At 45.6% G+C, this 43,990-nt stretch carries 35 protein-coding genes; 14 read left to right on the top strand and 21 right to left on the bottom strand.

Annotated elements, in window-relative coordinates; genetic code table 11:
• Window positions 1-39: 39 nt before the first annotated feature.
• Together gabT and DKT73_RS19250 are read right to left on the bottom strand one after the other, a co-directional pair.
• Window positions 40-1,317 carry a 4-aminobutyrate--2-oxoglutarate transaminase gene (gene gabT / locus DKT73_RS19255; protein ID WP_111640141.1) on the bottom strand — a complete coding sequence of 426 codons (1,278 nt, stop codon included), beginning with the start codon at window positions 1,315-1,317 and terminating at the stop codon, window positions 40-42.
• A gap of 99 nt (window positions 1,318-1,416) precedes the next feature.
• Window positions 1,417-2,883 (bottom strand): NAD-dependent succinate-semialdehyde dehydrogenase, encoded by a 1,467-nt coding sequence (locus tag DKT73_RS19250; RefSeq protein WP_111640140.1) that lies wholly within the window; start codon window positions 2,881-2,883, stop codon window positions 1,417-1,419.
• 310 nt (window positions 2,884-3,193) lie between these two features.
• Between DKT73_RS19250 and DKT73_RS19245 the strand changes: the two genes are divergently transcribed.
• Window positions 3,194-4,093 carry a Fe(3+) dicitrate ABC transporter substrate-binding protein gene (locus tag DKT73_RS19245; protein WP_111640139.1) on the top strand — a complete coding sequence of 300 codons (900 nt, stop codon included), beginning with the start codon at window positions 3,194-3,196 and terminating at the stop codon, window positions 4,091-4,093.
• Between the two features lie 79 nt (window positions 4,094-4,172).
• Here the strand turns inward: DKT73_RS19245 and DKT73_RS19240 are convergent, their stop codons facing one another.
• The 5 genes from DKT73_RS19240 to DKT73_RS19220 are packed head-to-tail and all read right to left on the bottom strand — an operon-like array spanning window position 4,173 to window position 11,526.
• On the bottom strand, window positions 4,173-5,399 hold the full coding sequence (locus tag DKT73_RS19240) for a type III PLP-dependent enzyme (protein WP_111640138.1): 1,227 nt from the start codon (window positions 5,397-5,399) through the stop codon (window positions 4,173-4,175).
• Window positions 5,389-7,242: an IucA/IucC family protein gene (locus DKT73_RS19235; protein WP_111640137.1), complete on the bottom strand. Its 1,854-nt coding sequence runs from the start codon at window positions 7,240-7,242 to the stop codon at window positions 5,389-5,391. The genes DKT73_RS19240 and DKT73_RS19235 overlap by 11 nt, the downstream gene beginning before the upstream one ends.
• The gene (locus DKT73_RS19230; protein ID WP_111640136.1) at window positions 7,239-8,507 is read right to left on the bottom strand and encodes an MFS transporter; all 1,269 of its coding nucleotides are present in this window, start codon (window positions 8,505-8,507) and stop codon (window positions 7,239-7,241) included. The genes DKT73_RS19235 and DKT73_RS19230 overlap by 4 nt, the downstream gene beginning before the upstream one ends.
• Window positions 8,489-10,321: an IucA/IucC family protein gene (locus tag DKT73_RS19225; RefSeq protein WP_111640135.1), complete on the bottom strand. Its 1,833-nt coding sequence runs from the start codon at window positions 10,319-10,321 to the stop codon at window positions 8,489-8,491. The genes DKT73_RS19230 and DKT73_RS19225 overlap by 19 nt, the downstream gene beginning before the upstream one ends.
• Window positions 10,318-11,526, bottom strand: coding sequence for an ATP-grasp domain-containing protein (locus tag DKT73_RS19220; protein ID WP_111640134.1), 1,209 nt, complete (start codon window positions 11,524-11,526; stop codon window positions 10,318-10,320). The genes DKT73_RS19225 and DKT73_RS19220 overlap by 4 nt, the downstream gene beginning before the upstream one ends.
• A 362-nt stretch (window positions 11,527-11,888) precedes the next feature.
• Between DKT73_RS19220 and DKT73_RS19215 the strand changes: the two genes are divergently transcribed.
• From DKT73_RS19215 to DKT73_RS19205, 3 genes are all read left to right on the top strand, one after another.
• A complete protein-coding gene (locus tag DKT73_RS19215; RefSeq protein WP_111640133.1) occupies window positions 11,889-13,937 on the top strand; it encodes a TonB-dependent receptor in 2,049 nt (682 codons plus the stop codon).
• Between the two features lie 43 nt (window positions 13,938-13,980).
• The gene (locus DKT73_RS19210; RefSeq protein ID WP_111640132.1) at window positions 13,981-16,092 is read left to right on the top strand and encodes a TonB-dependent receptor family protein; all 2,112 of its coding nucleotides are present in this window, start codon (window positions 13,981-13,983) and stop codon (window positions 16,090-16,092) included.
• A gap of 128 nt (window positions 16,093-16,220) precedes the next feature.
• Window positions 16,221-16,889: a GntR family transcriptional regulator gene (locus DKT73_RS19205; protein ID WP_111640131.1), complete on the top strand. Its 669-nt coding sequence runs from the start codon at window positions 16,221-16,223 to the stop codon at window positions 16,887-16,889.
• 288 nt (window positions 16,890-17,177) lie between these two features.
• Here the strand turns inward: DKT73_RS19205 and DKT73_RS19200 are convergent, their stop codons facing one another.
• From DKT73_RS19200 to DKT73_RS19185, 4 genes are all read right to left on the bottom strand, one after another.
• On the bottom strand, window positions 17,178-18,428 hold the full coding sequence (locus DKT73_RS19200) for an NAD(P)/FAD-dependent oxidoreductase (RefSeq protein ID WP_111640145.1): 1,251 nt from the start codon (window positions 18,426-18,428) through the stop codon (window positions 17,178-17,180).
• Window positions 18,429-18,478: 50 nt separating this feature from the next.
• Complete coding sequence (locus DKT73_RS19195; RefSeq protein ID WP_111640130.1) at window positions 18,479-19,414, bottom strand: 4-hydroxyproline epimerase; 936 nt, start codon at window positions 19,412-19,414, stop codon at window positions 18,479-18,481.
• On the bottom strand, window positions 19,402-20,382 hold the full coding sequence (locus tag DKT73_RS19190; RefSeq protein WP_232827938.1) for a dihydrodipicolinate synthase family protein: 981 nt from the start codon (window positions 20,380-20,382) through the stop codon (window positions 19,402-19,404). The genes DKT73_RS19195 and DKT73_RS19190 overlap by 13 nt, the downstream gene beginning before the upstream one ends.
• A gap of 169 nt (window positions 20,383-20,551) precedes the next feature.
• The gene (locus tag DKT73_RS19185; protein ID WP_111640128.1) at window positions 20,552-22,075 is read right to left on the bottom strand and encodes a KAP family P-loop NTPase fold protein; all 1,524 of its coding nucleotides are present in this window, start codon (window positions 22,073-22,075) and stop codon (window positions 20,552-20,554) included.
• A 98-nt stretch (window positions 22,076-22,173) separates the two neighbouring features.
• Between DKT73_RS19185 and DKT73_RS19180 the strand changes: the two genes are divergently transcribed.
• The gene (locus DKT73_RS19180; protein ID WP_232827937.1) at window positions 22,174-22,530 is read left to right on the top strand and encodes a hypothetical protein; all 357 of its coding nucleotides are present in this window, start codon (window positions 22,174-22,176) and stop codon (window positions 22,528-22,530) included.
• Window positions 22,531-22,588: 58 nt separating this feature from the next.
• Here the strand turns inward: DKT73_RS19180 and DKT73_RS19175 are convergent, their stop codons facing one another.
• From DKT73_RS19175 to lpdA, 3 genes are all read right to left on the bottom strand, one after another.
• A complete protein-coding gene (locus tag DKT73_RS19175; RefSeq protein ID WP_111640127.1) occupies window positions 22,589-22,969 on the bottom strand; it encodes a helix-turn-helix domain-containing protein in 381 nt (126 codons plus the stop codon).
• A 28-nt stretch (window positions 22,970-22,997) separates the two neighbouring features.
• Window positions 22,998-23,297, bottom strand: coding sequence for a type II toxin-antitoxin system HigB family toxin (locus tag DKT73_RS19170; RefSeq protein ID WP_111640126.1), 300 nt, complete (start codon window positions 23,295-23,297; stop codon window positions 22,998-23,000).
• Window positions 23,298-23,434: 137 nt separating this feature from the next.
• On the bottom strand, window positions 23,435-24,844 hold the full coding sequence (gene lpdA, locus DKT73_RS19165) for a dihydrolipoyl dehydrogenase (protein WP_111640125.1): 1,410 nt from the start codon (window positions 24,842-24,844) through the stop codon (window positions 23,435-23,437).
• 136 nt (window positions 24,845-24,980) lie between these two features.
• Here lpdA and DKT73_RS19160 point away from each other — a divergent pair, with 136 nt between their 5' ends.
• The 5 genes from DKT73_RS19160 (at window position 24,981) to DKT73_RS19140 (ending at window position 29,721) form a co-directional block, all read left to right on the top strand.
• On the top strand, window positions 24,981-25,547 hold the full coding sequence (locus tag DKT73_RS19160) for a TetR/AcrR family transcriptional regulator (protein ID WP_111605732.1): 567 nt from the start codon (window positions 24,981-24,983) through the stop codon (window positions 25,545-25,547).
• Window positions 25,548-25,624: 77 nt separating this feature from the next.
• Window positions 25,625-26,563, top strand: coding sequence for a lauroyl-Kdo(2)-lipid IV(A) myristoyltransferase (gene lpxM / locus DKT73_RS19155; RefSeq protein ID WP_111640124.1), 939 nt, complete (start codon window positions 25,625-25,627; stop codon window positions 26,561-26,563).
• Between the two features lie 153 nt (window positions 26,564-26,716).
• On the top strand, window positions 26,717-27,658 hold the full coding sequence (gene hemF / locus DKT73_RS19150; protein WP_111640143.1) for an oxygen-dependent coproporphyrinogen oxidase: 942 nt from the start codon (window positions 26,717-26,719) through the stop codon (window positions 27,656-27,658).
• Between the two features lie 60 nt (window positions 27,659-27,718).
• Entirely contained in the window at window positions 27,719-28,519 is an 801-nt protein-coding gene (gene aroE / locus DKT73_RS19145; RefSeq protein ID WP_111640123.1) for a shikimate dehydrogenase, read from the top strand.
• Between the two features lie 41 nt (window positions 28,520-28,560).
• Window positions 28,561-29,721 carry a GNAT family N-acetyltransferase gene (locus tag DKT73_RS19140; RefSeq protein ID WP_111640122.1) on the top strand — a complete coding sequence of 387 codons (1,161 nt, stop codon included), beginning with the start codon at window positions 28,561-28,563 and terminating at the stop codon, window positions 29,719-29,721.
• Between the two features lie 466 nt (window positions 29,722-30,187).
• Here DKT73_RS19140 and DKT73_RS19135 read toward each other — a convergent pair whose 3' ends face one another.
• The 4 genes from DKT73_RS19135 to hmpA form a co-directional block, all read right to left on the bottom strand.
• On the bottom strand, window positions 30,188-30,697 hold the full coding sequence (locus DKT73_RS19135; RefSeq protein ID WP_111640121.1) for an ImmA/IrrE family metallo-endopeptidase: 510 nt from the start codon (window positions 30,695-30,697) through the stop codon (window positions 30,188-30,190).
• Window positions 30,694-31,245, bottom strand: coding sequence for a hypothetical protein (locus DKT73_RS19130; protein ID WP_111640120.1), 552 nt, complete (start codon window positions 31,243-31,245; stop codon window positions 30,694-30,696). Before DKT73_RS19130 ends, DKT73_RS19135 begins: the two co-directional genes overlap by 4 nt.
• Window positions 31,246-31,644: 399 nt before the next feature.
• A complete protein-coding gene (locus DKT73_RS19125; RefSeq protein WP_111640119.1) occupies window positions 31,645-33,252 on the bottom strand; it encodes a carboxylesterase/lipase family protein in 1,608 nt (535 codons plus the stop codon).
• Between the two features lie 284 nt (window positions 33,253-33,536).
• Window positions 33,537-34,727: an NO-inducible flavohemoprotein gene (gene hmpA, locus DKT73_RS19120; RefSeq protein ID WP_111640118.1), complete on the bottom strand. Its 1,191-nt coding sequence runs from the start codon at window positions 34,725-34,727 to the stop codon at window positions 33,537-33,539.
• A 149-nt stretch (window positions 34,728-34,876) separates the two neighbouring features.
• Here hmpA and norR point away from each other — a divergent pair, with 149 nt between their 5' ends.
• A complete protein-coding gene (gene norR / locus DKT73_RS19115; RefSeq protein ID WP_111640117.1) occupies window positions 34,877-36,529 on the top strand; it encodes a nitric oxide reductase transcriptional regulator NorR in 1,653 nt (550 codons plus the stop codon).
• Window positions 36,530-36,637: 108 nt separating this feature from the next.
• Here norR and DKT73_RS19110 read toward each other — a convergent pair whose 3' ends face one another.
• Window positions 36,638-37,063: a group II truncated hemoglobin gene (locus DKT73_RS19110; protein WP_111640116.1), complete on the bottom strand. Its 426-nt coding sequence runs from the start codon at window positions 37,061-37,063 to the stop codon at window positions 36,638-36,640.
• Window positions 37,064-37,279 carry a hypothetical protein gene (locus tag DKT73_RS19105; protein ID WP_111640115.1) on the bottom strand — a complete coding sequence of 72 codons (216 nt, stop codon included), beginning with the start codon at window positions 37,277-37,279 and terminating at the stop codon, window positions 37,064-37,066.
• 388 nt (window positions 37,280-37,667) lie between these two features.
• Between DKT73_RS19105 and DKT73_RS19100 the strand changes: the two genes are divergently transcribed.
• Both DKT73_RS19100 and aroE (DKT73_RS19095) read left to right on the top strand, forming a co-directional pair.
• Window positions 37,668-38,957, top strand: coding sequence for an MATE family efflux transporter (locus DKT73_RS19100; protein WP_111640142.1), 1,290 nt, complete (start codon window positions 37,668-37,670; stop codon window positions 38,955-38,957).
• 117 nt (window positions 38,958-39,074) lie between these two features.
• Complete coding sequence (gene aroE, locus DKT73_RS19095; RefSeq protein WP_111640114.1) at window positions 39,075-39,965, top strand: shikimate dehydrogenase; 891 nt, start codon at window positions 39,075-39,077, stop codon at window positions 39,963-39,965.
• Between the two features lie 26 nt (window positions 39,966-39,991).
• On the opposite strand, the gene DKT73_RS19090 is transcribed toward aroE (DKT73_RS19095), so the two are convergent.
• Window positions 39,992-40,768, bottom strand: coding sequence for an FCD domain-containing protein (locus tag DKT73_RS19090; RefSeq protein WP_111640113.1), 777 nt, complete (start codon window positions 40,766-40,768; stop codon window positions 39,992-39,994).
• Window positions 40,769-41,021: 253 nt separating this feature from the next.
• Here DKT73_RS19090 and DKT73_RS19085 point away from each other — a divergent pair, with 253 nt between their 5' ends.
• Window positions 41,022-43,916: an FAD-binding and (Fe-S)-binding domain-containing protein gene (locus tag DKT73_RS19085; RefSeq protein ID WP_111640112.1), complete on the top strand. Its 2,895-nt coding sequence runs from the start codon at window positions 41,022-41,024 to the stop codon at window positions 43,914-43,916.
• Window positions 43,917-43,990 lie beyond the last annotated feature (74 nt).

Raw genomic sequence — 43,990 nt, 5'->3', positions numbered from 1 at the left:
GAGGCGGTAACGCCTCACCCTACTCGATATTATTTCAGCTTAAACCAACGCTTTAAAGCAGCGTTTGAAAATCTCCATACCTTCGTCGATCAGTTCCATTTCAATCGTCAACGCTGGTAGGAAACGGATAACGTTACCGCGAATACCACAAGACAAAAGCACTAGACCATTTTCAGACGCTTTGCCTGACAGCTTTTTAGCCAGTTCAGGATAAGGTTTGTTAACATCACCGTCGTGAACGAATTCCACAGCAATCATGGCGCCAGAGTTACGCACATCACCGATAACGTTCGGGAATTCCGCTTGCAATGCTGTTAGGTGCTCAACAAAGCGTGTACCGATCTGTGTGGCACGCTCACATAACTTTTCTTCTTCAATGACTTCGAATACCGCAAGGCCAGCGGCACAGCCAACAGGAGAGCCACCGTAAGTGCCACCTAGACCACCAGGAATCGGTGCATCCATGATATCGGCTTTACCCACAACAGCAGCTAACGGTACGCCACCAGCGATGCCTTTTGCGGTGGTCATAAGGTCCGCTTCGATACCGGCTTGTTCGTGGCAGAACATGGTGCCTGTGCGTGCAAAGCCAGACTGAATTTCGTCAAGAATGAGCAGCATACCGTGGTCATCACATAGCTTACGAAGTTTCTGTAGGAAGCTAGTAGAAGCCTTGTAGAAACCACCCTCACCTTGTACTGGCTCGATGATGATGGCTGCCACGCGAGATGGCTCGATGTCACAAGTAAAGCGCAATTGCAGGTCAGCAAGCGCTTGCTCTTCGGTGATACCTAAATAGTCATTTGGGTAAGGGACATGGAAAATGTCGCTTGGGAAAGGACCAAAACCAATTTTGTAAGGGTTCACTTTACCAGTCAGACCCATGGTCATGTTAGTACGACCATGATAGCCACCGTTAAACGCGATAATACCAGGACGACCCGTGTGGGCACGGGCAATCTTCACGCAGTTTTCTACCGCTTCTGCGCCTGTGGTAACGAAGATAGATTTCTTCGGTGTGTTACCTGGTGCCGCTGCGTTTAACTTTTCTGCCAAAGCCACTGCTGATTCGTATGGACTGACCATGACACAAGTGTGAGTAAAGCGTTCGATTTGCGCGATGGTTGCTGCTTTCACTTTCGGGTGGTTATGGCCTGTGTTTACCACAGCAATACCGGCACCAAAGTCAATATAACGCTTGCCTTCAACATCCCAAATTTCAGCGTTTAAGGCACGGTCAACATAAACCGGAGCCATGTTTGCTTGACCGCGAGCGATCGCACTTTCTTTGCGTTTTTGTATATCTGCGTTTTTCATTTTGTCTGTTACCTTAATGAGAGCAAGCTCTATGCACATGAAGCGGCGCGGTTGCTCCGCTTGTTAATCGATATAAGAGAGGTTGTGTGAGGTAAAACCTTACGCCAAGCCGCCCATGCACAAGTATTTGATTTCAACGTATTCGTCGATGCCGTACTGGGAACCTTCACGGCCGCTACCCGACTCTTTTACACCGCCGAACGGCGCGACTTCACTGGAAATAATACCTTCGTTAATCCCCACCATGCCGTATTCCAAGGCTTCAGAAACACGCCAGATGCGAGCGATATTTTGGGAATAGAAATAAGATGCCAAGCCAAATGGGGTATTGTTTGCCATCGCAACCGCTTCTTCTTCGGTTGTAAATTTGAACAAAGGCGCAACCGGGCCAAAAATCTCGTTAGAGAAAATGTCCATGTCTTCCGTCACACCAGTCAAAATAGTCGGTTCGAAGAACTGAGCGCCAGCCGCAGAGGCTTTTGATCCACCGATAAGCGCCTTCGCGCCTTTTGCCATAGCATCGCCAACCAGTTGTTCCACTTTGCTAATCGCCGCTGGATTGATTAGCGGACCAATGTTCACGCCTTCAGCAAAACCATCGCCTGTTTTGAAAGTAGCAACACGCTTAGCAAGCTTCTCTGCGAACGCATCGTACACGCCTTCTTGTACTAAAATACGGTTTGCACACACACAGGTCTGGCCTGCATTGCGGTATTTAGAGGCGATCGCGCCTTCGACCGCGGCGTCTAGGTCGGCATCATCAAACACGATGAAAGGTGCGTTGCCGCCCAATTCCATCGACGTGCGTTTCACCGTTTGTGCGCACTGAGACAGTAACAATTTGCCTACAGGCGTCGAGCCCGTGAAAGACAACTTACGAACCGTTGGATGACCTGTTAATACGCCACCAATGGCTTTTGCGTCTTTACCGACCACCACGTTCAATACGCCCGCTGGAATGCCTGCTTGATGCGCAAGTTCAGCCAGAGCCAAAGCACACAAAGGCGTTTCATCTGACGGCTTGATCACAATCGCACAACCTGCGGCCAGTGCAGGGCCCGCTTTACGCGTGATCATTGCAATGGGGAAGTTCCATGGTGTAATCGCCGCCACCACACCAATCGGCTGTTTGATGGTCAAAATACGTTTGTCTTTAGCGAACGTCGGAATCACATCACCATTTAAACGACGCGCTTCGTCCGCAAACCAATCAATAAAAGACGCACCGTAAGCCACTTCACCTTTTGCTTCAGCAAAAGGCTTGCCTTGCTCTAATGTCATCAAGGTCGCCAAGTCGTTTTGGTTGTCTAAAATGAGTTGGTTCCAACGACGCAATAATGTCGCACGTTCTTTCGCGGTACGGCCTTGCCATTCTTTCTGGGCTTTTTCAGCGGCCTCAACCGCCAGCGTTGTCTCTTCTGCGCCCAAATCGGCTACATCAATGATGTGCTCGCCATTGGCTGGGTTGGTTATCGCGAACGTCTTACCAGACTTGGCCGCGACCCACTCGCCGCCAATATAAGATTGGCTTTTCAACAAAGTGGCCTGAGATAGTATTGCTTTCATAAAGACTCCAGACTTGGCTAAGGAGGATAATTTGTCAGTGCTGCGTGTTATTAACTTAGCACTTTTAATACCAATCGATAGTAGGCAATGGCCACAGTTTGAAAAATGAGAAGCTATCAATTCAATGTTTGATATTTTTCAAACATTCATCTTGTTTTGGTCTTTATAAACAAGGGTATGGATAGAGTGGTGAGGCTGGAGGGGGTGATACATTGTAATATGACCGACTTAACCGACAATCTATAAGTGAAATTGATAGCCATTCTCTTTTGAAATATGATGTAGTATTCCTAAAAAAAGAGCGCTTATTATGTTGGTTCGCCATGTCTTTATTTACGTATTTTCTTTTTTATTGTCAGTGTCTTCTTGGGCTTACCCAAGTATTCAAGATGAAAAGGGTTCTTTTACTCTCCCCTACGCGCCTAAACGCATTGTTGTGCTAGAACTGTCTTTTGTGGATGCGCTTGCGGTCGTTGGTATTTCTCCTGTCGGTATCGCTGACGATAACAACCCGAATATCTTGCTACCTGAAGTGAAAGCTAAGCTAAAACCATGGACGTCATTAGGCATGCGTTCGCAACCAAACATGGAAAATATCGCTGATTTACACCCAGACCTTATTATTGCGGACTTTGAACGTCATGCTGCAGCGTATGACAGTTTGTCTCGCATTGCCCCAACATTGTTGCTGAAAAGTCGTGGTGAAACCTATGAAGAGAACCTAGAAGCAGCGGCTAAAATTGGCATTATTGTGAATAAAAACACACAAATGCAGCAAAGAATTCAGCAGCACAGAGCAACGATGGCAAAATATAGAAAAACCCTAGAACAAAAGGAAAACCTGGGGAGTGTTCAGTTTGCTATCGTAAGCTCACGTGGCATGTGGCTACACGGCCCTAATTCTTACGCTGGTAGTGTGTTAACGGCACTCGGTTTTCCCAGCACGATCAAAAATCAATTAGACACGCCCTATATCCCAGCAAGTTTGGAGCTTTTGTTGCAGGTGAATCCTGACTGGTTATTGATGGGAACTTATGGCGATAAAACGGTATTGGATGATTGGCGTAATGTGCCTTTATTTCAGTTGTTGTCCGCGGTTAAGAAGCAGCAGGCCATCAAAGTTTCACCTGAGCTATGGTCTTTGAATCGCGGCATGATGGCCGCAGAAGGGATAGCGAAAGATTTGTACAATGTTCTATATGGTAAGTAAACCAAAAGAGTGCTGATTACCATTGAAAAACGCTCTTATTGATAAGCTACAAGCAATCAAATAAGAGCGTTATTTTTGATTAGAAGAAATAGAACTTAGGTTCAGGGTGCATTAGAAATGCTTGGTGAGAAATATTCCACGCGTAAGCGCCTGCTAGGGTGAAGACAACGTAATCACCAATCTGCAACTGCTTTACGGGTTGTTGTCTAGCAAGTACATCTTTTGGCGTGCAAAGTTGCCCTACGATGCTAATAGCTTGATTTTCTAGGCGGAGATTTTGTTGCTCGCTGGTTTCGAGAGTGGTGTTAGCTGCTTTTCGGCTTGGTATCACAACAAAGGGATGGTTATGCGATTGTGCTGCTGGGGTTCTAAAATGATGAGTGCCACCACGGCAAATTGCGAAGTACTCCCCTAAGTTCTTTTTAATATCAATAACTTCCATTGCATAATAACCACAAGGTGCACTGATAAAACGACCACATTCAAAGCGTAACTGGGTTGTTTCCATTCCCTCTTGTACTATCAACTGATTAAGCTGCTGGCAAAAGACTGGCCAATCAAAATCTTTCCCTGGCTCAATATAATTAATGCCCATGCCGCCGCCTAAGTTGATGTTTAGGCTACCCAGTTGATACAAGGCTTGCCACTGTTTGACCATATCAAAGTAGCGTTTGATCAGCGCGATGTGGCGATCTGTCTCTAATTGGTGAGACATTAAGTGGAAATGGAATCCCTTGAGTGTCAGTTGATCAGCTGCTTTTATGATGTTTAATGCGCTATCAAGATCTTCTTCATCTAATCCAAACGGTGTTGGTTTCCCCCCCATGGCGAGTTTGCTCAGCGTGATGTCGCCAATATCTATGTTCATCCGAAGATAAACAGGCGCGATCACATCAAGAGAGCGGGCCAGCACTTCCAGTCGATTCAATTCGGTGATGCTTTCTACGTGAATGGCATCGACACCTAACTCAAGGGCGGTTTTTAGCTCGCTATTGAGCTTTCCAGGTCCGCCGAAGATCAGTGGCTTTTGGGTATTTTGCTCCGCTAAATGAAGTAATTCACCTCCAGAAGCGGCTTCAAATCCAGCAACATAAGGTGCCAGCGTTGCCAGTATCTCTGGTATAGGGTTGGCTTTGGCGGCGTAAAACAAAGACACATTATTGGGTAACACAGACACCATGTTTTTGATGCGGTGTTTGAGTGAGTCTAAGTCGTATAAATAGGCGCATAGCGGATCGTCTGGTTCTCGCGCCGCGAGTTGATGAATGTGTGTTTCCAACTCGGGTGAAAGCATTTTACTGTCCATTGTGTGTCGCCTCTTGCTGTTGCTTGTTCGTTTGCCAAGGCGAATGAATCTGAGTGTAGTTGGATTCTCTGTCCGCCTTTTTCATTAATCGTGTGGTGAAGTTGTTTTTGCTAGGGATACTGCCACCGTTAATAAGTGCTTGGATCTCGGGTTGCTCGCCATTAATGGTTTGCCATTTTTGAAGCTGGTTTAACAATCGGCTCCATAGCTGGTTTTCAAGACTGAGGTCACCGTTGGCAAGATAGAAAATAGTTTCACTGAGGTTGTTGATTAAAGTGCAGTAGCCAATACGGTTCCAGCCATCGTCTCGTGAGTAATAGACGGATTGGCGTGCACGCTCGGACAGTGAGGACAGTTTCTCTATCGGCCAATGTTCTGGTAACAGTTTGGTGCCTTCTAGGTCGCGAATATAAACACAGCACGGCAATCCTTCGTCAAAGCCTATTAAGGTATTTTGTAGATGTGGTTCGAACACCACGCCGTGCTTGAAAAAGTAGTTGAACACGCCTGGTACTAGGCTGGTGGCATAATGCTCAAACCAAAGACACGCAATCGCTTGATAAGATTGATTGGCCTGCTGAGCTTTGGTCTTGATGCGTTTAGCGATCTGGCTGTTACCTTGCTTGTCATAAGCAAATAACGCCGCAGCAAGAGTGGGTTTAACGATGTCAATTTCCGCTTGCTGGAAGTTCTCTCGATATAAAATCCCGAATGACTCCTTTGCTTGAATTACCTGCTCGTCTTGCTCTGGCGTGGCAAGTGAAGAAAGGTCAATGGTGGTAGCGAAAGGCTCGACCATCACTTTGAATAGCGGGTTGCACAACTGTTCCTTATCGCGAATGGGTTTGAGAATCTGCGTCAGTTGTACTGCACTGTCTAATTCGTACCAAGCATTTTTACGAATGCAGTTAGTAAGCCGAACATTGATGGAAAACTTGGTAAACCAAGGTAGATCCGGATGGTACAAGGTTCTAACTGAAGAAGTCGGGAACAGCGTTTCTCCACCTTGCCCTAAGGGAACAATTTGCTTGCTTGCAATGGCTTGTTGGATCAAGGGATTGGCTAACAGAGTATGGGCTTCCCAAGGGTGACATGGGTACAGAATATAATCTTTCTTACCTTGACGAGGTTGAATCGTTTCTTGTTCGGGTTGCAGCACTTCTAACGCGCTAAGTGGTTGGTTTTCTTTGCTTGTTAGTCCTTGAGTAATAAACAAGGCTCGTTGTACTTTGAACCAATACAAAGAAACACTGGCGCCGACTTCTGGTGAACAGGCTTGTATTTCATCTATGGGTACACCAGTACGACTTTTTGGTGTCGGGTGAAAAGCATGGCCCCACAACAAGGATTGTTCTGAATCGATGAAAGCATTACGTAAAAGATTGGCCTGAGTTGTGTTTGGCAAGTCAGCTTCAATAAACCGTTCCGTAATGGATAGGCTATTTTTTAATTGCGCCATTAACTCTTGGTTAAAGTCGATATCCAAGGCCACACTCAAAGAATGTAATAGCCATTGCAAGGAGCTTTCGGCATTAAGCGGCTTCCAACTATGGGCTGAACACTTTAGCCAAGGACTGCCCATGAACTGGGCTTTGCCAATAGCACTAATGTACATAACTTTTATCGCCATTTTGGCTTTCAGCTCGGGAAACTCAATCAGCAGAATAGGATTTGCAGAAAATCGACGAATGGTTAATGGCAATGTGGCGTCTTTGGCTTGCCACGACACCTGATGATGAGGAATCGCGTATTCACGTAAATAACAATTTAAGACACCAGTGATGGATTGACGTTGTACTTGTTCGTAGTTGAGCGCCTGAGACGCGTTATTAAGAGCATTCATCGAAAGTTAACTCCTTTTACTGAAGAGGGATGGCTAGACGTTGATTCAACCTGATTATGCTCAAGTGCGGAGGGTTTTAAGCGTGTTTGCGATAACACCAAAGCAAGCAGGCTGACCGCTGCCGCAAGTAGGAATGTGGCTGTGCTTTCATCTAAATAGCGACTGACGATATTGTCTGAGACTTGGCTGGCCGTTGTTAAAAAAGCCGCGCTCAACCCAGCCAATACACCGCCCCATTTTGACATGGCATCAAAGGAGGCAAACACTTTTCCACTGGCGTTAGGGTCGAAACTTTCTGTAAGTTTTTTATGTAGGCCGTGAAAACAAAACACCATGGCGAGACCAAACAAAATGCGAGCTAAAACTATGCCGACAATGTTGGGAAGCAGATGCAGTAAACAGGCGATAGCTAAGGTACTGAAACCTATGGCAATAGTACGCTGCGTCGTTTGCTGGATAAGATGAATCTTCCCTGCAATGAGCAAGTACACCAAGTGTGGTAAAGCGTATAAAAAGCCGATCCACATTTGACTGTCTATGCCACGAGAATGAGCAAAGACCGCAAAATAGGGAAAGGTCACGACCATGGCGAAGGCAAACAAAAACTGCAATACATAGAGTGGCCGCAAAGACACTAGTTGGACGGATGCGCCAGAGAGTTTTGCATCGTTTGGCTCGGTTTGTGTTGCTATTGATAATTCTGCCTTAGACGTATCTTTAGGCAACATGAGCGTCAGCATAAACGCGATTAATGGTAGCGCTGCGAGGTAAAGGTAAGCGTCTAATGGGCGAATATACGCCAAAACACCGCCTAAACTAATGGGCGCTACCACCAGTGCAAGCCGAGCAGAGAGTTGGGTTTTATTGAGAGTTTTACTTAACAAGCACCTTTCTTTGATCTGAGTAGCCAAATAGCCATTTGACGCCGCCATGGCACCACCAAATGCACCTTGAACTATTAGCCCAAGAACAAAGGTTGTCATGTTGTCGGCTATACCACACAGGAAAAAACCCAAAGACAAGCCAATCTGAGCGCGTAGTAAAGACAAGCGCCTGCCGTATTTATCTGCAAAGCACCCCCAAAAACGAGCCGCTAAAGCGGTACATAAAGTCGGCAGAATAAAAAGCGCCCCTGCCCACTCGATAGCGTTATGACCATTCAGTGTTGGCAACACATAAGGTAAAAACAGCGGCATTCCTAATGCCGCCATCGAAGCGATAAAGTGACAGAATAATACGCTGTAGATTAGCCTATTGACGGACATTCTGTATCCTTTTTCATATATATCATTTTTTCTGTATGGAATTGCTCTAGCGATCCAGTGAGCGGTTGGCTGTGTTTGAGAAAGTTAGGAGCCGTTTTTCCATAAAATTTATTGATGTCCGCTGCGCCTGAGGTTTGTTTAGACAGCAGGCTGCCAGAACTGAGAAGATATTTTGCATAAAGCATGTCGTCTTCTAGCAATAGTTGTCTAGCAAATGCCGTAGCACAGCCGGTTTGCTCTAGGTGAGTTAAAGTAAGATCGATAGATTGCTGGATAATTTTATATAAGGCGCTTGGCTGCGCAATGCCCGCTTTCCCCATGGCTTCAACGATTGCGGCCATATCAAGCTGTAAGGTAATGGTACTATACATCTGTCCTAAAGCGAGCTCGTCTTCCACGAGAATTCGCTTGTCTAATAGGTCGCTGCAAGCTACGGGCGCTGCCATCTCAAAGGGATGGAATCGCTCTGGCCAAACTCTCGCTGCATCGTTGTCCTTCATTACCATGGTCATATTGCCATCGGGATCGAAAGCCAAGATAGCATTTTGCTGATTACTCTCTAGGGCGATGCCATAACGTAACCATAGTGTAAGGTGGATACGGTTGAGTAGCGCGACATAATCCGTAAACCAAGTGAGGACATCGGATTGATAGTATTGATCAGCTAAGTGCTCTAAAAATAACCGTTGGTCGGGCATGGGCGCGGCCAGTGCGGCAACTGGAATCAAGGTTTTATCGGCGATTTCTTGGGTTGGGTATTGGCGAACAATGTAGGTGAATAGCGCGTTGTCGCCCATATGCCCACCGTGCTCTTCTTGGCAATGGGTGTAGAGGCCTGAGAGTTCGGCATCAAGGCTAGATAAGTGAGTTAATAGCTTTTCAAACCAATGGCCATCGTACATGGTTGAAGGTTTAACAAGTCGAATGTTTTTGCTGCCGAGTGTCCGCATCATGAGTGGCACTTTAATGTGGATGTGTGGCATTAGACTTACACTTACAGTTCGAACAGACAGCGTAGGAGTCACCTCAAGAAATGCTTTGGGGGCTTTTATTATGCCATCGGGTAAGTCGTCTAAGGTTGCAAAGGTCATTGGATGAACAGGAAACAGTACACAGTTCTCAAGGCCAGTTAAACCAACATCTTCCAGACTTGGCCAGCAAGCGGGCGGCGCGCTAGTGAGTGTGACGCTTTTGTTATCAATGGCAATCCAGTTAAGAGAAAAGCTTGGAGAAAATTCGGGGGCGTAGTTTTTTAAGTCTTGTTCGCTAAAACCAAATTTGGCACGGGCGCTAGGGTAGTAAGGATGATCTAAATAAGAGGCAATTTGATCCGCTAATAACGCTTTTTCATACCACGATTTTATGCTCGCAATCGGCTGTATTAGACGATGTTGATGCGCTTCAAAAGCCTGTTGGCAAAGAGCGCCCTGCTCTGCCGCACAGTCCAGCTCTTGCAAATAATGATCTAGCAATTCTATTGAGTCTGCTGAGCGGCCTTTTTTGAGCCAATGAATCCAATCTTGATAGGTTTGTTTGAGGTCGACACACTCGGTGCTTTCTTCTATCCAAGCATCACCTGTATAACGCCAGACTTGCATGTAATCTGTTGCTACGACAGGCAGGTAGATTCTGCTTAGATCTGTGCCCATAACAAGCCAAGTTTGGTCACTTGGTCTTTCTAAAAAGACATTGAGAAGTTGGCCTGGTAGTTGACTCACAATGTCCCCAGAGGAAACTAAAGAAAATAGGTTTTCTCTCAGGCAGGTATCAATTAGCCGTTGGGTTAAGTAAGTATTGCGATGATCATATGTCATGCTACGGCCTCCTTTTCTAAGCTAACATGAATATTATTTAGTGTGGTTTCAAGTGCACTAGATAAGGATTTGCCAGAGGTCGATGACAGCGACAAGCGTGCTAAGTAGTCTCTATTAGAGTGGCTTAACGTAAGCAAATCCCCTGCTTTTTTTAGTACCTTGTATTGTATTTGAATGTCGCCTTGCTGGCGTTGGAAGGATTCTGGTTGGCCTGAAACGATGCCGCTTTGCTCCGCAACCACATAGTGAATATGAGCAGATCCATTAATAACGGCATGATCTGGAACCGGGGCCCCTTGGTGAAGTTTAAGTATGGTTTCGAACCAAGAGTATGGCGCTAGGCTATCCAGTAAGAACTCACGACCATCGCCAATGCTGCGGTAATTGATTTCCACTAAAATCGGGCCATTTGGGCTGATAATGAACTCGCTGTGGCAGACGCCAAAACCAACACCAAAGGCCGCAAGTTGTGCTAAGCAATCGGCTTGATATTGCTGACTCAATGGGCCATTCCAGCTTGCCGCAGTTTCAATAAAGTGTGGGGGTCGGCTTAGTGATACATCGAATCCACCCACAGGAATCAAGTGTTTGCCGTCACCTAGTGTTTCAATGGTAATCAATGGCCCTTCGATGAAGCTTTCAAGCAAAATAGCTGTATCTGAGTGTGTTTGCCAATAGTGTTTGCAATAGTCTTTTAGTTCTTCGGTATTATTGCAAAGTGTGACATCCATGCTAGCGACCCCTTCTTTTGGTTTTGCAACCAGCGGGAAGGTTAAATTGGTCGGCAAGGCGCTGTGCGATGTTAAAAGCCAATTAGAGACACTCGGTAGCCCAAGAATGTCTAAATGTTGGCGCGTCAGCTGTTTATTCTTGGCTTTTAAGCATGTCTGCCAAGGCTTAGCCGGTAAGTGAAAAAAGTCCGCAACAATAGCTGCTGATGTTTGTAAGTGGTCACTATTGCTAAATACAATATGAGGGTCGAGCCCTTGGCTAGCAATCGTGTCAATGATATCAAGTGGGTTAAAAACATCGCACTCTAAAATAAGATCTGGGGCGAAATTGCTGTCTTCAGCGGCAAGCTGGAGGTGGTCAAATTTGTGATCGGTAATTAATACCGTCATACCATCGAAAGCCTTAGCGGCAGGTACAAAGCCATGAGTGACGGCATCGTTAACAACATGGCTAATGATAATAATACTTTTCATTAGTGCGGACTCCTTTTCTTACAAACGAATAATATAGAGAGCGTGACACAGAGATCACGCTACTCTCTGATTACCTGCCCATCTTTCGGCGACTTGAGCGAGCTGAATGCTACAGAAAAATACCGACTTGTAAACACTAATGAGAATTATTTACATTAAAATTTAAAGATAATCTCACTATAACTGTTTGTTTCTACATTTTTTTATGAGGTGGTTTTGCTATTAATCATTGCGCAAAACGCAACAAATCATTTCTTATTGTAAATATAAATGATATGTGTTCTCATTATCAAAAGTAAATATGTGTAAATTTACTTGTCTATCGCGTTTTATTCGAATGCGTAATATTTATGGAAAAAATAATGAGCATGAAATCTTTCATTTTGACGCCTTTGGTTGTTGCTATTTCTTTCACTTCTTTTTCTGCTTTCGCGCAAGAAGATAATGTTGACGTTCTCTCTGATTCTACGCTGGATAAAGTGATACCTTTGACCGTTCAAGGCTATAAGGGCTATGCCCAAGAGTTACCAACATCTGGCAGCAAATCTGATGCTGAATGGCTAGATGTTCCACAGTCTGTATCTGTTGTCACGGACACTGAAATGAAAGATCGTGGTGCAGTTAAGCTAGTCGATGCGTTAGATGGTGTAGCTGGCGTTAACAATACATTGGGTGAAGGCAGTCGAGATCAATTTGTAATTCGTGGTTTTGATTCCCTACAAGATATTTACCGCGATGGTTTACGTGACGATGGTAATTTGCAGTCTTACCGCAGCTTGGCAAACCTAGAACGTGTTGAAGTGGTCAAAGGGCCTGCTGGTGCTTTGTACGGACGAGGCTCCGCAGGCGGAATTATTAATCTAGTGACAAAACGGGCTAATGGTGAAGAATTTACGCGTTTATCTACTGGTTATGGCAGCAATGATAAGCTTACAGGTTCAATCGATACGTCAGCTAAATTAACCGACACTATCAATGGTCGTTTGAATGTGGAGGTGCGTCGTGCGAATTCTTTTGTCGATCATGTCAATTCAGATGATTATTTTATTGCCCCAACATTTCAGTTTCAGCCATCGGATGATCATACAGTCAACCTAGACATTGAAGTTATGCATCAAACTCTAGTGCCTTATCGTGGTATACCCTCTAAAGATGGCAAGCCAGTGGATGTCTCTCGTCACACTTTTTTTGGTAGTAAAAATGATTACCAAGAGTCTGACAGCGTTCGAGTGGCAGTAGATGATGAGCTTAAATTTGGTCCTGATGTGACATGGAATAATCGTGTCGCTTTTACAAGAGTGACATTGGAGCAACAAGGCACTCGACAAACTACAGCAGCGGTAACGGGTGCCAATACTGTGGCTCAAACGGTTAACAATTTTGGCTATGATCCACGTACCACTGCGACACTTCAGTCCGAATTAAAGTGGGATGTGGGCAATCAGCAACTGTTGTTTGGTGCGGATTACAATCAAATAGACATTGATTTGAACCTAAGAAGTCTGAGTTTACCTGCAAAAAGTATTGATAACCCTGTTGCAGATAACGTTGCGAGCCCAGGCTTTCCTGCTTTTCGAGAAAATACGACCAAAACCTTTGGTTTGTATATTCAAGATATCGTTACGTTAGGCGACTGGTCCTTTACTGGGAATATTCGCCAAGACCACATGGATTTAGATCAAACGACGGCTGCGGGCTTGAAGACTAATAATGACGATGACAAGACCAGCTATCGTGTTGGGGCGGTTTATCGTCTTACAGACAATATGTCTGCCTATACCACTTTTGCTAAATCTTGGCAGTTGCCGTACGGTGGTAGCTTCATTAGTCCTACGCTTGCCGAATTCTACTCTACGAAATTAAAAGAAGTCGGTGTTAAAGCCTACTTGCTTGATGACGCCCTAATGCTAAATGCGGCCGTGTTCCAAATTGATCAAGAGCAGCCTCAAACCAATAACAGCGGTTTCATTACGAGCAAAATCGAAGCTCGTCACCGAGGGCTTGAACTTGAAGCGCGTGGACAATTAACGAAGCAATTAAGCGCAACGGCTAGTTACACCTATCTAGATGCAGAGGATCGAGAAACAGGTAAAAAACCAAACGACGTGTCCGATCAGCTGATTTCCCTTGGCACGACGTATCAGCTTAACGATGCATGGCGCTTTGGTGGCAGCGTGAAATACGTTGGTGACCGTTACGCTGGTAACAACGAAGCAGTTGACCTCGGCGACTACACCACAGTGAACGCCATGGCGTCCTATCAAACCGGTAAGCATAAAGTGCAATTTAATGCTTACAACATTTTTGATGAAAAATATTTTCTAGGCTCTACCGATGGTACCTCCGGTATCAACTCCATTGGCTACGGTTCACCCGCAGAGTTCATGGTCAGCTACAGCTACGAACTTTAATCATCTCGCCTTATTATTTTGTTGTTAAGGAAGCACTTGTTCTATGTCTATTCAAGAAAAATGTTCAGTAAACACCGCAGTATTTCGCTATTCCATTTTGGCCTGCTCTATGATGTTTGGCTTGTCTGCCCAAGCAGCTAGTGAAGCAACGGATTTAAAGACGCTTACAGTAAACGCGAGTGTGATCGGGGAATCGAAAGAGTCAGATGTTAAAGAATACGCTGGCAGTCGAACGGTTATCTCAGCGGAACAGATGACTAAAACTGCCGCTAAGTCTATTGATGATGCTTTGCAACAAGTGCCTGGTGTTAAGGTACAAGATGAAACGGGAACGGGTGTATTGCCAAACGTTTCTGTCCGAGGTTTGAGTGCAAGCCGAAGTGGACAAGCACAGTTTCTAATGGATGGTGTACCGCTAACGCTCGCGCCATATGGTCATACTGGACAATCTGTATTCCCGGCGACTTTGTCATCATTAGAGCGTATCGATGTGGTTCGTGGCGGCGCTGCAGTGCAATATGGTCCAAATAACGTTGGCGGTGTGATTAATCTTGTGACAAAGCCAATTCCAAAAGACTGGGAGTCGCAAGTTAGTAATCGCATCACCGGATTTGAGCACAGTAGTAATACATTGAATGACTTGTATTTGCGTACTGGCGGTTGGGTAAACGATGATTTTGCCATACAGATTGAAGCTAATACTCAAAATGGTGACAGTGCTCGAGATCACTCTGATACCGATATCCAGAATTTCCAAATCAAAACCGACTGGTTGATCAGTGACACCCAAGAGCTGCAAGCCTTTGTGCAACGCTATGATGCTGATACCGAAATGCCCGGTGCCTTATCAACTCAAGCGTATCAAGCCGATAGAACACAGTCTCAGCGTACGAATGATACTTATAATGCCGATGCAACACGTTGGCATTTGAAGTTTTTACAGGATTTAGATTGGGGCAATGCCGCGCAATTTGAGGTATTAACTTTTGGCCATCGTGATACACGTAATTTTGTATGGGGCTTTAACCGTACATCTGGCGTTGCTTGGTCTGATCCAAGATTTGCTTCTACCGATATCCGTAATTCGCCTCGCGAATTTAATGTATTTGGTGTGGAGCCTAAATTGTCGGTGGCATTTGGATCGCCTGAAAGCGTAACGCAAAACCTGATTGTGGGTATGCGTTATGTGAACGAAGACATCGATTATCAGTTACGTCAAACGGATATTTCAAGCGGTGCGGTAACGGTGCCACGTGATTGGAAAATGGATACCGAGGCGGTTGCTGCTTATGTCAGTGATGAAGTTGGTCTAATGAATAACCGCTTGAAAGTAACACCTGGTGTGCGTTTTGAATCAGTTCATATGAATTATCAAGACATAGGTACAAATCCTGAGCAGAGAAGTAATCAGATTAACGAAGCTTTACCTGGGTTAACGGTTGCTTATAATTTGACGGATGATTGGGTGTCGTACGCCAATGCGCAGAAATCTTTGCGTGCACCACAGATTTCTTCCATTCGTGGTGATGGAAATAAAGATGGTGAACTATCATGGAATTATGAGGTGGGCGCCCGTTATACTCATGGGCGAAACGCTTTTAATGTCGCCTTATATCGAATCGATTACAAAGATCAACTGGAATGGATTGCTACCGAACAAACCTTTGAAAATGCTGGAAAAACCCTTCACCAAGGTATTGAAGTATCGGGTCGCTATGGGCCAGAATCCTTGCCTGACTTGAGTTTAGGTTTGGCTTATACCTACCTAGATGCGACCTATGAAGAAGGCGATAACAAAGGCAATGAGCTCATAGACGCGTCAAAACACCAAATCTCTTGGGACGCAAGCTACAACTTAGCGGGTTACCAGTCAACGGTGTCTGGTTACTACTACAGTGATGCTTTCTCGGATGCGGCGAATACTACAGAGGAAAACGCGAGTGGTTCGTTAGGTAAAATACCCTCTTACACGGTCTGGAACCTTAACGTCAGCAAAGATCTTTATGAAGCGGGTAAAACGAAGCTGAGTATTGATGTAGCGGTCAACAACGTATTCGACAAGGAGTACTACTTCCGTGGCGTTGATACCAGCCCTGTTGGTCGTTACCCTGCCTTAGGCCGTACTTACAGCGTGACAGGTAATCTTACTTTCTAAGACGGCGAACGGTTTCAAACAATCTACGACAAGAGCTATAAAAAAAGCGCCGCTAACCTCACGTTAGCGGCGCTTTTGCGTATAATAGCTTGATCTTCCTGTATTTTAGCTTGTGAAGGAGTTGTCGTTTGGCGCCAAAAAGAGCGGTTGTTCGTCAGAGTTTACCCGATGTCATAGCGGCGGATTTACGTCAGCGTATTTTGTCTGGTGATTTGGCGGAAGGGGAACTGATTCGCCAAGAACTGTTGGCTGAAGAATACGATGTATCGCGTATGCCCATTCGTGAAGCATTGAAGCGCCTTGATGCCGAAGGGCTGGTGGTTTTTACGAACAATCGAGGCGCGACCGTCACCAAGCATTCTCTAGATGAAATCGCCGAAATCTTTGATGTGCGCATGATGCTCGAAGTGGATCTTTTTACTCGTGCTATTCCCTTGATGCAAGCCGAGCATTTTGAGCGTTGTGAGAGCATTCTTAAAGAGATGGAATTATCTTATCAATGTGGTGATGTTGCAGCATGGGGACCATTAAATGCCAAATTTCATGGTGCACTTTATGCCGCCGCCGATAGAAAATTAACAAGTAATCTATTAGGGCGTGCCAGCCTACAATCCAATCGCTATGTCAGCATGCACATAGACCAATTGAACAAATCCCAAAGTGCTCAACAAGATCACAGTGACCTACTGGCGTTGGCAAGACAAGGGGATGTGCAAGGCGCGGCCGATAAATTACGCTCTCATATCGAAAACACCAAGCTTCAAGTGCTTGAATGGATTACCGCTGCTCGGCGGTAGTCAGTCTTGTCAGATGAGCCGACTACGAAAACCAATCGCCCTGTGCATCTAAAAATGTAGGTCGGATGAGACGAGGTACGAGGCGTTATCCGACACCATACGTGACATGCGCCTGAGTACGGTTGTGATTTCCTCATCAGGCCTGCAAAACCGATTTTTATTCAGATTCTTGACGTTGCCTTTATTGCTGATAGCAGATTAATAAGCGTGGCGTTTTTGATGAGGTAGGCGATAGTTTCGAAGAAAAACGCCACTCGTTTAATCTGCTTTTGCGCAGATTAGAAAGGGTTAAAACCGAGTGGCTGAAAACGGCGTAAGATCAATTTCTGGTGTGGCATTACTAACAAGTGCAGCCACAAGTTCAGCGGTTCCTGCCGATTGAGTGAGTCCTAAATGTCCATGTCCAAAAGCATAGACAACGCGTTTAGATCGGCTTGAATAGCTAATCACGGGAAGGCTATCAGGCATGGAAGGGCGAAAGCCCATCCATTGTTTTCCGTCTTCGATTTTTAAACCAGGTAAAAATGTTTTCGCTTTATCAAGCAAGATTTCAGCCCGTTGAAAGTTGGGTTTTAAGTCCAATCCACCTAGTTCAACCGCGCCGCCAACACGTACGCCTTCACCTATTTTGGTCACCACAAAGCCATGATTGCTAAACGTAATATGCGTCTTTAAATCGAATGCACCAGATGGCAGTGTCGTGTTGTACCCTCGTTCGGTATCCAATGGCAAACTGTCGCCAATAGATTGCGCTAAAATTTTTGACCAAGCACCAGCACAAATTACCACTTGATTGGCTTCATAATCGGCCGAATCACTTTTCAAATTGACAGAATTGTCTTTCAAATCAATGGAATGAATCGACGCGATGACGATTTTACCGCCACGTTTTTCAAACTCGTTGGCTAAGTGCTGAGTCCATTGGGCAGGATCGCAGACGTTTATCCATTCTGGGGTAAAGGCCGCATGGGTGAATCTAGGGTGAATGCCGGGTTGGATTTTGGCGATGGCTTCTGAACTAAGTAAAAACTCATAGACGACGCCGTGTGCTTGTCGAGTTTGCCAACCGGCAAGACTGGCACTGAATTCTGCTTCGCCTTCATACAGCTGCAACTGCCCTTCTCGGCGGATCATGGCTTCGCCACCTACCGCGTCGATTTGGCGCTCCAACGCCGCCTTGGAAACCGCCATTAAACTGGCTTGTGCCGCGAGTGATGCTTGGTATTTATCCTGCCAACTGGCGCGCCAGAAACGCAACATCCAAGGAAGGATTTTCAGTGCATAAGCCGGTCGCAGTGATAAGGGGCCAAGAGGGTCGATTAACCATTTTGGTGCTTTGCGCATAATGCCAGGTGTTGCCAGCGGAATGACATCGGCAAAAGCAAAGGCGCCAGCATTACCCGCAGAGGTTTCTGCAGCGACGCCTTTTCGATCCAACACCAGCACTTGTCGGCCTTCGGATTGCAGTTTTAATGCAATGCTAATGCCTATGATTCCGGCACCAATTACAATCACATCCTGATTTTTTGTACTGTCCATTTCGGTTTCACCCATTATCGCTAAGCTATTTTGTGACTTTGAAGAATCTATTAAGACAAGCTAATGCCATTCTTCAACGGGTCGTTGGGGTTCATCATTAACGTGGCTTCTTTAGTGACAAACGCTTGTCCGGTAATATTTGGAATAATGGAATCGTTTGTTACTTGCTGATAGCTCAAACGATAACTACTGCCAATGGTACTTTCTTGAATAATTTCTTCGCCGGGCGCAAGGCGATTATCCGCTGCTAGACACGCCAAACGGGCGGAGCTTCCCGTGCCACAAGGGGAGCGATCATAAGCATTGTCTGGACACAAAACAAAGTTACGGCTGTGGCCGTTTTTGTTCAAAGCTGGTCCATAAAGAACAATGTGATCAATGATGCCGCCATCTGTACCTGTTAATTGCTTTGCTTCAATGGCTTCACGAATTTTGATCGAAACGTCAGTGAGGTTGCGAATATTACTTGGAACCACAGGAACAGGGCTTTTATCGACGATAAAGAACCAGTTTCCACCGTAGGCCACATCGCCAGAGACTGTACCTATTCCTTCGATTTCTAAGCTTACATCTTTGTGCAAGCGATGACTGGCGACGTTTTTCACGGTCACTGTATTGGCATCAGACAAGGTGACTTCAACCACGCCAACGGGCGTCTCAATCTTATGAGTACCCATACCAATTTTACCCATGTGGGCCAAGGTTGCAGCCACGCCAATGGTGCCGTGGCCACACATACCGATAACCGCTGCGGCATCGAAATAAATCACCCCTGCTACGCAGGTTGGATCGACGGGCTCAACCAGCATCACGCCAACCATGGCTTCTTGCCCATAGGGTTCGGCTACCACGGAACGATAAAAATCTTTATGTTCCGTCGCTAATATCTTGGCGCGTTCCGCCAATGAGCCAGAACCTAAATCTGGCCCGCCAGACACAATAACGCGGGTTGGCTCACCTTCCGTATGACTGTCTATGACTTGCATGTATCTATTACTCCACCTTGTGTCGCCCAATCCGCAAACCAGTCTTTGAAGAGGGCATATTGTTCTTCACAGTAACGACGTTGCGCGGCGTTAAGCTCGTCCGTTTCGTTGAAGTGTAATCGATACGCTTCTTCGCCGTTTAAGACAAGCAAATATTTGAAGAACAATACCAATTCTGGGCCTTCGTCGAAACTGGCCAGAACGGAAAAGGCTTCTTCTAATTCTTGGGCTCGAACGCGAGCCTCTGCGTTGCCTTTTGCTGCTAACTTACATAAGTTGGCGAGTAACAGCACTTCCTTCGGTAGTGCCGTGCCAATACCGGTGATGGCACCCACCGCGCCGCATTTAACAAAACCGTGATACACCGCCGTATCCACACCCACCATCAGCAAAACGTCATCGTCTTGGGAGGTGATGTTTTCCGCGGCGTAGCGCAAGGCTTCTTTACTGCCAAATTCTTTAAAACCGACCAGATTTTTGTGCTCGGCTCGCAATGCAAAAAACAAATCAGCGCGGGTTTCAAAGCCATACACAGGGCTGTTGTAGATAATCGCTGGAATCGACGGCGCGGCTGCTAAAATCGCCTTGAAATGATGTTTCTGTGCGGCAATCACCGAGCCACGAGACAGCACACGAGGAATCACCATCAAACCCGCCGCACCGACTTTTTCCGCGTGCGCCGCCAAGGCCACCGCGGATTTGGTATTAATCGCCCCCGTGCCAACCACCACAGGAATGCCTGCATTCACTAAGCGCTCCACCCCTTCCATGCGCTCGGCATCCGTTAACAAAGGCCAATCCCCCATAGAACCGCAATACACCACCGCCGACATCCCCGCCGCGATCATCTCCTTACCCTTCTTCACCAAATTATCGAAATCTGGCGTACGATCCGCCTTACAAGGCGTCATCAGCGCCGGCATGATACCGTTGAAAACACTCACATCTAAAACAGAACGACCCATCATTCGCGACCTTTTTTAAGAAGTTGAAGGATTTTACTAGCAAAAAGTAAAAATGGATTTTGTATCCAAAATATACCTAGTGCAAAAAGTAGTCAATTAGATTTGGCGTTAATTTAGAGAATTCAGGAGTAATTTAATGATGAAAAATAGAAGGAAGAGCTAAGCGACAAGCTTAGCTCTTTTCGAAGTAAGTGGAAGTTCTTCTGACTAGACCTATCATCTCATCAGGTGTGCATATGCTTTTATCTCCAGCATTTAAGTTTCTGCGAATGGCGTTAAATTGGTTGTGGCAGTCTGATTCACTTATAAAAATATTTAATATACGAGGATTTCTATCTGCGCGAGATCCTTTAAAAATTGGCCAGCCAGTAATTTGTTCAGCCACACTGCTTTCTTTTTGAAAGATATGGAAGTGATTAATAGTTTGCGCCAGAAAATCGGACATCTTTTGATTTTTTGTCGCCTGAGAAATTTCTCTCGCGTATTTACTACTGTTAGAAGGTACTTTGTAGGAATATAAAATTGCGCGGCTGTCTGCTAGTTTATCCTGCTCTCCATCATATATTGTTCCGATATATAAGTTCTCCCCAAATATAGCTGCTAGCAATAAATAGATACAGAACTGATATTTAAGCACTTCTGGATCCGTCAATAGGCCTTCTGTAATGTCTATTAAGTGCTTAATTGTACGTAAACTTAAATTGTGCTTATTGAGTTCACAGAAGATACAAAATGCATCTTGAAGTTGATCTGCTTGACTGATCTGGGGGAAGGTTTTTAGTTTTGAGAAGTCATAATCTTTTATTTCAAAGGCTTTTTCTGCCTTAATAAACTCCAATAAATCAGGTTCTGGCAACACCATTCTTTGGTTAAAAAATCGGCTTAAGTACTCTCGTGAATTAAAGTCTTGCCCATAAACAGCCTTGATTGAATGTTCGAGCTGTTCAGTATCGGTGGATAGCACAAAGATAACGTTTGGAATATCGAAGAGGTGCTTCACCGTTTCTAGCATTTCGATGGCATAGGTTGGTCTACAACGGTCTAACTCATCAACAAAAATATAAGTTTTTTCTTTTGGTTCGTCTTTACTGTTATTGACGAGCCCTAAGAGCTTTTGTAGCTCTTTTTTAAACTGCTTAGCAAAGCTTTTGTGAAGTTTATGTTTTCCAAATGCCTCATCTGCAAAGGCTCCATGGCTTGTTATTGCCTTGTTTGTACTTATGTCATTTAGAGAGTCGGCAGCGCTATCAAAAATGGCTTTCAATTCTTTATTGGTTTCCTCCCCCCACACCCATGTTGCAAGAGCCCCTTTTATAATTGACGGCGCTATCGCTTTTCCAAGGCTTATAACGCCTCTGGTAAGCTTTTTTTCCGCTTCTGTAAAATCCTCTCTGCTATCTTGTTCATAGATTTGCTCCAGTATTTCCGCTACCAAAATAGACAGAGGATCATTGAGATAATCCGACTCCCAAGCATCTATTTTAATCGCGATATAATCCTGCTTTCTTAGAAGCTTTTGCCATTCTTCTACAAAGTAAGTTTTCCCTGTTCCCCACCCGCCATTAAGGTTGGCAACGAAGGCATGTTTTTCCGTATCGCGTGTATTCAGGTAAGCTGTGAAACGTTCTGCAAGCTGCTTACGTTTTCCGTTAGAAGCGCAGTATTCAAAAGGCTGGATCGTTTGTTCAGTGCTCATGAAAAGTCCTTTAATCGGTTAGCTTTACGATAACAGATTACGAGAAGTACAAGGAACCTATAAGATAGAAAGGATTATGTTATTTAGTTGGAGAACTTGTGTTGCCCTATTTCGATCAGTTTATGCAGCAGTGGAAAGTGTATTTAAAACAACAGCTTTCCCTATATGAATTGCGTTATGTCGCCTCGGACGCTGGTGATCGTGTGGATATTAAAACGAATTCACTAGTGTATTTCCGTTGGCTTCGGACGACTTCTAGAGCAGGCGATAATTTCGATGACTCAAGGGATGACGTTGCTTGGGTGATGTTGGAAAAGCAGTTAAAGATTTTTGCGGAAAAAGCCGAAAACGGCACGTTTGACTTGGTTTCTAAGCTGCATCTTGAAGAAAGCCAAATCCAGATAGTTCTCAATTTTAGCTATGATGACGAGCAACATATCGTTTATGTGAGTTGATAAGCATTTCAGACTAGATCTTGTATTTCATGATATGTAAAAGAGAAAAGCCGTTTGATCAAACGGCTTTTTCATTGTCTAAGCGGTAGTCTTTAATCAAACATTCTAAAGGGATGTGTAGACCTTTATTCAAGCTGCGGATCATTCTTAGGTTTAACGGTCTTTTTTTATTTAAGATCTCGCTGACTCGACTACGTTGACCTAGATATTCGATTAGATCGGTATCCTTTAAATTCAATTGTTCCATGCGAAATTTAATGGCTTCGATTGGATCTGGTGGATCGATAGCGTGATGCTTCTCTTCATAGGCTTCGGCAAGAGCCGCCAAAATTTCCATCTCATCGCCTTCTGGCGTATTCGGTTTAGCGCCACGTAGGCTACGCATGCGCAAAACAGCAGCGCCTAGATCGTCATCGTTTTTAATGGGTTTAATATTCATTTTCTCTCCTTTACTTAAAGTACCTCTACTAAAGTGAATTGATATCCACTTTGTCGTATTGCTTGTGAGTGCCTACGAACAGTACATAGCAGTGAGAGCACTCGTAATCTATTTCAACAACTAAGCGGTATTTATTGCCGTGGATATTGAAGATTACCTTGTTATTTTTTACGACACTCGCATTACGATATTGCTCCTTTATATCGTGTGGTGTTTTCCATAAAGCATGTTTTGCTTCATCGTGCCATGCTTTTAGTGGCTGTTCAGAATCCTGAAATTCCTTTTGTTCCCAAAATTCTCTTAGTGTTCTTTTGGTGAATATTCTCATGTGACTTCTCTTCCATGTAAGTCTGTTTCCCATTATGGGAAAGGGGATTGCATATTGCAATATTTTTTCCCGTAATGGGAAAAGCCGACGAGAGTCGGCTTTTTATTGGATGAAGTAATATGGACGATTGAGTACGTTTACTTAACCTTCTTTGCTTTCTTATTCGGCATGTCGGTAATTGTTCCAGCGCCGAGTTCCGCTGCTAAACCGACGGTTTCGTGCAGGCTGGGGTGAGCGTGGATGGTTAAGGCGATGTCTTCCAGTGTAGCGCCGAATTCAATGGCGAGTGTCAGTTCACCGAGTAATTCTCCCGCGTGGGAACCCACGACGCCAGCGCCTAAGACGCGTTCTGTTGCTTCGTCATAAATGAGTTTGGTTTTACCCTGAGTCACGCCAGAGGCAATGGCGCGGCCGCTTGCTGTCCATGGGAAAACGGCGGTTCTTATAGCGATGTTTTGTTTTTTTGCTTCCGTTTCAGTTAAACCAACCCAGGCCACTTCTGGAAAGGTATAAGCGATGGACGGAATGGCGAGTGGTTGGAAATCAACCTTGTGACCCGCAATGACTTCAGCGGCGGTATGGCCTTGATGGGACGCTTTGTGCGCCAACATTGGGCCGTGAGTGACGTCGCCAATCGCATAGATATTGGGTACAGATGTTTGGCACTTTTCATTTGTCAGTACAAAACCTCGTTCGTCTAATTTGACGCCGATGTCGGAAATACCCGCGGTTTTGCCATTCGGCGAGCGACCAACGGCGACCAGTACGGCATCCACTGAAAGGCTTCGCTCGCCATCTTTGTCTTGCATGGTGACGTTCAAGGCTTCTGGTGTGGCTTCTATATTAGTGACTTGGGTTTTGGTTAAAAAACTCATACGATCTTTGTTGACTTGCTCGAAGACACGCACGAGGTCTTTGTCTGCGCCGGTCATGATTTGCTCGCCAAGTTCCGCGACGGTAATTTTTGCGCCAAGCGCTTGGTAAACCGTGGCCATTTCCACGCCAATAATGCCGCCGCCAAGGACGAGTAAATGTTCTGGAATGCGTTCGAGTTGTAGAGCGCTGGTGGCGTCTAAAATCCGTGGATCGTCATAAGGCACAAACGGCAATTTAATGGCGCGGGAACCAACGGCGATGATGGCGTTTTTAAAATCGACTTGTTGTGACTGTCCGTCTTTGGTGACGGTGATGGAGTTGGTCGAATCGAACGTCCCTTCTCCATGAATGACAGTAACTTTTCTGCCTTTGGCCATCATTGTAAGACCGCCAGTTAAAGTGTCGACGGTAGATTGTCTGTGGTGGCGAATGTCCTCCAAGTTGATGGTTGGTTTAGCAAATTGCACGCCATAGGCGGGTTCTTCAGCCATAAGGATTTTGCCTGCGACATGCAACAGCGCTTTAGACGGGATACAGCCAACGTTCAAGCAAACGCCGCCCAATGTATTATGACGTTCTATCATGGCAACGCTTAAGCCTAAATCGGCAGCTCGAAACGCTGCCGCATAACCGCCAGGACCGCTTCCTAGTACAACGAGATCGTATGTCATTCTTTCTCTCCTGCAATGATGTTCTGTGAAATATGGCTTTTCTACCTATCACTAGATAGACTAAATATAACTTGTGGATTTACGATGGGTCAATAAAATATCTATCACTAGATAGATGAAATAATGAGACACCCGAATGAGCATTGAAAAAAACGATACCAAAACAAACATCTTGGACGCAGCTGAGCGTTTTATTGTGCAAGGCGGTTATAACGCATTCAGTTTTCGCGACATCGCCGAAGCGGTTGGTATCAAGAGTGCAAGTGTTCACTATCACTATCCGACCAAGGGGGATTTGGTGGCCGCTGTGATGGCGCGTTATACTGAGCTATTTTCGCAATTACTGCCAAATCCAAAGGATGAAAGACTCGATCCTAGGGTGTTGTTAAATGGTTTTATCAATGGTTTTAAAGCCAAGATCGTCGAACAGCGCAATATGAGCTTGTGTACCATGCTGACGTCTGACAAATCGATCTTGCCAGACGAGGTTTGCACAGAGTTATCTGTGTTTTATCAGCTGAAACTTACTTGGCTGAGTCAGGTGTTTGCGCGTTTGGATCAGACAGATGAAGACACGGCGTTAATGCAAGCCAGTCAATTGTTAGCGTGTTTGCATGGCGCATCGATTTTGGTACAAGGTACAAATCAGCCTGTGTTGTTCGATCATGCCTTGTCTGATTGGCGTGAACGTTATGGCAAGTAACAAAAAAGATATCAATTTAAGGTGCCAGAGGTTTGATGTATCATAAAGCTTCCACAATTTATGCGACATGTTGAACAATGAACTGTGCTGACAAGCATTTATACAATCCAACTTTTCAGTGGCGATTTCTTCATCCAAAGTTTTGGTTAACTTGGTTAGGGGTGGGAGTGTCATTGGTGGTTGCCTTTTTTCCGTTGCGTTGGCGTGACAAATTGGCGAGTTGGATTGCGTGTCGATTGTTGAATACCAAAAGCAGTACGTTAAAAAGAGCGCGGATTAATTTAGAGCAATGTTTTCCGGAGAAATCTTTGGAAGAACGCGAAGCCCTGCTTAAGCATAGCTTCCAGACAGCTGCGCAGTATTTTGTTGGGTATGGCGAATTGCTTGTGCGTAGCAAGCAGCATTGTGAGGATCGCTGTGTTATTTCAGGTCAAGAGCATCTCTTTCCGTTGTTGAATCGCGGAGACAATGTGATTGCGCTGGTGCCACATTGCTGGGCGATTGATTATGCGGGGATTATGCTGACGGCTCGAGGGTATAAAACCGTCGCTATGATACGTACTCAGAAAAACCCTATCTTCAATTGGCTTATTCACCGACAGCGAGTGCGTTACGGGGCTCGAGTTTATTGTCGTAGTACGGGCATTAAACCTTTTATGAACTCGGTGAAAGATGGCTTTTTAGGCTATTACTTACCGGATGAAGACCTTGGTGCCCAGCATTCTGTTTTCACCCCATTTTTCGCGTCAACCAAAGCCACAATGAAAGGGCTGGGTAAGTTGACCAAGCTTACCAATGCCACCGTTGTTCCTATGTTGCCCGCTTATAATGCGACATCGGGTAAATACGAGTTGTTTATTTTTCCTCCGCTAGAAAATTTTCCCAGTGGCGGCGAAGAAACCGATGCGCTTATCATGAACCAAGCTCTTGAAGCGATGATTTCCCGACATCCTGAGCAATATATGTGGGTGCTAAATTTGTTACGTACGCGTCCTGATGGTTCCCGTCTGTATTAACATCATTGTCATTTACAAGTTCTTTCGCGATACCTGTCTTTTCAGTGGTAGACTGGGTGCAACTTTTAGGCTCTTTTTTAGCCATTTTTTAACGCTTTTTAAAGCCGTTTTGTAAAGCGGTTTTCATTAAGAGAAGACACGATGGAGCATGTCATGTCAGTAAGCTCACCAGCCACGGTCACCCGCCTCGATGTTCAGGCGGTTAAAGATTACCTCTTGTCTCTGCAAGACCATATTTGCACGACATTAGAAAGTGTCGAGCCCACGGTGCGTTTCAAAGAAGACGCTTGGGACAGGCCCAACGGCGGTGGCGGGCGCACTCGTGTTATTGCGGGTGGTGAGGTTATAGAAAAAGGCGGCGTGAATTTCTCCCATGTGATGGGCGACAACCTTCCTCCGTCTGCGACGGTCGATCGTCCAGAACTGGCAGGAGGCCGATTTGAAGCCATGGGCGTGTCTTTAGTCATTCACCCAAATAACCCTTTTGCACCCACTTCTCACGCGAACGTGCGTTTATTTATCGTTTATAAAGACGGTATGGATCCGGTCTGGTGGTTTGGTGGGGGTTTTGATTTAACGCCTTATTATGGCTTTGATCAGGACTGTATCCATTGGCATCAAACCGCGTACGATGCCGTCGAACCTTTTGGCGAAGGGTATTACACACGCTTTAAAAAGTGGTGCGATGAGTATTTTTATTTAAAACATCGTGGAGAGCCTCGTGGTATTGGTGGCTTGTTTTTCGATGATTTCAATGAAGGCACTTTTGAGCATTGTTTTGCTATGATGCGAGCCGTTGGTGATGCTTATACACAGGCCTACTTGCCGATTTTAGAGCGTCGCAAAGACCATGAATTCAATGAGCAGCAGCGGGATTTTCAATTGCATCGTCGTGGCCGTTATGTGGAGTTCAATTTGGTCTTCGATCGAGGCACACATTTTGGTTTACAAAGTGGCTTGGGCCGTACGGAATCTATCTTGATGTCGTTACCCCCTGAAGTTCGCTGGACGTACGAATATCAGGTCGAGGCCGATAGCGCAGAAGCCAAGCTTACCGAGTACTATCTCACTTCGAAAGATTGGTTATGGGTGTAATGGGCTTGCTGTCTACGGTTGCGTCATTGCCTTTAGCGTTTCAATAAAAGAGGACATATTTTGGATCAATACGCCGTTGTCGGAAATCCGATTGCTCATAGCAAATCCCCTAGGATTCATGCTTATTTTGCTCAGCAAACGGAACAAAATTTGATGTATTCGACTTTGCTGGGTGATCTGGCTGAATTTGAGAATCAAGTCAGAGACTTTTTTGAAAAAGGTGGAAAGGGTCTGAATATTACGGTGCCCTTTAAAGAACGCGCTTACGCCATGTGCGACATATTAAGTCAGCGAGCCAAGCAAGCGGGTGCCGTGAATACCTTAATGATGGGCAAAAATGGCGACCTGTTCGGCGACAATACCGATGGAATCGGCATGGTTCGTGACATCATCCATAATCACGGTCAGAGTTTAACGGATAAACGCATTCTTCTACTGGGCGCTGGTGGCGCGGTGCGTGGTGTGCTTGAACCTGTTTTGGCCGAAAACCCTGAATCTGTCACCATTGCTAATCGTACCGTCGAAAAGGCGCAAGCCTTAGCGGATCAATTTGATTGTCTCGCGTCGTCTTTCGAAGCGTTAGATGGCCCTTTCGACATCATCATAAATGGCACCTCAGCGAGCATGACGGGCAGTCTGCCACCCTTAAAAGATACCTTAGTGAGTGACGGCACTTGGTGTTACGACATGATGTATGGCAAAGATCGCACGGTCTTTTTACAATGGGCTCATGAGCGTGGCGCCGATGGAGCGGACGGTCTGGGTATGTTGGTCGGCCAAGCCGCAGAGGCGTTTTATTTATGGCGACAAATACGACCTGAAACCGCCAGTCTAGTGGATGAAATGCGCAAACAGATGTAAGTCAAACGGCCTTTGCAATGAGCGACAGAAAGGAAAGTAGTATGAAAGCGCAATGGTTTAATTCGGTTGATCAAATAGGCGAAGCCAAATGGCAAGCTGCTATTGGAGAAACACGTTATCCCTTTGCGCAATTTGCTTTTCATCAGGCGTTAGAGCAAAGCAACAGCATTGGCGACGGAACCGGTTGGTACCCAGAATACTTGCTAGTAATGGATGACGATGACTGCCCACTGGCCATCGCCCCAACCTATTTGAAAACCCACTCCCAAGGGGAATTTGTTTTTGATTGGTCATGGGCGGATGCTTACCAGCGTTACGGTATGCGTTACTTTCCTAAGCGTATTTGGGCGATTCCCTTTTCTCCTGTGACTGGAGTGCGGCTTTTTTCTCATCTTGATCCAAACGGTGATGATGTGGCGTTTTCTCATCTGTACCCCGCGCTTGCGGACATCATGACTCAAGCCAATCAAGAACGTAATTTTTCTAGTTGGCACCTGCTGTTTACCAAGCCAGAGCACGCGGCGCTATTCGTGCCAAACAAGGATCTTGTGCAGCGTATTTCTTGTCAGTTCCATTGGTTTAATCGTGGCTACAAAGACATGGAAGATTATCTATCCCACTTCTCCAGTCGTAAGCGCAAAACCGCGCGTAAGGAGCGAGAAAAAGTCGCCAAAGAAGGCATTATTCTTACTCGAACCCTCGGCCGCGATTTGACCTCAGCCGAGATCGACTTCTTTTATCTGTGTTACCAATCCACTTATGCCAAACGTGGTCAGCAAGGCTATTTAACCCGAGAGTTCTTTGGGCAACTGACTGAGACCATGGGCGATCAAATTCTCTTGGTACAAGCGTTCAGAGGCGAAGAAGCCATCGCTGCCTCTTGGTGCTTCTTCGACGATCACTCCTTGTATGGCCGTTATTGGGGTTGTATGGAAGAAGTGGATTGCCTGCATTTTGAAGCCTGTTATTACCAAGGCATCGAATTTTGCTTGGAAAAAGGGTTACAGCATTTTGATCCTGGCACCCAAGGGGAACACAAAATCGCCCGCGGTTTTGAACCTGTATTCAGCCACAGCATCCACTACATCGCCCACGAAGGCTTCCGCGACGCCATTGGTCACTTCTGCGAAGAAGAAGCCCAAGCCGTGCGTGAGTACCATCAAGATACCCACGCGTTGTTGCCTTTTAAGCAGGTAACTTAGTAACCCCACCTAATCTACTTTGTAATCCTTTTCTTTTGTCTTTCACTCTATTTAGCTGTAAGTACTACTAAAACGGCAAGCATGTCGACTAACAAAAAGCTAAAGCCCTAGAAGAAGCAGTGAGTAAAACAAAGGGCCTCGCAACTACCATTCCCTCTACTTAAATATATCCTCTATCTATACTAAAGACCGTGTGCAGTTCATCCCTATTGAATCGTGTCGAGTGCGAGAGAATTAAATCAGTAACCATGCAGGATATCCTGAACATGCATAGTGTGCCGGCACTGCTGGCCAGTATCATACCGCTGAACGCCTGGGGATTTGGGGACTTACAGAATATCCGGGAGGTTTACAATGACAGCGAGATACTCCTATGTAACGAGTGTGGACTGTTCTAAACGAAAAAATACCCGCACGAGGGCGAGTATTTTTCAAAGAACCAAGGTAGCTAATGTCTAGCAAAAACTCAAAACAAGGCTGGTTGAGTCAATATGCCTAAATTCTGAAGGCGGTATGACATCGCTTGCTCTGATACTTGATATTTGCAAGCCAAATCAAACGTTGACATATATTTGGCATCATTTCTCAAAATATGCTCAGGCATTAGCAAAGAGGCAGCGAAGTGATTAGCTTCCGCCTCATGGCGTTGCGTAATATTGCTATTGTTATACATTCCTGTATTCGTACTACGAAACGCTTTATTATCATCCACACCTGAACCAATTAGATGCTTATGCAGTACATAATGACCAATCTCATGAGCGATCGTAAATCGGTGACGATAACCGTTGCTAGAATTCAGCAAGTTATAAGAAATAACAAACTGATCATCCTTGTTTTCAATCTGTCCAACAATATCAGGATGGAGTTGAGCTGCCTGCAGATGCAGACCTAATTCAGAGCACACACGATACAGGTCTACTGGAATAACACTGGAGACCCGATCTATGATTTCAAAAATTTTATCGAATGTCATTTTGATCCCCCTTCATTTTCTTCACTATCAAAGTCGGGGAAATAATTTTCCCCTTGGTCGCGTTCGCTTCCGTTGATTGAGCCTTGAAGCTCAGCCATATACTCTCGGACTTTATCTGTCGCGATTTGCTTAACCTGCTCATCGGTTCTATCAAATATTTGTTTTTTAAAAGCTTCAGAGTCCAAGTAGTTAACAACAAGCTTTTCGGACTCAAGCCCCGCTACATTACAAGCTTCTTCTTTTGCGATGACTCGAGCATCTCGTTCAATCTTCAAAAAACCAAACAATGCTAAAATCGCTAGTAATACACCTAGGATCGTTAAACAAATAGATAAAATATCTAAGCGGCCTAACTCTGCCGCAACAGCAAAGCTATCTTGCGACTTACAAGCATCAGCGTTACAGGCTTCCAATGAAGCAGCTACATCATGAGGGAAGGTAGTTAGATAAGAAGCCAACCAAATTAGTAGAAAAAAGAACGCGCTGATCGTTACGATATTCCACGCAAGCTGAATTACCTGCCCCCACTGTATAAAAAACTCTTTCATACCGTCCCTAGACACTACATATGGTGTTAGATCAATTAAAGAACACTATATGTAGTGTTCTTTTACTTCCTTTAAAAACCTGAAAAACCGCTCTAATGGCGGCTTTTCAGGTGTTACGGATTCTTCAAATTGTCTGCTTGTTGTTTTTCTAAGTCGCCTGATACGCTATTTCTCAACATGCTTACTTGTACACTTATAGTGTAACTAGTTACACTATAAGTGTACCCACAACCGTGATTTTTTACACGGTAAATGTGTGTATTTATGTCATTTAATAGCGTTATTTTTGGCATTTTTCTGGGCTATAGCCTGAATATCTTCTTACATCATTGGAATAGAACATAAAAAAACGCATACTTTGATGCGCTTTTTTACGGTTTATTGTGTGTCTGACGAGTGCTAATTAGCTTGGAATGCTTCCGTTGCCTTTTGTACTGCATTCAGGCGTTTTACCCATGGGTCTTGTCCATGTAAGGCCGTGGCGTTCATCGTAAATGTCATGATGTTATCTTGCTTATCATCATAGGGTTTCCATTCAGGTTGGTCAGGCCTGTTTGGATCGCCATTCTTGATAAAGTTCGTCACGTAATGAAACACTAAATCTGCCGCTGCTTTATCTTGTTGAGTGGCATCAGGGTATTTCACCGCTTCTGTTTTAAAGAAGAAGGGAATTTCACTGGCGTGGAGTGCGCCTTGGCCTTCTCGGATACTTTCGGCGACATAGTCATAACGATACAAGTAAGCATTTTGACCCATTCGAGTCATTTGTTGTGCGATGAAACGCGCAGATTCCTGCATATATCTGTCTTGTCCAACATGAGCGATGAGTGTTTTTAAGTCTGCCTTACCTGTTGGGTCATATGCTTGTTTGGCCTCTTCGGCAAATTGGCCAAATGAAGCAAATAGGGCGTCTTTGTCTGGGTAATTGACAAAGCCGATGTCCTGACTGGTTGTGCCAACCATGACAGGAACTTTTGCCACCTGGCCTTGTTTCATCATGGTTTGAGGATCGCCAAGCACAATCTCGCCATCATTCACTGGGCCGCCAAAGGTCGGTAGCTCTCCTTCCTTTTTGGGCGTGAATAAAGCCATCAGGTTTAAGTCGTCAACGACATCGTCAGCTGGTAAGGCGCGAAGGGCTTTTAGCGCCTTTTCGTCGGTTCCTTTAATACCATGCTTTTCTGCGAAGTTGAGGCCGATTTGTTCAAGTGATGGCTGTTTGTCTGTGTCTTTGTCTAAATAGCGTTTTCCGGCTAATGTGCGGCCGCCGCCAGACATAATAATCGCTTGATGGAAGGTTCCTTGGGCACTTGGTGTTTGCAATAAGTTATGTACTGAGCCACCTCCTGCTGATTCGCCCATGACGGTGACCTGATTTTTGTCACCACCGAATGCTTCGATGTTTTCCTGTACCCATTTCATCGCAGCGATTTGATCTTGATAGCCATAGTTGCCAAGTGGTCCTTCATTGGCGGCAGATAAGGCGGGATGAGCAAAGAATCCGAAACGACCAAGGCGATAGTTAAAGCTGACAAATACCACGCCAGCGCGGGCAAACTCGCTACCATCGTAAGTGGCTGGCGATGCACCTCCATTGATATAACCGCCACCATGAATCCATACCACCACAGGGTGTTTGTCTTCGACTTGCTGTGGTGCCCATACGTTGGCATATAAACAGTCTTCTGCTGGCTCCTTCCCTAATGGGGCGGCGTCGCTTGGGAATGGCTTCTGGGCACAATCGTTACCGTAATCGGTCGCCTCTTTAACGCCTTGCCAATCCGTCATTGGGTGCGGGGCTCGCCAGCGATTTTCTCCTACTGGCGGCTGGGCATAAGGGATGCCTTTGAAGACGAGAATGTCATCGTCCTTTACTCCCTGAAGGGAGCCATTTTTAATGGTGATATAAGGGTCTTTCATTGGTTCATTAACCTTTGCGGGATGGTTTCCACAGGCAGACAGCATAACGGCTGTAACGGCTGAAAGCGCAAATAAATAGTGTTTCATGGCAATATTCCTTATTTTTATTTTTGCATCGTGCACTTAAATGAGAAGAGCGGCGGATACTATCGTGGAAAGGCAATGTCTCTATTCTCTAACATCGCCTTGTTGTAAAAGTAACCATGTAAACGCAGGGGATCAATAGACGAATGTGTATTTTTAAGATTAAGCTAGTTTTTTGATCGGACGTATGGGGCTTAATCTAATAGGTTTTTATCATTAAATTAAAAGCATGAGCATCATGGGTTACTCATGCTTTTTGTTTTTCAATTTAGTGTATTGCTTGTTGATCAAACTTCTTGATGTGGTCCGAATAATTCGTAATGAATGCGATCGGCTTCTACGCCAAGGGTTAACAGTTGTTGCTTAACGAACATCATGAAGCCAACTGGCCCGCATAAGTAAAACTCACCATGTGCCAGCGGTAGGCTGTCTTTGATGGTGTCGAGTTGCATCATGCCTTTTGTTACACCCTCTTCTACGTTTTCAGCTTGCTCGTACCAAGTATGAACAGATAAATTCAGTTGGCTTTTCAGGCTGTTTACGTGGTCTTTGAATGAATGCTGACCTTGGTGCGCGCAAGCGTGTAAATAGCTTACTGGTTGGCTGTATTGTTGTTTAGCGAGTGTATCCAGTATGGCTTGTATGGGGGTTAAGCCGACACCGCCAGAAATCAATACCACAGGTGTTTGCTTGTCTTGAAAAACGAAATCACCAGCGGGTGGCATGGCTTCTATTTCATCGCCCACGTTTAGGTGGTCGTGAAGGTAGTTCGACATGACACCAGCGATGTCGCCAGCGCCTTCACGTTTGACGCTGATGCGATAACTTTTACCATTTGGCGCTGTTGATAAAGAGTATTGACGTATCTCATCGAACTCATTGCCTTTTGGATGTAACTTAACGCCTAAGTATTGGCCGGGTTGATAATCGATGACCGCGCCGCCATCCACAGGTTCAAACACAAAGCTGGTGACGAGGTTGGATTCTGGTGTTTTAGAGGCCACGCGGAAACGACGGAAATCTTTCCAGCCACCCAGTTGCGCGGCACGCTCTGCATAAAGGTCGCCTTCGACTTTGATGAAAATGCCGGCTAACTGTCCATAAGCCGCTCCCCATGCTTCTTCCACATTTGGGGTAAAGGCATCCGGCGTGAGCTCACGTAAGGTTTCAATCAGGTGGTGACCCACAATATCGTATTGATTTGGCTGGATATTAAAACTGGTGTGTTTGTGAGCAATACGCATCACGGCACTGGTCAGTACTTCTAGGTTATCGATGTGCGTGGCATAAGCGGCGATAGCATTGAACAAAGCGGCTGGCTGACCACCGGTTCTTTGGTGTGTCATGTTGAACACGTCTTTTAACTCCGGGTTATGAGAAAACATGCGTTGGTAGAAGTGTTCAGTAATCGCTGTTCCTGCAGAAGCCAATAAAGGGATAGTGGCTTTTACTGTGTCTATGTGTTGTTGAGATAACATTTTTGTGTCCTTTTCAAAGAGATGAATAAAGTCTTGTTATCTCTGCTATAGCGAATCGTGTGCCAACTTAAAATATTAAATAAAATCAATTATTTATAAAATTTAAAATCATTTTGGAGTCAATAAGACTCGCTATTTTAAAGGTCTATATGATATCTTTGAGTCAAATTGACACTCACTGTCATTCGTCCTACGAGTCGGTTGCCATGAATCAGGTTTCCAATAATGCTTTGTTGAGCTTTGCCCTCGACCTTGCCAGTGCTGTAACGCAACCAAATCGCTTTGAGCAATTGGTGTACGCGGTGCGGGCGACGATCAACTGCGATGCAGTGGTCTTGTTGTCTCACAGCCATGGCGTGCTCACGCCGCTGGCTCAGCGCGGTTTGTCGGAAGACTTAATGGGACGGCGTTTTAAGATCGATGAGCATCCGCGTTTAAAAGCCATCAGCAGCGGTCATTATCCGCTTCGCTTTCCTGCCGACTCGCCGCTTCCCGATCCTTACGATGGCATGGTGTTAGGTCATGACGAGAATTTGCCAGTGCACTCTTGTATGGGGGTTCCGCTGTATTTGGAAGGCAAGTTAATTGGCGTGGTGACGCTAGACAGCATCCTGCCGGGCGTTTTCGATAATATTGATGCGCGTGCGTTGGAAATCATCGGCACCATGGCGGCCATGACGCTCAATACGGCCATCTTGATGGAGCGGTTAGAGAATCAATCGCAACATGCCCAAAACGTGTTAAAAGTGATGGGCGAGCAAAGTCACGAGATGATCGGCCAAAGTCAGGCCATGCAAGACCTCAAACAGTCGATCAATCTGGTTGCACCGTCGGATTTTGCTATCTTGATCGAGGGCGAAACGGGGGTCGGTAAAGAGCTGGTGGCGCGGATGTTACACGACAAATCAGCGCGTTTTGATGCGCCCATGGTCTATGTGAATTGCGCCGCGATTCCTCATCATCTCATCGAAAGTGAGCTATTTGGTCATGTTAAAGGCGCTTTTACTGGTGCCGATCGAGACCGTCAGGGAAAATTCTTACTCGCGGATGGCGGCACTCTCTTTTTAGATGAAATCGGCGAACTGCCCTTAGAAGTACAAGGCACCTTGTTAAGAGCGATTCAAAACCAAGAAATCCAAGCCGTTGGTAAAGATCAAATTCGTAAGGTCAACGTGCGCATCATTGCCGCTACTAATCGACATTTAGAAACCGAAGTCGCAGAAAATCGCTTTCGTGCCGACCTATTTCATCGCCTCAGCGTGTTTCCTATCCAAGTGCCGCCGTTACGTGACAGACAAGGTGACATTGCTTTATTGGCAGGATTTTTTGCCGAGCGTTTTTGTCGTAAATTAGGCCTGCAACAACTTATTTTATCTGCATCCGCTATCGATATGTTAGAAGCGTATCATTGGCCTGGCAATGTACGCGAGCTTGAACACGTTATTTCCCGTGCTGCGCTTTTCTCTAAGGCAGAGAGTTCAAAGGCAGAAAGCGCCAAAGCGGACAACGCAACAGGGATTACCGTTATTTCATCGGCGCATTTAACTGGGTTACAAATCGACAACAGTACCCAAGAAAAGATACAGAAAAACGAGCTAGCGCCACCGCGCTTAGAAAAACACAAGCCAATCGATTTGCGTTTAGAAACAGAGGCTTATCAACGAGATTTAATCCGTAAAGCATTAGAAAACAATCAAGGCAATTGGACCAAGGCCGCGCAGCAGTTGTCTATGGATCGCGCCAACCTAGCGCGCTTGGCCAAACGCTTGGGAATCGTTGTCGCCAAAGAAGTACGCATTTAAAAACACCGGAATGACATTATTCAAAGCAAAATGACATTCATACGAGGTAGGCGATAGTTTCGAGGCAGAATGTCATTTGCTTTGATTAGAAATAGAGCTAGGAATAATTTACTGGTGCCTCGCTGCACTTACCTGTCGAATGCGCTCAGCAGGAAAGGCAAGTTGAGGTAGCAAATAGGCTTTCAACTCTTCAGGATAATTTAGCTCGTCTAATGCCGCGGCAATGCAGTTGAGCCACATGGCTTTTTCTTTCTCTGTCACGATTAAATGAGCATGCGCTTGCGGTAAGCTGATGGGGCCATATTTTTTCGAGAAGAGTTTCTCTCCCCCCATCCAGCCCGATAGAAAAGACACCAGTTTATCTATGGTCAGTTCGATATCGTTTGGATGCATATCAAACAAAGGTCGATATTCTGGCGTGTCTTGCATAATGCGATAGAAGGTTTCAACCAACTTTTGCAAGCCCTTTAAGCCGCCCACGGCTTGTAAGGTGGCATCGCCCTCGCCATAAGTTGGTGGGTTAGAAAGAGTCATTTATTCGCCGTCTTTTTTGGTTTCACTAGGCTGGTTTTGTGCTTTTTTTGCGGCTTTTTCTTGATCCATTTTGATCGAGTTACGATAGCCGCCAATGGCCGCTAAGCCACCAATAATAAAACTCATATACAGCGGAATTTGGAACAACATGGTGATGCTGATAAAGACACAGCCGACGGCTAAACCTTCCAGAAAGGGCTTAAATTGCTTTGGCATTCGGTTTCTCCGTGCGATAAAAAATAAACGCAAGTTTAGCAAAATTTTACGACGATGTGCGCATGATTGTGGAAAAAAGCATCACTTATCCCATATTAGAACATGTGAATTTTGCTGTATTTATTTTGCTGTTTTGTGTGGGTAAGTCCGTGTTAAACGAGAACCATACTTGATAATCGCTTGTTTTTGATCAATTACTGCACAAAGCCAGTAAAAACTGCCTCTGAATGTGAATAACTGCTATCATTTTCCACAGATTGACGTGTTGCTGCTGTTTGATTTTGATTGATTTTTATCCACAAGAGAGACCCGAGTGTCAAAGTTATCCCCCAAGGCTGTTTTTTGCTCAGATCGTGCGAATATTGTATTAAATCAAAAAATTTGGCGCATGGCGTGGCCGCCTATGGTGTCGAACATCACGACTCCCTTGCTTGGCTTAGTGGATACCGCGGTAGTGGGGCATTTAGGAACGGCAACACATTTGGCGGCGGTGGCGATTGGCGCGAGCATTTTTAGTTTTCTGTTTTGGGCGTTTGGTTTTTTGCGCATGGGCTCGACCGGATTGACCGCACAAGCCCTCGGTCAGGGCGATGAACGACGCGTTCGAGAATTGCTGTTGCAATCGATTTTGATGGGCGTTTTTATTGGGCTCATGCTGATTCTTTTTCGGGAGTCCTTGATTGATTTAGCGATTACCTTGATGGCACCCAGCGAGGAAGTGGAGCCTTGGGCGCGTTTGTATTGCGAAGCGCGGATTTTCAGTGCGCCAGCGGTATTAGCCGGCTATGCCTTAATGGGGTGGTTCTTCGGTGTGCAGTATTCCAAAGGGCCTTTGTGGATGCTGTTGGTGATCAATGTGGCCAATATGATTCTCGATTATGTCGCCGTTTATGGCTTGGGCATGGCGAGTGATGGTGTGGCGTGGGCGACGGTGTTTGCGCATTATATTGGCGTGACGGTTGCTGGTGTGTTGGCTTGGCATAAACTACAAGGCTTTTCGGGTCATGTGCCATTAAGTGTGTTGGCGAAATGGCGCGAGTATATGGCCTTGGTCCGAGTGAACCGCTACCTGTTTGTGCGCACGATTCTCTTGCTGTTGGTTATGCTATTTTTTACCGCTCAAGGCGCGCGCCAAGGGGATTCTGTTCTTGCCGCCAACGCGGTTTTGCTGACTTTCTTGATGATTATTTCTAATGCCTTGGATGGCTTTGCTTTTTCGGTGGAAGCCTTGTGTGGCGAATACTATGGGCGTAAAGACAAAGCCAATTTTAAAAAGGTGATTCAGCTTTCGACGTATTGGGCGCTGCTCGCTGCCATTGTTTTGATGCTGATATTTTGGCTGTTTGGTAATCAAATTATCGCCTTACTGACCAGTGTGCAAACGGTGCGGGATGATGCTGCACTGTACCTACCTTGGCTGATATTCTTCCCTCTGTTGGGTATTTGGTCATTTATGTTGGATGGTGTTTTCATTGGCACAACCAGCGTAAAACAAATGCAAAACACCATGATTGTTTGCGTGGTTGGCGTGTTCTTCCCTGTATGGTTTATCACTCAAGACCTTGGCAACCATGGTTTATGGCTTAGCCAAGCCATGTTGTTTATTGCCAGAGCCATTACGCTGTATTGGTGCTATCTACAAAATATGAAAAAAGGGGTTTGGTTCGCGAATTCATAACGCCTATTACTTTGTGTAAAGGCTTCTGTTAACAATTGAAATTTTTCTGGCGACTGGGTTTGCTACCATGCGGTGATGTGTTCTTTTTAAAGCCACCAAACAGGGAGAAAACTCAGCATGTCGAAGCATTTCTTAAGCGAGTTAACCGGTTCTTTTGCCACGCCAGCGCTAGAAAATCCTACTGGCGTAATGATGGAAGCGGCCTATCGAGATTTGGGTCTGGATTGGCGCTACATCAATTGCGAAATCCAACCTGATGATCTTGAAAACGCCGTATTAGGTGCGAGAGCCATGAACTGGCGCGGTTTTAATTGCTCAATTCCTCATAAAGTGTCTGTTATTGCTCATCTTGATGACTTAGGCGAGTCGGCCCGCATCATTGGCGCAGTCAATACCGTGGTGAATCGTGATGGCAAGTTGATTGGTGAAAATACCGATGGCCGTGGTTTTGTCGAATCCGTTAAATCCAGTTTAGAGCTCATTAATAAGCGTGTTGTTTTATTTGGCGCTGGTGGCGCGGCGCGAGCAGTTGCGGTTGAACTGGCTCTAGCTGGCGTGGCGCACATCACTATTGTGAATCGTAACCAGGAGCGTGGCGAAGAGCTTGCCAAACTGGTTACCGATAACACGTCTGCTGGCGCGGAATATCATGCTTGGACAAAGCAATATCAGATTCCTGACGAGACGGATTTAGTGATCAATGTGACCTCTATTGGCTTGTTTCCAAACGTGGATGCAGAGCTAGATATAAACACAGAATCGATTAAATCAAGCATGGTCGTTGCAGATGGGATTTTCAACCCACCTGAAACTCGATTGATTCAAACCGCGAAAACTAAGGGCTGCACAACGGTAAATGGCTTGGGCATGCTTGTTCAGCAAGGCGCAATCGCTTTCGAATACTGGACAGGAAAAACGCCTTCTATCAAGGTGATGAAAGCGGCATTGAGTGATGCTTTGGACATTACAGATCTGGACAGCACTGATTTGGAGAGTACAGAAAAATAATACACACTGAAATCCCCAAAGATTGTTCAAAGCGGATTCTGGTGCTCGTTTCTACGTAGCGAGCGCTGGATTCGTGTTTCCTCTTGACGCATTTTCAATAAGTTGTCTTCCACAAACACCAAATGTGTATGCGCTGCGGTGCGAGCGTCTTCCGCATTGCCCTCCATGATGGCTTGATACAGATTTCTGTGTTGTTCCATTACACGTTGGCGTGCTGCGGGTTTTTCAAATAGGTTTCTCAAATTACTTGAAATGCTTTTCGCCAACATGGCGTGCAGGCTGCGAAGTGTGTGAAGCAAGACTACGTTGTGCGCTGCTTCCGCGATGGTCATGTGAAAATCCACATCGAGCTTGGCTTCCAAAGCAAAGGCTTTATTTTGGTTGGCTTCTACCAATTGATTAAAGCACTGTGTGAGTTTGGTCTTGTCTGCATCGGTACTGCGCAACGCGGCGTAGTATGCTGCGAGACTTTCTAGCGCATCGCGAAACTCCAACTGGTCATATAAGAACTCATCGTGGGAACTGAGCAAATCCTGCAATGGATCGGCAAAGGAGCTGCCAAGTTGCTCTGATACATACGTCCCTCCGCCATGACGACTGAATAACACGCCGCGCGCGATCAGTTTTTGAATGGCTTCTCGTAAGGAAGGCCGAGAGACGTCAAAACGTGCTGCCAATTCCCTTTCTGGTGGCAGTTTTTGTCCTGCCGTAAAGCTGCCTTCTAAAATCATGCTTTCGAGTTCTTTCATTATGATGTCGGAGATTTTCGGTTGTTTAACACGACCAAAGTGATTGGATTCCATAGTGTTTCCTGAAAATGTCGTCTCTAGCGGTGGCTTTCGTAGTCACTGTGCATAAGTTTAAAAGTGGTAAAACCAATTAATCTTGCTGCTAAAATTCACGAAATATCGACTAAACTACCAGTTGACAAAGTTTCTTTGAATTCTTACTGTGCCTTATATTCAAAAGGTAAATTGGTATGACCAATTTGTCTAGCGTTAATTTTCAGAACTACTATTCTACTCATAATAAAAAGGCGATCGCCGTGGAACTCCTATGAACATTGACTCACTTGCTGATAAAGCCACTCAATACCACGATTTATACTTTGCCTTAAAAGACGCGAAAAAAGGCGCGATTGATGAATCTCGATTGATCCGTGATCCACTGCGTACCTTGGCGTATGGCACGGACGCGAGCTTCTATCGGTTGATTCCGCAATTGGTGGTGCGAGTCGACAATGAAGCAGAAGTGCAGTTGGTATTAAAAGAAGCTCGAAAGCGTAACCTACCTGTGACATTTCGCGCGGCAGGCACCAGTTTATCTGGGCAAGCGGTAACCGATTCCATCTTGATGCAATTATCCGATAACTGGAAAGGTCATCGAGTCCATGATCGTGGACACAGCATTTCACTTCAGCCAGGTATTATTGGTGCTCGAGCGAACCAGTTGCTTGCGCCTTTTCAGCGCAAAATCGGCCCAGATCCAGCGTCTATCAATGCTTGTATGATTGGCGGCATCGCAGCGAACAACGCCAGTGGCATGTGCTGCGGTACGGCGCAAAATAGCTACCACACGATTCAAAGTGCCCGTTTGATTTTTGCGGATGGTTCCCTATTGGATACCGCTGATGGCGCCAGTCGTTTAGCTTTTGGAAATCGCAACGCTGACTTGCTGGATACGCTGATTCGCTTATCAAGAAGTGTGCAGGCGAATGATGAATTAGCCGACAAAATTAGACACAAATATCGTTTAAAAAACACCACAGGATACAGTTTAAACAGCTTAACGGATTACCAAGATCCCTTTGATATCTTGCTGCATTTGATGATTGGCTCCGAAGGGACTTTGGGCTTTATCAGCGAAGTTACCTACGAAACCGTGGTTGATCACCCCATTAAAGCCGCAGCGATGATCTTCTTTGAGGGTATGGAAATCACTTGTCGAGCGGTAACGGCGTTAAAAAGCTCGCCTGTTTCTGCTGTGGAACTGATTGATCGTGCTGGCTTGCGGGCGGTGGAAGGCAAACCGGGCATGCCGGAGATATTGTCGTCCCTTGGTTCACAAGCGGCCGGTTTATTGGTGGATGTGCGCGCGGCCAATGCTGAGGAATTAGAAGCGAATCTGGCCTTGGTGAAACAAGCCTTAAGCGGTCAAGCCACACTGAATCTCATTGAATTTACTCAAGATAAAGTCATTTATGACTCTTATTGGAAGATCCGCAAAGGCTTATTTCCCGCCGTAGGTGCGGTGCGTCCTGTTGGTACCACGGTGATTATCGAAGACGTGGCCTTCCCTGTCGAACAGCTTGCTGAGGGTGTTTTGGAGCTGCAAGGCGTGTTTCAAAAGCATGGCTATCGCGAAGCAATTTTGTTCGGTCACGCTTTAGAAGGCAACTTACACTTCGTCTTTACCCAAGGTTTTGATGATCCAAACGAAGTGAAACGCTACGAGCAACTGATGGATGAAGTCGCACAATTAGTCGCGGTGAAATACCAAGGATCATTGAAGGCAGAACATGGCACCGGCCGAAATATGGCGCCTTATGTGGAATTGGAATGGGGCAAAGAAGCTTACGACATCATGTGGGAAATCAAACGCGCCTTTGACCCGCAAGGCTTGCTCAATCCAGATGTGATCTTATCGCACAATGCCAACTTGCATGTGCAGAATCTCAAACCCTTGCCGAAAGCCAATGACAAGGTAGATACCTGCATTGAGTGTGGTTTCTGCGAATCCTCTTGTCCGTCCAAATCCATTACCTTAACGCCGCGTCAGCGCATTGTGATTTGGCGTGAGATTCAGCGATTGACCGCTATGGGCACCAATCCGAAACGTCTCGCTGAACTGAAAAAAGAGTATGATTATCAAGGGGTTGATACCTGCGCTGGCTGTGGTTTGTGCTCGATGCAATGCCCGGTTGGCATCAATACGGGGGATTTAACCCGCGAATTACGACATGATCGTCACCCAGACAGCAAAGTCGGTTACTGGATTGCCGATCATTTTGAAGGCGTGACCAAAACAGCAAAAGTCGGCCTTAATCTTGCCAGCGGCACGCGTCGCATTATTGGTGATTCAGGCATGTCGACGGTTACTTCGATGATGAACAAGGTATCGCACGGCGCAGTGCCGAAGTGGCATAAACAAATGCCCAGCGCTGCCGCGTCTTTGAAATCTATTCCTGTTATTCAATGTAATGATATTCAAAGTAATGAGATGCAAGCGGATAACAGACAGAAAGAAGTGATTTACTTTCCCAGCTGCGCCACTCGCGTAATGGGTGCAGGCCCGAATGCAGAAGATAAACGCTCCGTCATGGAGGTGATGTTCTCTGTATTGCAAAAAGCAGGCTATAAAGTCACTGTACCCAAAGACATAGATAGCCAATGCTGTGGCATGGCGTTTCAATCCAAAGGCCAATTCGACGCCGCCAAGCAAAAAGCCAACGATCTCAATAGTTTACTGCTTGAAGCCAGTGATAATGGCCGAATCCCCATCGTCTGTGACGTCAGCCCTTGCTTGTTAAGTATGAAAGAGAGCTTAGATCCTCGTTTAACCCTGCATGAACAAGTGAGCTTTGTGTCTTCTTACGTCATGCCGAATGTCAGGGTAAAAGAAAAACTTGGCAAAATCGCCCTACACGTAACCTGCAGCACCACCCGCATGGGGCTCGCTGACAGCTTTGTACAACTTGCCCACCAACTGGCCGATGAAGTGGTGATTCCGCCAGACATTACCTGCTGTGGCTTTGCTGGCGACAAAGGTTTCTCCACACCCGAACTTAATGCCAGCGCGCTCAAAACCTTAGCCAAAGCCGTAGACGGCTGCGAAGCGGGCTACTCCAACAGCCGCACCTGCGAGATTGGCTTATCGGAACACAGCGGCATCGAGTATCAATCCATCGTCTATCTGGTTGATCAACTGACTCAATCCTCGCAGGTGCTGTAGGTCGTGCTTTAGCGCGTCAAGGGGGTTGCAAAGGCTGAACGCTTTTTGACGGCCTGAAGGCCGACCTACATTTT

The sequence above is a fragment of the Marinomonas shanghaiensis genome, from assembly GCF_003259175.1.
GTDB classification, from domain to species: domain Bacteria; phylum Pseudomonadota; class Gammaproteobacteria; order Pseudomonadales; family Marinomonadaceae; genus Marinomonas; species Marinomonas shanghaiensis.
Note: the sequence above shows the minus strand (reverse complement) of the source record. Positions and strands in the feature narration are given on the sequence as shown.

Coding starts and splice junctions, on each gene's coding strand:
- DKT73_RS19225 (WP_111640135.1), bottom strand. CDS start 10,321: ATGACATATGATCATCGCAATACTTACTTAACCCAACGGCTAATTGAT.
- DKT73_RS19170 (WP_111640126.1), bottom strand. CDS start 23,297: ATGAGAATATTCACCAAAAGAACACTAAGAGAATTTTGGGAACAAAAG.
- DKT73_RS19125 (WP_111640119.1), bottom strand. CDS start 33,252: ATGAAACACTATTTATTTGCGCTTTCAGCCGTTACAGCCGTTATGCTG.
- DKT73_RS19100 (WP_111640142.1), top strand. CDS start 37,668: ATGGCGTGGCCGCCTATGGTGTCGAACATCACGACTCCCTTGCTTGGC.
- hemF (WP_111640143.1), top strand. CDS start 26,717: ATGTCAGTAAGCTCACCAGCCACGGTCACCCGCCTCGATGTTCAGGCG.
- DKT73_RS19245 (WP_111640139.1), top strand. CDS start 3,194: ATGTTGGTTCGCCATGTCTTTATTTACGTATTTTCTTTTTTATTGTCA.
- DKT73_RS19130 (WP_111640120.1), bottom strand. CDS start 31,245: ATGAAAGAGTTTTTTATACAGTGGGGGCAGGTAATTCAGCTTGCGTGG.
- DKT73_RS19190 (WP_232827938.1), bottom strand. CDS start 20,382: ATGATGGGTCGTTCTGTTTTAGATGTGAGTGTTTTCAACGGTATCATG.
- DKT73_RS19085 (WP_111640112.1), top strand. CDS start 41,022: ATGAACATTGACTCACTTGCTGATAAAGCCACTCAATACCACGATTTA.
- DKT73_RS19110 (WP_111640116.1), bottom strand. CDS start 37,063: ATGACTCTTTCTAACCCACCAACTTATGGCGAGGGCGATGCCACCTTA.
- DKT73_RS19230 (WP_111640136.1), bottom strand. CDS start 8,507: ATGTCCGTCAATAGGCTAATCTACAGCGTATTATTCTGTCACTTTATC.
- lpxM (WP_111640124.1), top strand. CDS start 25,625: ATGAACTGTGCTGACAAGCATTTATACAATCCAACTTTTCAGTGGCGA.
- DKT73_RS19220 (WP_111640134.1), bottom strand. CDS start 11,526: ATGAAAAGTATTATTATCATTAGCCATGTTGTTAACGATGCCGTCACT.
- DKT73_RS19240 (WP_111640138.1), bottom strand. CDS start 5,399: ATGGACAGTAAAATGCTTTCACCCGAGTTGGAAACACACATTCATCAA.
- DKT73_RS19185 (WP_111640128.1), bottom strand. CDS start 22,075: ATGAGCACTGAACAAACGATCCAGCCTTTTGAATACTGCGCTTCTAAC.
- norR (WP_111640117.1), top strand. CDS start 34,877: ATGATATCTTTGAGTCAAATTGACACTCACTGTCATTCGTCCTACGAG.
- lpdA (WP_111640125.1), bottom strand. CDS start 24,844: ATGACATACGATCTCGTTGTACTAGGAAGCGGTCCTGGCGGTTATGCG.
- DKT73_RS19210 (WP_111640132.1), top strand. CDS start 13,981: ATGTCTATTCAAGAAAAATGTTCAGTAAACACCGCAGTATTTCGCTAT.
- aroE (WP_111640114.1), top strand. CDS start 39,075: ATGTCGAAGCATTTCTTAAGCGAGTTAACCGGTTCTTTTGCCACGCCA.
- DKT73_RS19200 (WP_111640145.1), bottom strand. CDS start 18,428: ATGGACAGTACAAAAAATCAGGATGTGATTGTAATTGGTGCCGGAATC.
- DKT73_RS19090 (WP_111640113.1), bottom strand. CDS start 40,768: ATGGAATCCAATCACTTTGGTCGTGTTAAACAACCGAAAATCTCCGAC.
- DKT73_RS19195 (WP_111640130.1), bottom strand. CDS start 19,414: ATGCAAGTCATAGACAGTCATACGGAAGGTGAGCCAACCCGCGTTATT.
- hmpA (WP_111640118.1), bottom strand. CDS start 34,727: ATGTTATCTCAACAACACATAGACACAGTAAAAGCCACTATCCCTTTA.
- DKT73_RS19160 (WP_111605732.1), top strand. CDS start 24,981: ATGAGCATTGAAAAAAACGATACCAAAACAAACATCTTGGACGCAGCT.
- DKT73_RS19135 (WP_111640121.1), bottom strand. CDS start 30,697: ATGACATTCGATAAAATTTTTGAAATCATAGATCGGGTCTCCAGTGTT.
- DKT73_RS19175 (WP_111640127.1), bottom strand. CDS start 22,969: ATGAATATTAAACCCATTAAAAACGATGACGATCTAGGCGCTGCTGTT.
- DKT73_RS19215 (WP_111640133.1), top strand. CDS start 11,889: ATGAGCATGAAATCTTTCATTTTGACGCCTTTGGTTGTTGCTATTTCT.
- DKT73_RS19250 (WP_111640140.1), bottom strand. CDS start 2,883: ATGAAAGCAATACTATCTCAGGCCACTTTGTTGAAAAGCCAATCTTAT.
- DKT73_RS19140 (WP_111640122.1), top strand. CDS start 28,561: ATGAAAGCGCAATGGTTTAATTCGGTTGATCAAATAGGCGAAGCCAAA.
- DKT73_RS19105 (WP_111640115.1), bottom strand. CDS start 37,279: ATGCCAAAGCAATTTAAGCCCTTTCTGGAAGGTTTAGCCGTCGGCTGT.
- gabT (WP_111640141.1), bottom strand. CDS start 1,317: ATGAAAAACGCAGATATACAAAAACGCAAAGAAAGTGCGATCGCTCGC.
- DKT73_RS19235 (WP_111640137.1), bottom strand. CDS start 7,242: ATGAATGCTCTTAATAACGCGTCTCAGGCGCTCAACTACGAACAAGTA.